We start from the raw sequence: 53,565 nt of genomic DNA on the forward strand, positions 1-53,565 counted from the left end.
AAACGCACTCCCCTCGTTCGTGCAGGATTTTTACCGCGTTAGACGCGCGGCTTAGCGAAGTCGATTGCCCTTGAGCTTCGCCTTCTTGATCAGGTCGCCATACTGGTGTGCCAGCAAATGCGACTGGATCTGCGTCACCGTGTCCATCGTCACGTTGACGACGATCAGCAGGCTGGTGCCACCGAGGTAGAACGGGATCTGCAACGCGGTCACCAGATATTCGGGCAACAGGCAGATGATCGTCAGATACGCTGCACCGATCACGGTGATGCGCGTCAGCACGTAATCGAAGTAATTCTCGGTGTTCTTGCCGGGGCGGATGCCGGGGATGAACCCGCCATTGCGCTTCAGATTGTCGGCGGTTTCCTCGGGGTTGAAGACGACCGCGGTGTAGAAGAACGAGAAGAAGATGATGCCGGCGCCGTACAGCAGCATGTACACAGGGCTGCCGTGCTGCAGATACTGGTTCAGGGTGATGATGAAGTCACCCCACTTCGACTCACCAGCGACGCGCTGCCCGGCGAACTGCGAGATCGTCAGCGGCATCAGCAACAGCGACGACGCGAAGATCGGCGGGATGACGCCGGCGGTGTTGATCTTCAGCGGCAGATGGCTGCGATCGGCCTGCATGCCGCGCTGCGTCTGGCGCTTGGGATACTGGATCAGGATGCGGCGCTGGGCGCGCTCCATGAAGCAGATGAACAGGATCAGCACGACCACCGCGACGACGATGCCGATCAGCTTGATCGGATCGAGCGAGCCCGAGCGGCCGCCTTCGAGCAAATTAACGAGCGTGACGGGCAGATGCGCGACGATGCCGGCCATGATGATCAGCGAGACGCCGTTGCCGATGCCGCGGCTGGTGATCTGCTCGCCGAGCCACATCAGGAACATCGTACCGCCGATCAGCGAGATGACGGCCGCGACGCGGAACATCATGCCGGGCTCGATGACCGCCTGGATGCCCTGTGCGGCGCCGAGCGTCTCAAGGCCGACGGCGATGAAATAGCCCTGCACCGCGGTCAGGCCGACGGTGCCGTAGCGCGTGTACTGGTTGAGGCGCTTGCGGCCCGATTCGCCGTCCTTCTTGATGGCAGCGAGCGTCGGCGACAGCGAGGTCGCGAGCTGCACCACGATCGAGGCGGTGATGTAGGGCATCACGCCGAGCGCGATCAGCGACATGCGGCTGAGCGAGCCACCCGAGAAGGTGTTGAAGAAATCGAGCACGCCGCCCTGCGTCTGCTGCGAGAGCAAGCCGAGCGCGGTCGGGTCGACACCCGGCAGCGGGACATAGCTGAGCAGGCGGAAAATGATCAGCGCACCGATCGTGAACCACAACCGCTTCTTGAGGTCGGTCGCCTTCGCGAATTTCGAAAGGCTGATGCTTTGCGCCATCTGGTCGGCTGCGGATGCCATGCGTGTGATCGTCCTGGAAACAAAGAAGGCGGGATGCGTTGTGACCGCCCCCGCCGCTCATATAGGCGCACGGGCGCGCTTGTCTAATGGCTAGGTGGCCTAAGTGCCACTCCGTTCGTCCTGAGTAGACGCTGAGCTTGTCGAAGCGGCGTACCCTTCGATACGGGTCTTCGGCTTCGCTCAGCCCCTACTCAGGACGAACGGGAGGTTACAAGGGGCGTTTACGGGGGCGCTTGACCACTTCCGCTCGTCCTGAGTAGCCGCTGAGCCTGTCGAAGCGGCGTATCGAAGGACCGCTTGCTTGAGCCGGATCATCCAGCACAGGCGAGCGGCTTGCGCAATTCTCACTCAGCACAAACGAAAAGGGAGGGAGCGCACTCGGCGCCCCCTCCCCCATCAAGGTCAGGCCTTGAACGACGCCTTGTGCGCCGCACGCTCCTTGTACTTCACGCCCTTCTTGGCGGCAGCCTTCTCGGCTGCAGGGACGAAGTGGATCACTTCGACCTTGCCGCCGATCTTCTCGACCGCCTCGATCGCGCCCTTCGACGCGCCGTCGACGGTGAACGAGAGGACCGTGGTCAGCTCGCCCTTGGCGAGGAGGCGGACGCCGTCCTTGCCGCCGCGTGCCAGGCCCGCGGCCTTGAGCGCGTCGTGGTCGAGCGTGGCGTTAGCCTCGATCTTGCCGGCATCGACCGCGAGCTGGATTGCGCCAAGGTTAACCTCGGCGAAGTCCTTGCGGAAGATGTTGTTGAAGCCACGCTTAGGCAGACGCATGTGCAGCGGCATCTGGCCGCCTTCGAAGCCGGCGATGGACACGCCCTCGCGGCTCTTCTGGCCCTTCTGGCCGCGGCCTGCGGTCTTGCCCTTGCCCGAGCCAATGCCGCGTCCGACGCGCATCTTGGACTTACGGGCACCCTGGTTATCGCGGAGTTCGTTGAGCTTCATGGTAATGCACTCGCTTTCGCTTGTTACGCGCTGGTTGAATAGAATCTGTAATAAGAAAGGGGGCCGTTAGCCCCCTTCCCCATATTTGTCACGTGGATCGTGAAGGCTCAGCCTTCGACCGACACCATGTGCTGCACCTTGCGGATCATGCCGCGGACCTCTGGGCTGTCTTCCAGCTCGCGGGTCTTGTGCATCTTGTTCAGGCCGAGACCGATCAGCGTTGCGCGCTGGTCCTTCTCGCGGCGGATCGGCGAACCGGTCTGCGTGATCTTGATGGTTGCCATGATCGCTTACTCCGTGATCGCAGCTGCATCGGCCTCGGCGGTCTTCGAACCACCATGGCCGAGCAGGTCGGCGATCTTCTTGCCGCGACGCTGTGCGACGGCCTTGGGCGAGGTCTGCTCACCAAGGGCCTCGAACGTGGCGCGGATCATGTTGTAGGGGTTCGACGTGCCGACCGACTTGGTCACAACGTCCGCAACGCCCAGCGATTCGAAGACGGCGCGCATCGGGCCACCGGCGATGATGCCCGTACCCTGAGGTGCCGACCGCAGCGTGACCTTGCCGGCACCGAAGTGACCGTTGCCGTCATGATGCAGCGTGCGACCGTCCTTCAACGGAACGCGAACCATCTTCTTCTTGGCAGCAGCCGTCGCCTTCGAGATGGCTTCCGGCACTTCGCGTGCCTTGCCATGACCGAAGCCTGCACGACCCTTGCCGTCGCCGACGACGACCAGCGCTGCGAAGCCGAAGCGCTTACCGCCCTTGACCGTCTTCGAGACGCGGTTGATGTGCACCAGCTTCTCGATCAGCTCTTCGCCGCCATCGTCCGCACCCGGACGACCGCCACGATTGTCGCGACCGCGACCACCGTCGCGACCACCGCGGTTGCCGCCTGGGCCACCGCTGCGGTTGCCACCGGGGCCACCACGACCACCACCGCCGCCACCGGGACCGCCGCGACCGCGACCGCCACCGTTGTTGCCCTGGTAGCCAGTGCTCTGCGGGACGTTCTGAGCCGTGACGTCCTGTGCGGTCGTCTCGGGAGCGATTACTGCCGGCGTGTTGTTTTCGTCAGCCATGTCTTAGAACTCCAATCCGGCTTCGCGCGCGGCATCGGCAAGAGCCTTCACGCGACCGTGGTAGAGGAAGCCGCCGCGATCGAACACGACCTGGGTCACGCCCGCTGCCTTGGCAGCCTCGGCGACGCGCTTGCCGACCGAAGTCGCCGCGTCGATGTTGGCGCCGGACGTGCCGCGCACGTCCTTCTCCAGCGTCGAGGCCGATGCGACCGTCGTGCCGGCGGCATCGTCGATCACCTGGGCATAGATGTGCTTGCCCGAGCGATGCACCGACAACCGCGGACGGGTGCCTGCACGTGCGCGGAGCGCGGTACGGTTGCGGCGACGCCGCTTGGCGAAAAGAGAAAGTCCCTTGGTCATTACTTCTTCTTCCCTTCCTTGCGGAAGATGAACTCGCCGTCGTACTTGATACCCTTGCCCTTGTAAGGCTCGGGCTTGCGCCACTGACGAATTTCCGCGGCCAGCTGACCGACCATCTGCTTGTCCGAACCCGAGATCTCGATCGTCGTGTTGTCGGGGGTCTTGACTTCGATCCCCTCCGGCACGTCGATGTTGACGTCATGGCTGTAGCCGAGCTGCAGCTTGAGGTTGCGACCCTGCGCTGCGGCACGATAGCCGACGCCGGTGATCAACAGCTTCTTGGTGAAGCCTTCCGACACGCCGGTGACCAGGTTCTGCACCATGGTCCGCTGCATGCCCCAGAACGCGCGCGCGCGCTTGGTGTCGTTGGCCGGCTGCACCGAAATGCCGCCGTCTTCGATCGTGTAGCTGATCTCGTCGCGAAGCGGCATCTTGAGGGTACCCTTGGGGCCCTTCATGGTCAGCTGCTTGTTCTCGATGGTCGGCGTGATGCCCGCCGGTACGGTGACCGGCTTCTTACCAATGCGGCTCATCAGAACACCTCCGCGAGGACTTCGCCGCCGACGTTCTGCTCACGCGCTTCGGAATCCGAAAGCACGCCGCGGGGCGTCGAGACGATGGTGATGCCGAGGCCGTTACGAACGCGCGGGAGTTCCTGCGAGCCGGAATAGACGCGACGGCCGGGCTTCGAGACGCGCGCGACATGCTTGATCGCAGGCTGGCCCTCGAAATACTTCAGCTCGATGCGAAGGCCGGCCGCGGGGCCCATCTGCTCTTCGCTATAGCCACGGATATAGCCTTCGCGCTGCAGAACGTCGAGCACGCGGACGCGCAGCTTCGACGCCGGCGTCAGGACGGAGTCCTTCTTCGCGCGCTGGCCATTACGGATACGGGTGAGCAAATCACCCAGGGGATCGGTCACTGCCATGATTTAGTCCTTACCAGCTCGACTTCGTGACGCCGGGGATGAGGCCCTTGTTGGCCAGATCGCGCAGCTGAATACGGCAGAGCCGGAACTTGCGGTAATAAGCGCGCGGGCGACCGGTCAGCTCGCACCGGTTACGGATGCGGGTCGGGTTCGCGTTGCGCGGCAGTGCCGCCATCTTGAGGCGAGCGATCAGACGCTCACCATCGTCGAGCGTCTTGTCCGCTGCGATCGCCTTCAGTGCCGCGTACTTCGGGGCATACTGCTTGACCATGCGCTTGCGGCGCTCGTTCTTGTTGACTGAACTCAGTTTCGCCATCGACTTAAGTTCTTTCTTTCTTCTGCCCCCTCGCCTCTCCGGGGAGAGGGTCGGGGTGAGGGGCAGCCCAGCAGGACCGCGCCTCCAGTTTTCGGGCGGGGCGAGGGAGACTCACTCCCCCTCACCCCAACCCTCTCCCCGAGGGGAGAGGGAGTTACTTAAGCTGCCTTCTTCTCGTCGGCAGCGTCGTCTTCGATCGGGAACGGGAAACCGAACAGACGGAGAAGCTCGCGAGCCTCGTCGTCGGTCTTTGCGGTCGTCGTCACGATCACATCCATGCCGCGGACCTTGTCGACCCGGTCATAGCTGATTTCTGGGAACACGATCTGCTCCTTGATACCGCAGGCATAGTTGCCACGGCCATCGAAGCTCTTCGGGTTGAGCCCGCGGAAATCGCGGACGCGGGGAAGAGCGATCGTGATGAAACGGTCGAGAAACTCGTACATGCGCTCGCGGCGAAGGGTGACCTTCACGCCGATCGGCATGCCTTCACGCAGCTTGAACTGCGCGATCGACTTCTTGGCCTTCGTCACGACAGGCTTCTGGCCGGCAATCAGCTCCATTTCGGAAGCAGCCTGGTCGACCTTCTTCTTGTCCTGCGTAGCTTCGCCGACGCCCATGTTCAGCACGATCTTGTCGAGCCGCGGGATCTCCATGACGTTCTTATAACCGAACTTCTCGGTCATCGCCTTGATGATCGTCTCGTCGTACAGCTTGCGCATGCGCGCGACGTAGACGGCCTCGGTGCCGGCCTGTTCGCCAGTGTTCTGATCAACCATTGATCTTCTCCCCGGTCTTGACGGCAACGCGGACCTTCTTGCCGTCCTGCTCCTCGAAGCGGACGCGGGTCGGCTTGCCGTCGGCGGTCACGTGCGCGACCTTCGAAACGTGCATCGGTGCTTCCTTGCGGATCAGGCCACCCTGCGGGTCACCCTGAGTCGGCTTGGTGTGGCGCACGGCGATGTTGACGCCCGATACGACGACCTTGTCGGTCTTCGGCATGGAGACGGTGACTTCACCGGTCTTGCCCTTGTCCTTGCCGGACAGGACGATGACCTTGTCACCCTTCTTGATACGCTGCGACGCCATTACAGCACCTCCGGCGCGAGGCTGATGATCTTCATGTGCTTCTTGCCGCGCAGCTCGCGAACGACTGGGCCGAAGATACGGGTGCCGATCGGCTCCTCGTTCTTGTTGACCAGCACCGCGGCATTGCCGTCGAAGCGGATGACCGTACCGTCTGCACGGCGGATATCCTTGGCGGTACGCACGATCACCGCGCGGTGAACGTCGCCCTTCTTCACACGGCCACGTGGCTGCGCTTCCTTGATGCTGACGACGATGATGTCGCCAACGCCTGCAACACGACGCTTGGAACCCCCAAGCACCTTGATGCACTGCACCCGCTTCGCGCCGCTGTTGTCAGCGACGTCGAGATTGGACTGCATCTGGATCATGGATCCGTATCCCTTCTCTGTCTCTGGGGTCGATACCGACCGAACCCCGCCTAAAAAATCACCCCGCCGCGGACGAACCGCAACGGGGAGGAGCGGCCGCTTAGCCGTTCCCGTTTACGAAAACAAGAGCGCAGGGAGTTGCCCCCCTGCCCTCGTGTTTGATTCAGCCCTCGGCCGAAGCCCGCTCCGGCGTCGCGTGGGTGTTGACCCGCTCGATCACCTTCCAGGTCTTCAGCTTGGAGATTGGTGCGGTCTCTTCGATCCGCACGGTCTCGCCCTGCTTGAACTCGTTGCTCTCGTCATGAGCATGATACTTCTTCGAGCGACGGATGATCTTCCCGTAGAGCGGGTGCTTCACCTTACGCTCGACGTTCACGACCACCGTCTTGTCGCCCTTGTCGGACACGACCAGACCGGTCAGCACGCGCTTCGGCATGATGTGTTCCTTACTTCGCGGCTTCAGCGCTGGTGCGCTGAGCCTGCAGGGTCTTGATGCGAGCGATGTCGCGGCGGACCTCACGAACGCGGCTCGGCTTTTCGAGCTGGTTCGTGGCGGCCTGGAAGCGCAGGTTGAACTGCTCGCGCTTCAGTTCGCCGAGCGACTCCGACAGCTGGTCGTCGCTCTTGGTCTTCATGTCGTCGATACGAGCCATGATCTTACTCGCCTCCCAGATGCGAGGTGTCACCCAGGCGGGCAACGACCTTTACCTTGATCGGCAGCTTCATGGCCGCCCGCTCGAACGCCTCGGCGGCGATCTTGCCGTCGACGCCGTCGAGCTCGAACAGGATCCGACCCGGCTTGACGCGAGCGGCCCAGTATTCCGGCGCGCCCTTGCCCTTACCCATGCGGACTTCGGCTGGCTTTCCCGAGACCGGAAGGTCTGGGAAAATGCGGATCCACAAACGCCCCTGGCGCTTCATGTGACGCGTGATCGCGCGGCGGGCCGCCTCGATCTGGCGTGCGGTGATCCGGTCTGGTTCCATCGCCTTGAGGCCGTAGGAGCCGAAATTGAGCGAGAAGCCACTCTTGGCGTCGCCCGAAATCTTGCCCTTGAAGGCCTTCCGGAACTTGGTCTTTTTTGGTTGCAGCATGTCTGTCCCTGCCCCTTAGCGACGATCGTCGCGCTGCGGCCGCACGCCGGAGGTCTGAGCCTCCATCATGATGCGGTCGTACGACGTCGGATCGTTGCCGAGAATCTCGCCCTTGAAGACCCAGACCTTCACGCCGCAAACGCCGTAAGACGTGTGCGCCGTAGCCTCGGCATAATCGATGTTCGCGCGCAGCGTGTGCAACGGAACCCGACCCTCACGATAGCTCTCCGACCGTGCGATCTCGGCGCCGCCAAGACGGCCACCGCAGTTCACCCGGATGCCCTCGGCACCGAGACGCATCGCCGACTGGACCGCACGCTTCATGGCGCGGCGGAAGGCGATACGACGCTCGAGCTGATCGGCGATGCCCTGCGCGACGAGACGCGCATCGACTTCCGGCTTGCGGATCTCGACGATGTTCAGCGACACGGTCGACGACGTCATCTTGCCGATCGTCGAACGCAGCTTCTCGATGTCCGCACCCTTCTTGCCGATGATCACGCCGGGGCGTGCAGCGAAGATGGATATGCGGGCCAGCTTGGCCGGACGCTCGATGACCACCTTGGAGATCGCGGCCTGCGGCAGCGTCTTCATGATGAATGCGCGGATCTTGAGATCCTCGAGCAGGAGCCGACCATAGTCGGCGCCTTCGGCGTACCAGCGGCTATCCCAGGTACGGTTGATCTGCAGACGCAGACCGATGGGGTTGCTCTTCTGACCCATTATGCTTCTTCCTGCTCGCGCACGACGATGCGCAGACGGCTGAATGGCTTGAGGATGCGGGTCGACTTGCCGCGGCCGCGGGTAGCGAAGCGCTTCATCGTGATCGACTTGCCGACCGAAGCCTCGGCGACGACGAGTGCGTCGACGTCGAGGTTATGGTTGTTCTCGGCGTTGGCGATGGCCGAGGCCAGCACCTTGCGCGCTTCGATCGCCATGCCCTTGGTCGAGAAGGCGAGGATGTTCATCGCATCGCCGACCTTCTTGCCACGGATCAGCGCAGCCACGAGGCCGAGCTTCTGCGCGGAACCACGGATCTGCGTACCGACCGAAAGCGCCTCGTTGTCCGCGACCTTGCGCGGGCTGACTTGCTTAGACATCAGCGCTTGCCCTTCTTGTCGGCGGAGTGGCCGGGGAAGTAGCGCGTGGGCGCGAACTCACCGAGCTTCATGCCGACCATGTCTTCGTTGACCGAGACGGGCACGAACTTGCGGCCGTTATAGACGTTGAACGTGAGACCCACGAACGACGGCAGGATCGTCGAGCGACGCGACCAGGTCTTGATCGGCGAACGCGCGTTGGTGTCCTGGGCGGTTTCTGCCTTCTTGAGCAGATGAAGGTCCACGAAGGGGCCCTTCCAGACTGAACGAGCCATGTTAGCCCTTCCTCTTCGTCGAATGACGCGACCGGATGATCATCTTGTCGGTCGACTTGTTATGACGCGTGCGCGCACCCTTCGTCGGCTTGCCCCAAGGCGTAACCGGATGACGGCCACCCGAGGTACGGCCTTCACCACCGCCGTGCGGATGGTCGACCGGGTTCTTGGCGACGCCGCGCGTCAGAGGACGGATACCCATCCAGCGCGAACGGCCTGCCTTGCCCAGGTTCTGGTTCTGGTTGTCGGGGTTCGAAACCGCGCCAACCGTCGCCATGCAATCGCTGCGGATGTAGCGCTGCTCGCCCGAGTTCAGGCGGACCATCACCATGCCCTTGTCGCGACCGACGACCTGCACGTACGTGCCGGCCGAACGGGCGATCTGGCCACCCTTCATCGGCTTCATCTCCACGTTGTGGACGATGGTGCCGACCGGCATCTGACCGAGTTCCATGGCATTGCCTGGCTTCACGTCGGTCTTCTTGGCCGCGAGGACCTTGTCGCCAACGGCCAGACGCTGTGGCGCCAGGATGTAGGCGAGCTCTTCGTCCGGGTACTTGACCAGGGCGATGAACGCGGTGCGGTTGGGATCATACTCGATCCGCTCGACGGTGCCTTCGACGTCCCACTTGCGACGCTTGAAGTCGATGTAGCGGTACTTCTGCTTGTGACCGCCGGCGATGCCGCGCGAGGTCACATGGCCCTTGTTGTTACGACCGCCGGTCTTGTGCTTACCTTCGGTCAGCGCCTTGACGGGGCGGCCCTTCCAGAGCGACGACTTGTCGACCAGGATGAGACCGCGGCGTGCCGGCGATGTCGGATTATAATGCTTGAGTGCCATGGCCTCAGATCCCCGTCGTCACGTCGATGGACTGACCGTCCTTCAACGTCACGATTGCCTTTTTCATGTCGGAGCGCGAGTAGTTCGTGCCCTTCCACTTCTTGGTCTTGCCCTTCTGGACGAGCGTGTTCACGCCGACGACGTTCACGTCGAACAGCGCCTCTACGGCCGCCTTGATCTCGGGCTTCGTGGCATCGTTCGATACCTTGAACACAACCGCGTTGAACTCCGACAGGGTCGTCGTCTTCTCGGTGATGTGCGGGGCCAGGATAACGTCGTAATGACGATTATCGATGCCCGCCTTCTGCTTCTTAGCCATGGAAGCGCGCCTCCAGCTTTTCGACAGCGGCGCGCGTCAGCACCAGCGTGTCATGCTTCAGGATGTCGTAAACGTTCGCGCCGGCAGCCGGCATCACGTTCACTTCGTACAGGTTGCCCGCAGCGAATGCGAAGCTGGTGTCGACCATGTCGCCGTCGATGACGAGCGCACGCTTGCCGAAGCCGAGCTTTGCGAGATCGCCCTGCAGCGTCTTGGTCTTGCCACCCTCGACAGCCAGGCTGTCCATGATGACCAGCGAACCCGCCTTGGCGTGGCTGCTGAGCGCCATCCGCAGGCCGAGCGAGCGAACCTTCTTGTTCAGCGACGGGTTGAAGTCACGGACGCGTGCGCCGTGTGCCTTACCACCACCGATGAACACAGGTGCGCGACGATCGCCGTGACGAGCCGTACCGCCGCCCTTCTGGCGACCGAACTTCTTGCCGGTGCGTGCGACGTCTGCGCGCTCACGGGTGCCACGAGCCGTCTCGCGACGCTTCTCGAGCTGCCAGGTGACGACACGATGCAGGATGTCGGCGCGCGGATCAAGGCCGAAGACCTCGTCGTTGAGCTCGATGTCCGCTGCGTCAGTGCCGGCGAAAGATGAAACCTTGATCTTCACGCTCAGCCCTCCTGGCCGTCGGCTGCAGGTGCGTCGGTCGTTTCGGCCGGCGTGTCTGCTGCGGTGTTGCTGTTTGCGGTCTTGAGACCGGCGGGGAACGGTGCGTCGGCGTGGCGCGCGACTTTCACCGAGTCCTTGACGAAGAGCCAGCCGCCCTTGGAGCCAGGAACCGAACCCTTGACGAACAGGAGACCACGCTCGACGTCCGTCGATACGATCTCGAGGTTCTGCTGGGTGCGATACTTGTCGCCCATGTGGCCGGCCATCTTCTTGTTCTTGAAGACCTTGCCCGGATCCTGGCGCTGACCGGTCGAACCGAGCGAACGGTGCGAGACCGACACGCCGTGGGTTGCCCGCAGACCGCCGAAGCCCCAACGCTTCATGCCGCCCTGGAAGCCCTTACCCTGGGTCTTGCCCTGGATATCGACGATCTGGCCTGCGACGTAATGGTCGGCCGAGATCTCGGCGCCAACGTCGAGCAGGCCGTCTGCGTTCACGCGGAACTCATGGACGACAGCCTTGGGCTCCACTTCGGCCTTGCCGAAATGGCCGCGCTGCGGCTTTGCGACATTCTTCGACTTGGCGACACCTGCACCAAGCTGGACGGCAGTGTAGCCGTCACGATCCATTTCGCGAACGGAAACGACCTGATTGCCTTCGAGTGCCAGAACAGTGACCGGCACGTGCCGACCATCTTCCTGGAACAGGCGGGTCATCCCCATCTTCTTCGCGATCACGCCAGTACGCATGATCTTGTCCCTTCCTAGACAGAGGCCCCGTCGGACTATTCCTCGGGGGCTTGCGGACCATGTCCGGAGCGAGCTCCATGATGCGTCCACCTGACCCCATTCCCGGCAAATGCCCTGAATGGAGTCGGTTCAACCCGGTAAATACGAAACGTGCCCCCGTCCCGGGCTGGTGCTTCTGCGAGTGCGGAAGCGTGACGGGGGACGCTGCCCCGTCGGTTTTCACCGACGGCGGTATCCCAATGTAGAGCGGCGCGGGACCATTGCTGGTCGACCGCGCCGCGCCAGCCCTTAGGCTAGCTTGATCTCTACGTCCACCCCTGCTGCGAGGTCCAGCTTCATGAGCGCATCGACCGTCTGCGGCGTCGGCTGGACGATATCCAGCATACGCTTGTACGTGCGCACCTCGAACTGCTCGCGCGACTTCTTGTCGATGTGCGGGCCGCGGTTCACGGTGAACTTTTCGATGCGCGTCGGAAGGGGAATCGGACCGCGGATGAGCGCGCCGGTGCGGCGTGCGGTGTCGGCGATGTCGCCAGTGGCCTGATCGAGCACACGGTGATCGAACGCCTTCAGACGAATGCGGATATTGCTGTCCATAGTCCCTACCGATGCGAAAGAGCGGGCCCGTTTCCGGGCTCTTGCTGGTTGATGTTTAAACCGAAGGCGGGCCATTACGGGAGAGTCGGGTAAAACGCAACCGCGAGCATGCGATTTTCGCAGACCTTGGATCGTGTATCCGGAATAGGGGCATCCCTACTTCCCTCGATCAGATCAAGCTTAGCGCGCGATCGTAATCCTGCCCTGGGCCGAGGATGCGATGGACGAACACCCGATCAGGCAACACCGAGTATAGGATGCCGTAACCCCTCCATGATCGCCGGCGGATACCGTGAGCTTCGTAACGCGGCACCAATGGAAACCCGAGCGGGACGTCGGTGAGTCGCAATGCCACCTCGCGCAGTTCGGCAACAAAAGAGACGGCACGGATCGGGTTGCCGAGCGCGATGAAGCCGCTGATCCGTTTAAGGTCGTCCGCTGCACGCGACGACAGTACGACTTTCAAGCGCGGGACGAGTTGGCCAGAGCGTCAATGTCGGCCATTGCCGCATTACAAGCCGTATCGAGGTCAACGCCCCCGCCAGCCTTCATCTCGGTAAGGGTATTGGATACAGACATGTCCAGGTCACGAAGCCAGCGCTTTTCGTCCTCAACGCCCCCCTGATCGCGACTGATCAGATCCCGAACATACTCGCTAGCGCTAGCGTACTGTCCGCGGTCTATCCGTGCTTGCACATAGTCGTGCATCGGGTCGGGCAGAGATATCTTGATGGATGCCATGGTGCGTTCTCCACCGACCTTATGCCACAAGGCGCGATGGGTGGAAAGAATGGCGGACGCTGGGTGGAAGCAGACGTCTATTGTTCGGCGAAGGCCCGCCGCAGACAGGCGCGATAACGCTTAACCTCTTCCTCTGCGGAGAGACGCTTCTTCTTTGCGTCACGCCATCCCCAGGCAAAACCAACCGGCATGATCAACATGGGCAAAAACGCCCACAGCGCCTGTGGTAAGGCCAAGGGAAAAGCAACGTAGAGCCACAGCGCTACAAACGCGCCAAACGAAGTGATGCTGAAAGCCAACATTACCCGTTCGATAAATCGGTCAGGAGAGGTTGGTGCCATAAAGGGCCGGAAAACCGACGGCGATTGCAGATCATAGCCGGGAATACCCATTTGACAGATTGTGCCTAAGTCTTTTGCCACATGCAATGTCCGGTAGTGGGCCATAGCAGATAGTGTTGACGAAACCCGTAGATCCCACTCACCAAACACGAAAAAGCCCGGCCTCTCTTGCGAGAAGCCGGGCTCTTTTCGATCACCTCCCGAAGGAGAAGATGCTTACTTGTCGATCTGGCTGACGACGCCTGCACCGACGGTACGGCCGCCTTCGCGGATCGTGAAGCGCTGGCCCACGTCCATGGCGATCGGTGCGATCAGCTTGATGCCGAGCGACACGTTGTCGCCTGGCATGACCATCTCGGTGCCCTCAGGCAGCTCGACGGTGCCGGTCACGTCCGTCGTACGGAAGTAGAACTGCGGGCGGTAGTTGGCGAAGAACGGCGTGTGACGGCCACCCTCTTCCTTCGACAGCACGTACACTTCCGAGTTGAAGTCGGTGTGCGGCTTGATCGTGCCTGGCTTGCAGAGCACCTGGCCACGCTCGACTTCGTCGCGTGCAACACCGCGGATCAGTGCGCCGACGTTATCGCCAGCCTGGCCCTGGTCGAGCAGCTTGCGGAACATCTCGACGCCCGTGACCGTGGTCTTGCGTACGGTCGGGTGGATGCCGACGATCTCGACTTCCTCGCCAACCTTGACGATGCCGGTCTCGACGCGGCCGGTGACGACCGTACCACGACCCGAGATCGAGAACACGTCCTCGATCGGCATCATGAACGGCTTGTCGAGCGGACGCTCTGGCTGCGGGATGTAGTCGTCGACGGCCTGCATCAGCTCGGTGACGGCGTCGGCGCCGAGCTTCTGGTTCGAACCCGACAGTGCGCAGGTAGCCGAACCCTTGATGACGGGGATGTCGTCGCCCGGGAAGTCGTACGAGCTGAGCAGCTCGCGGATTTCCATCTCGACCAGCTCGAGGATTTCCTCGTCGTCGACCAGATCGACCTTGTTCATGAACACGACCATTGCGGGCACGCCGACCTGGCGGGCGAGCAGGATGTGCTCACGGGTCTGTGGCATCGGGCCATCGGTCGCCGAAACGACGAGGATCGCGCCGTCCATCTGGGCTGCGCCGGTGATCATGTTCTTCACATAATCGGCGTGGCCCGGGCAATCGACGTGCGCATAGTGACGGTTGGCCGTCTCGTACTCGACGTGTGCGGTCGAGATCGTGATGCCGCGCTCGCGCTCCTCGGGAGCCTTGTCGATGTTGGCGAAGTCGACGGCGGTACCGCCGGTCGTCTCTGCCAGAACCTTCGTGATCGCAGCGGTGAGCGACGTCTTGCCATGATCGACGTGACCGATGGTGCCGATGTTGAGATGCGGCTTGTTCCGCTCAAATTTTGCCTTGGCCATTGTTTCCTACCTTCTGATTCGTATTCCGGTGCCACCCCGGGAACCGCGCGAACGCGGCCCAATAGCGGCTGTTAAAGCGTTGCGCCAGCCCCTGCCTTGCGAAGGGGGCCGACACGGAAGTGAATTCCATGCCGTCGGACCTCGGGCGAGCCCGAGGCCGGCCGGCCTTGCGGCGTCTCGGAGCTAGGTTGCCCTAGCTCCGTGCGCCTTTGGCTTACGCCAACTTAGCCTTCACCTCGTCCGCAACGTTCTGCGGCACTTCGTCATAGTGCGAGAACTGCATCGAGTAGTTCGCGCGACCCTGCGTGAACGAACGGAGCGAATTCACGTAGCCGAACATGTTGGCCAGTGGCACCATGGCCTCGACCGTCTGTGCGTTGCCGCGGCTGTCGGTGCCCTGGATCTGGCCACGACGGCTGTTCATGTCGCCGATGACGTCGCCCAGATAATCCTCCGGGGTGACGACCTCGACCTTCATGACCGGCTCGAGCAGCGTGATGCCCGACTTCTGTGCCACTTCGCGCATTGCGCCACGGGCACAGATTTCGAACGCCAGTGCCGACGAGTCGACGTCGTGATACGCGCCGTCATACAGCACGATCTCGAAATCGATGATCGGGAAGCCGACCAGCGAACCCGACGCAGCGGTTTCGCGGAAGCCCTTCTCGATCGCCGGCAGATATTCCTTCGGAATGTTGCCGCCCTTGATCTCGTCCTTGAACGTGATGCCCGAACCGCGCTCGCCCGGCGTGACCTTGACCTTCACGCGACCGAACTGGCCGGTACCACCCGACTGCTTCTTGTGCGTGTAGTCGACGTCGACCGGCTTCTTCAGATACTCGCGATACGCGACCTGAGGAGCGCCGACGTTCGCCTCGACCTTGAACTCACGCTTCATGCGATCGACCAGGATCTCGAGATGGAGCTCGCCCATGCCCTTGATGATGGTCTGGCCCGACTCAGGGTCGGAAGAAACGCGGAACGAAGGATCTTCACGTGCAAGACGATTGAGCGCGACGCCCATCTTCTCCTGGTCGGCCTTGGTCTTCGGCTCCACCGACAGCTCGATCACGGGCTCGGGGAATTCCATCCGCTCGAGGATGATCGGTGCGTTCATCGCGCAGAGCGTGTCACCGGTCGTGGTGTCCTTGAGACCCGCGAGAGCGACGATGTCGCCAGCGAAAGCCTCCTGGATGTCCTCACGGCTGTTCGCATGCATAAGCAGCATGCGGCCGACCTTTTCCTTCTTGTCCTTGACCGAGTTGGTGACCTGCGAGGCGGTCTCCAGCTTGCCCGAGTAGATGCGGGCGAAGGTCAGCGTACCGACGAACGGATCGTTCATGATCTTGAACGCCAATGCCGAGAACGGAACGTCGTCCGACGAGGGACGCTCGTCCGGCGTCACGCCGTCGAGCTTCAGACCCTGGATCGCGGGAACGTCGAGCGGCGAAGGCAGATAGTCGACGACGGCGTCGAGCAGGGGCTGAACGCCCTTGTTCTTGAACGCCGAGCCGCAAACGACCGGGACGAACGCCATGCTCAGCGTACCCTTGCGGATAAGCGCCTTGAGGTCGGCGACGCTAGGCTCGTTGCCTTCGAGATACGCCTCCATGAGAGCATCGTCCTGCTCTACGGCCATCTCGATCAGCTCGCTGCGATACTTCGCGGCCTTGTCGGCCAGATCCGCAGGGATCTCGGCATATTCGAACTTCGCGCCGAGCGACTCTTCAAGCCAGATGATCGCGCGGTTCTCGACGAGGTCGACGAGACCCTTGAAGCCGCCTTCCATGCCGATCGGAAGATACAGCACGGCCGGACGCGCGCCGAGACGCTCGATGATCGAGTTGACGCAGAAGTAGAAATCGGCGCCGGTGCGGTCGAGCTTGTTGATGAAGCACATACGCGGCACGCCGTACTTGTCGGCCTGACGCCACACGGTCTCGGACTGCGGCTCGACGCCGGCAACGCCGTCGAAGCATGCGACCGCACCGTCGAGCACGCGGAGCGAACGCTCGACTTCGATCGTGAAGTCGACGTGGCCGGGCGTATCGATGATGTTGATAAGGTGCTCTTCGCCCTTACCTTCTTCGGCGCGCCACTTGCAGGTGGTCGCAGCCGACGTGATCGTGATCCCGCGCTCCTGCTCCTGCTCCATCCAATCCATCGTCGCGGTGCCTTCGTGCACTTCGCCGATCTTGTAGGACTTGCCGGTGTAATAGAGGATGCGCTCGGTCGTCGTCGTCTTGCCGGCGTCGATGTGCGCCATGATGCCGATGTTACGGTAACGGTCGAGCGGATGGCTGCGGGCCATGATCGTGCTTCCTTAAGAATATGGGGAGCCGAACGTGCCGGCTCCCCAATATATAGGTGTTTGCGTTACAGGCGAAAGACCGCCTGCATCGCGGTTACCAGCGGTAGTGCGAGAAGGCGCGGTTGGCTTCCGCCATCCGGTGCGTATCTTCACGCTTCTTGACCGCGTTGCCACGGTTGTTGGCGGCGTCCATCAGCTCACCCGACAGCCGTGCGGCCATCGTGTTCTCGCTGCGCGAACGTGCCGCACCGATCAGCCAGCGAATCGCCAGCGCCTGTGCGCGCTCGGGACGAACCTCGACCGGCACCTGGTACGTTGCACCACCGACGCGGCGCGAACGGACTTCGATGCCCGGCTTCACGTTGTTCAGCGCATCGTGGAAAACGCCGATCGGATCGCGCTTGGCGCGCTGCTCGACGGTTTCGAATGCACCGTACACGATCAGCTCTGCGACGGACTTCTTGCCGTCCAGCATGACGCTGTTCATGAACTTCGACAGAACCTCATCCCCGAACTTGGGATCAGGCAGGATGACCCGCTTTTCGGGACGACGACGACGTGCCATTTTGTATTCCTTCTAAACTTCAGCCTTGATGATCGCAAATATGAGCGATCGGCTTACTTCGGACGCTTGGCGCCGTACTTGGAACGCGACTGACGCCGGTCTTTCACACCCTGTGTATCGAGCACGCCGCGCAGGACGTGATAGCGAACACCGGGAAGATCGCGGACACGACCGCCACGGATCAGGACAACCGAATGCTCCTGAAGATTGTGGCCCTCGCCCGGGATGTAGCTGATGACTTCGCGCTGATTGGTCAGGCGAACCTTGGCCACCTTGCGCAGAGCCGAGTTCGGCTTCTTCGGGGTCGTCGTGTAGACGCGCGTGCAAACGCCACGCTTCTGCGGATTTGCTTCCATCGCAGGGACCTTCGACTTGGCCTTCTGCGGATCGCGGCCCTTGCGGACCAGCTGGTTGATCGTCGGCATTGAAGCCTTCACCTTTCAAGTGGTTACTTTGCTGGAGCCATGAGGCGCCTGAGAATACAAAAAGGACCCTCTGAAGCGCAAACGCTCCTCAGGCCCTGGAATGCATCCAGCAATGTTCAAGCATGCCCGGCGGGAAACACTCCCGAAGAACAGGGCGCGCCTATAGGTCAGGACGGGGGTGAGGTCAACGGGGCGGAATCGGTTTGGGTGCGGATCCTGCAACCGGTTTAACGTGGTGGAAACGTGGGTTGGGGCAAGGGCGGTGGATGATCTCCACCTACCTGCCGCAGCGACGACCCTCCGTTCCGATCGCGTCCCTGCTCGGGCTGACGATCACTGCGGAAGTGGCCCTGTCGTACGGTGCGGAGTCGTTTGCGCCCAATCTGCTATGCGACCTTGCCTTGATCGCAGTCTACGTCGCGGCCAGCGAGCGGCGATACAATGCGATGCTGGCCGCTGCTGGTCTGGCGTGCGGGCTGGCGGCCTATGGTGCCATGCTCCTCCCGTTGGCGATCGGACTTGCCATCAACCGGCGGGTCAGACCCCGTATGCTCCTGGTCACACCACTCTTTGCTTGCATCACGATCATCGCGCTCGGCACGCCATCCCTGGCGGCAAGTTGGATCGGCTTGTGGTCGGCGACCCCTGAGCCGGCGATGACGGGATTGTTAGCCGCGCTCGCGTTGGGGAGCCTGGCGTGGCTGACCGCCACGCTGTCCGCCAGACCGCTGATGCCCGACATGCTTACCGCTGCCGCGCTGACATGCGGCATCTGCTACGCGCTCGTCATGCCCGGTGTATCGATGGCCATCCCGCTCGCATTGGCCTTGGTTCACCGGGACCGCCGCATATCGCTGCTGACAGGGTTCGCCGCCCTGACGGCGGCGGCTGGCTTACCGATACCAGCGACCCTAACGCTCGCGGTGGCGCTCGGCTTGGTGATGAAGCCACTCATCGGCCCCGCGGCAAACGACAACCCCGTGCTCGCCCGAGCCTGATCCGGCCTCACGATCCTCCCCCGCCAGGGGGAGGTGTCGCCGAAGGTGACGGAGGGGAGGACACGAAACAGAGGTTACCCCTTTCCTCCCCCTCCGTCTGGCAAGAGCCAGCCACCTCCCCCTGACGGTGGGGGATCGCAAGGACGCCTCACCTTAACGCCGCGGCATTTCCAGCGCCGCCAGCAACGCCTTCTCGAATCGCGCCGGATCCTCGACCTGCGGCGAGTGCCCCAGCCCATCGAGCATCACGAGCCTCGCATTCGGCATCTGCTTCACCGCGCGCGGTGCCACCATCGGGATCGGTTCGAGGAATTTGCGCAAATTCGCCGGCGCCTGCGCGCGGCCAAACGCGGTCTTGTCGAGCGTACCGATGATCAAGGTCGTCGGTGGCGTGATCCGGTAGAGTTCATGCGCGACCGGTTGCGTCTTGATCATCTCGCTGGTCTTGGCTTGGGCGAACGCGACGGTATCGCGGCCCGGCCCTTGGCACATCCCCGCCTGCATCCAGACCCAGCGATCGTAAGACGGCTTCCACACCCCGTGATAATAATTCTCGAGCTGATACGCCTTGATCGACGCGTAGCTCGTCTTCTTCTCCCCCGCCCAAAGAGTGTCGACGTCGGTATAGGGCACACCTTCTTCGCCGCGATCCTTCAGCCCCAGCGGGTTGACGAGGACCAGTTTCTCGACCGACGCGGGGTAGAGAATGGCATAGCGCATCGCGAGCATGCCGCCCATCGAATGCCCGACGATCGTCGCCCGCGTGATGCCGCGCGACTCGAGCAGCCGCTTGGTGAACGTCGCCAGCATCTCGAAACTATACTGCGCCGCACGCGGCTTGGACGATTTGCAGAAGCCGATCTGGTCGGGCACCACCACGCGGTAGCCGACCTCGCTCAGCGCCCGCGCGGTGCTACCCCAGGTTGCGCCGCAGAAATTCTTGCCGTGGAGCAGGACGACGGTGCGGCCATTGGGACGCTGCGGCGCGATATCCATGAACGCCATCTGTGCGGGCGCACCGACGATATCGACCTCCATCGTCTGGACCGGCCACGGATAGGTGAAACGTTCGAGTTGCGGCCCGAGGTCGGGCACCTGCGGCACGGGTCCCGCCCCCATCAGGAGCGCGGCGACCGGCAGCCCAAACATCTTCAATCCCGCCTTCATACGATTACGCTTTCCTGCACCCAACGAGACGGCGCAAGGTTAACGGGCAAACCCGGTGTCGTGCAACGCACCATCCTTACGACGATGGCTTCAGAGCGGTTGCGAGAACGAATTGCACGCGAGATGCTTGCCCTTCTCGAAAACGCTGGGTAAGGGGCGCGTCCGTGTAGGAGTGTAGCTCAGTTGGTTAGAGCGTCGGTCTCCAAAACCGAAGGCCCTCGGTTCGAATCCGAGCACTCCTGCCACCCCCTTTAAAATTCAAGTTTGAAGTACACCGTTTCAGGCGGTGCCTTTGCACGCTCATCACGATTGCAGAAATTGCATTCCTTGATGCATATTGCGCACTTGAGAAATTATCTGCTGCGATGCACAAAGATCAGGCCTTTCAGGCATCCTCTCCTAAAAACTTTCATGGCCGGTCTCGTACCGGCCTTTTTTTTCGTCTGCGATCGGCGTATGCATCGTTTGCCGTCGTCAAGCCGAACGATAAATAGAAACCGTGGGAGCGGAGCCGCCGGTCAAACCGGCACCGGCAAGACGATCGTGCGGGGGATCGAGTGACCCAAGCGCTCTCCCCCGCCACTTCTTTGGCCGCCGCCCTGCCATCTGCCGGCATGCTCCGCCCCCTCTCCTGCCGCGCCCTTGCTTTACCCAGCCACCAAAGCTATCTGCCGCGCTTCCGACAGCGAGGACGGACCTGCCGCCGCGGCCCTTCACAGGGAGCGGCTAGTGGGTCTATGCCTCGCATCTCAGTTTCTCAATCAGCGGGTTCGAAGAACATCGTGGCGAAGACGTCCCCCCTCGAATTCATCCAGCAGGTCCGCAACGAGACCGCGAAGGTCACGTGGCCGACGCGTCGCGAGACAGTCATGACCGGCGTGATGGTGGTGATCATGACGACGATCCTCGCGCTGTTCTTCCTGGGCGTCGACTCGATCCTGCAAGCGATCGTCTCCGCCCTCCTCAAACTCGCTCAGTAAGCAAGGTTTCGTCATGGCGCGCTGGTACATCATTCACGCCTATTCGGGCTTCGAGGGCAAGGTCCGCGACTCGATCATGGCCGAGGCGACCCGGATGGGTCTCGAACAGCTCGTCGAGCAGATCGAAGTCCCGACCGAAACCACGACGGAAGCCCGTCGCGGCAAGAAGATATCGGTCGAGCGCAAGTTCATGCCGGGCTACGTGCTCGCCAAGCTGAACATGAACGACGACGTGTATCACCTGGTGAAGAACACGCCGAAGGTCACCGGCTTCCTCGGCAGCATGGGCAAGCCGCAGGCGATCAGCGAGGCGGAAGCCACGCGGATGCTGAACAGCAAGGAAGAAGCCGCCGCTGCGCCCAAGCAGAAGGTCAAGGTCGACTACGAGATCGGCGATCAGGTCAAGGTCCTCGACGGCCCGTTCGCGACCTTCAACGGGCTCGTCGAAGAACTCGACTTCGACCGCAGCCGCGTCAAGGTTTCGGTGTCGATTTTCGGGCGTGCCACCCCGGTCGAGCTCGAGTTCGAGCAGGTCGAGCGTAGTAAGTAAGCCGCAGAGCGGCGCGCTTACGGCCGCACGTAATTAGCTAACGGCTAATCACGAGACGGTCTCGACCGGCCGGCGGGCCACCGGCCCGGCCGACGACGCGGGATTTACTCCCGCGTCGCACTTGATTGTGAACCATCGCCAATCCCACAGGCTCCTGCCGACCATTGACCGAATTACGGCATTGCCGTATATATGGCACAATGCATACGGTGGTCGAGACCAGAGCGTATCTGTCCGCAGCCGATGACGTCGGTATGACGGACGACGAGCGCGTCGTGATCGTCTCCACGCTTTCCGCCAACCCGCAGATCGGCGACGTCATGCCCGGTTGTGGCGGCGCGCGAAAACTTCGCGTGAGAAAACCCGGCACCGGCAAATCGGGCGGCTACCGCGTGATCACCTATTATGCGGGCGACACCCTACCCGTCTTCCTGCTGACCGTGTTCGGCAAGACCGAGAAGGCAAGCCTGACCAAGGCCGAGCGCAATGCGCTGACGACATTGACCGGCACGCTGGCGGCGAGCCTGACGCTACTCCACGCCAAGGACGACCATAACGACACCACCAACACGCCAACCTCACGGAGGACATGATGAAGAGCGCATTCGACAAGATCGCAGCAGGATTGGAAGACGCCATCGCGTTCGCTGATGGCGATACGGATCGAGCGCGCGTGGCGACAGTGGACGTCCGCGCAGTCCGGGCAGCGACCAAGCTGACGCAAGGCGCGTTCGCCGAAACGTATCGCTTCCCGGTCGGCACGGTGCGCGACTGGGAGCAAAGGCGCCGCCTGCCGGATACCGGATCGGCGACGCTGCTCAAGATGATCGAGGTGGATCCCAAGGGCGTCGAGGCGATTATTGCGAAGGTACGGTAACGCGAGCGCAGCCGCGTCAAGGTTTTGGTGTCGATCTTCGGGCGTGCTACGCCGGTCTAGCTGGAATTCGAACAGCTCGAACGGAGCAAGTAAGGCCAAGCCGCACGCGATTAGCCCAAGGGCTAATTGCGAGACGACCCCAGCCCGGCCGGCGGGCTAAAGGCCCAACCTATGACGCGGAATTTACGTCCGCGTCACTCATCTTTGGGTAAAGATCGCTCAGATCGACAATCGATCACCTCACGTGACCGCACTATCGCACGTAAGTGCGGAGGTCAGATCATGGGAGCGGGTCTACCAATGCCCCAATTGTTTCGTTCATAACCTCGACAAAATGCTTCAAATGTAGCTTGCGATGGCGCGCACTCCGGATTCGAAGAAACTGCCCTGGCGATAGTTCGAATAGGCGCTCAGTTTGAAGGTAATTCCTCTGAACAACTCCAAACTGATGCCTCGCCTCAAAGGAGTTATGAGCTATGCGATTCCTAATACGCTCGCTGTCCGATAAGACCTGCTCCTTGGTAGCCATCATATCGACCAGCGGCCACCCGGATCTCATATAGGTCGACGCGGTGGTTCTAATATCTGACGGCTTTGCCCAACTAAGAAATTTGTAACCCGCCTTGATCAATTGGCGGGCATGCTGAGCATCTTGGATGTTAAGATAGCTGGTTCCAACAACCCCACTACGGGATGCTCCGCCCGTCACATAATGCAGAAACATAGCCTCGACCGCAGTTTCATATGCTGTGAATGCGCGAAGAAATATTGCTTCGGCGAAGCCGTCGGACCGGAAATCCTCCGACGCAGCGTCGGAGGACGCGGCATCTAGTTCGTCAACCATTCCCATTACTGAAGCATGCCTAGCAGTTGCTTCAGCCGCAAAATCGTTTAGCTCTACAGGTGTCACAAGTCTAACGCAGTTAGTACATATTTTGCACGCTCACGACGCGCCTCAGTGTCAGTTGTTCTGCGCTGACTATAATTAATAAACCGCGCGAATGCTGCCGGAACGTCTTCTTCAGTATCTTCGGTATAACGGTCATAAAGGGCGCTTAGCTCATCCAGTTCGCCTCGCCAGTAAATAACCTGCGCCTGAGACAGGGCCGGCCTTGAAGCATCTTCCAAGCCCGCGAGCGGTCGAAGGGCATGTGCAACGCATGTGAAGAGTGTATAGAACCAGTGTGATCGAGCCCAATTCGTACCTGCGAGTTCCTGAGCTGGATAGATTGCCCCAATGTACTGCATTGTCCGATTATAGAGTTCTATTGCTCCAGCTACCTCGGGAGGAACAACCTCATTGCCCTCGTATAAGCGATAATATCTCTCAATATTTTTTACGGTTTGGACACCGCCAACCAGCGCTACCAACAGATCAGAAGCGAGTTGGGCTTCCCCCATCCGACTGATTGCTTTTTCTGACAGCACCCCACCATCTAAAACATAACTTACATAGGAATGCCCTAACTCATATGCCGCAGTTTTAAAAACACCGAGATACTTTGCATTTAGTTTTTCTTGAGTGTTTAAGGTCACTGAGTAGGTATTTATCCGGGCAAATATATCCAACATATCAGAAAGGCTGACGTTATAAAGCAAGTCCACACCGAGCTCATATTGAAGGATAATACCCTGAATATCGTCCTCAAGAGCAGAGAAAGTCTTGCCCGCATGCTCTGCGTTATGGGCAGCGAGCACGGTAAATCCGTCAGAAACAAATTCCAAAATCGTACGGATACGCTGCTGTCCATCGACGACAGTACGGACATTTTTCTTACCAACCAAATCCTGAGTAAGCAGCACCTTAGGCATCGGCTTGCCGCGCAGCACAGTGTCAATCAGAAATGATTTGGCTGCTCGTGTCCAGACACTCCGTCGTTGAAATTTCGGTGATAGGTCAAGAAGTTGGCTTCCGTTCCACTCGATGAAATCGGCGATGCTGTAAGATCGGGCGTCAAATTGCTTCATAATTAGGCCTTACCATATATTCAGCTTTTATAGCGGTGTAGCGCGCAGAGAACCAGTTCCATATCCAAACGACCCAGAGGATGTGGCTGGGTTGTCAGCGCGACCCGCAGCGACCAATACTCCACTCCTTGTGAACGCGCATACTGCGAGAAAACACTAGGCCGACCGCTCCACGTTTCGCCAGGGGTCGCATCGATATCCGCCCGCATTTGCCCGATCTCAACAGGTCGTTGGGTCGAACGGCGCCCCCAGCGTGCCCAATTTACCTGAAATGCAATGTCACCTTTAGCTCGTCCGATTCTTCAACCGCCACCCACCGAACAGCGCAACATCCGGATCGTGCGGCACCTTCGTCGGGTCGGCCTTGCTCCAGCCGGTGACCTGATCGAGCGCCGGCAGGCGTACCGGCGCCGGATACGGGTTGGTCAGCGTCGGTTCGCCGCGTTCGTTGCGGGCGGCTTCGGCGATGTCGAAGGCTTCGCGGGCGCGGGCTTGGCGGGCTTCGTACATTGCCGTCAGGCGGTAGCTGTGGGCTTCGCTCGATTCACCGCGGCGGCGCTTGATGTGGGGCGGCTCGTCCTGGAGGTGGACCGTGCGGTTGTGCAGGTGGAGGAGTTGCAGCGCCTGATTCGCGGTCATCGGCGGGATCGGCGGGGGATCGTTGTGGCGCCACTCGTCGTGGTCGTGCGCGCCGGGCAGCGATCCGGCGAGTAGCGCTGCCTCGACCTGTTCGTAGCCGCGTTCGAGCGCGAGGCGCATCTCGCGGGCGAAGGCGGGGCTGGCTTTGCGGCGGGCGTAGAAGGCGGAGTGGCTGAAGCCGGCGGCGGCGGCCGAGAGGCGGATGTTGGCGGTGGCGGAGAGCGCGGTGAGGAAAGCTTGCTCGGCGGCGTGGTCGAGGCGGTTGGCGGGCGGGCGGCGGAGCTGGAGGCGGCCGTTGGCGGTTCTTGTCGTGGTGGGGGTTCCGGTTGGGATGGCGGCGTTTGGGGCACTCCCCTCCCCCGCCCCCTCCCGTAGGCGGGAGGGGAGTTTTAGGGCCGCGTTGGCTATGGCCAGGGCGGCGTTCCATTTTGCGGCGAAGGCGGGGTGGGCGGCGCGGCGCTTGGTGAAGGTGGAGCGGTTGTAGCCTAGCGTGCTGGCGGCTTCGCGGGCGTTGCCGGTGCAGCGGAGGGCGGCGAGGAACGCGGCGTTCTGGGCGGCCTGGCGGCGGGTGAACTGGTCGGGGGTGGAGGGGCGCGCCATCGCTAGTGGGTCTGCCTCGATATCCTACATTGCAAGGGGGCTTGTGCTTGGGGTGGGGTACTTGGCGCGGATGTCCAGGTTTGTTTCCCCGCGAAGGCGGGGATCCAGTCTGGGCACCCGCCTTCGCGGGTGAACAAGGTCGGTCAGTCTTTGGCAAGATTGGTTCACGCGAAGGCGCGAGGGCGCGAAGGGAAGTGAGAAGAGGACCAGATTCGGGGTTCGCGCGGAGGCGCGGAGGCGCGGAGGAGAAGGGCGCGGAGAAGAAGGGGGAAGCGGGTGTTGCCGCTTTGCGGGTTTTGGGGTATGCGCGCCGGCTTCCACCTTCAGTGTTGGAATTGCGGGAGGTTGCCGAAACGGTAGCCGCCATCACCGCTAGACTCACCGGGCGAGGCGCTGTTGCGCTCAAAGCCCAATATAAGAGAGTGACATGGCTAAAAAGATTACCGGATACATCAAGCTGCAGGTGCCTGCAGGCGAGGCAAAGCCCGCGCCGCCGATCGGGCCTGCGCTGGGTCAGCGCGGCGTGAACATCATGGAGTTCTGCAAGGCGTTCAACGCCGGCACGAGCGAACTGAAGAAGGGCATGCCGATCCCGACCGTCATCACGGTCTATGCGGATCGCTCGTTCTCGTTCGAGACCAAGACCCCGCCTGCATCGTACCTGATCAAGGAGGCCGCCGGTCTCAAGTCGGGCTCGAAGGAGCCGGGCAAGGTCGTCGCCGGTACGATCAAGCGCTCGCAGCTGAGCGAGATCGCCACGACGAAGATGAAGGACCTCAACGCCAACGATATCGACGCTGCGACGAAGATCATCGAAGGCAGCGCCCGCGCAATGGGCCTCGAAGTGGTGGAGGGCTGATATCATGGCTAAGCTGAGCAAGAAGCAGAAGGCCGTCACGGTCGACCTCGTCAAGCTGCACGGCATCGACGAGGCCATCGGTCTCGCACGGTCGGGCGCCACGTCGAAGTTCGACGAGACGATCGAAGTCGCGCTGAACCTGGGCGTCGATCCGCGTCACGCAGACCAGATGGTCCGCGGCGTGGTGACGCTGCCCAAGGGCACCGGCAAGACCGTCCGCGTCGGCGTGTTCGCCCGCGGCGCGAAGGCTGAAGAAGCACTCGCAGCAGGCGCAGACGTGGTCGGCGCCGAAGACCTGATGGAAATCATCCAGGGTGGCACGATCGATTTCGATCGCTGCATCGCGACCCCGGACATGATGGGCATCGTCGGTCGCCTCGGCAAGGTGCTGGGTCCCAAGGGCCTGATGCCGAACCCGAAGCTCGGCACGGTGACGATGAACGTCGCGGCAGCCGTTCAGGCAGCCAAGGGCGGCCAGATCGAATACCGCGTCGAGAAGGCCGGCATCATCCATTCGGGCATCGGCAAGGCGTCGTTCCCGGCGGAAGACCTGCGCGCGAACTTCGACGCACTGGTCGACGCAGTGGTCAAGGCCAAGCCGACCGGCGCCAAGGGCAAGTACGTCCAGAAGGTCGCGATCTCGTCGACCATGGGTGCGGGCATCAAGGTCGACACGGCCGAGGTTGCAGGCGCCTGAGCCGCACGTGGCTAGCGCGAGCTAGCCACGAGACGGCGAAAGCGCGGCCGGCGCGGTTCCACCGCGACCGACGAGGACGGGATTTACTCCCGTCCTGCCGCAGAGAGTTAAGAAGGGCCGGGAGCGATCCTGGCCCTTTTTGCGTGTGGGGTAGATTGATCGTTCGATGAAGATCGCCGCCCTCCCCACTCCCCCTTCCTTCGCCTGACGAAAGTCAGGGTCCCGGGTTACAGACGTCGCCCTCTTGGCTCTGGATCCTGACTTTCGCCAGGATGACGGGCGGGGCGGATCGAAATCCCGTGAACAGCGCACCATTCTAGGCCACGTGTTGGCGTATGATCGAAGCCTCCTGCCATTGTGGCGCCGTAACACTGTCCGTCGACCATCCACCCGAATGGGTCGCCGACTGCAACTGTTCGATCTGTTGCCGCTACGGCGTCTTATGGGCCTATTACCGGGCAAGCGACGTACGCGTCGCGGCATCCGTGCCGATGGCGATTTACAGTTGGGGCGCCGAGACGTTGCGCTTCCACCGCTGCGGCAAATGCGGATGCGTCACGCACTGGACCAAGGTCGATCCCGCGATCGACCGGATCGGGATCAACGCACGCCTGATGCCGCCCGACGTTCTAGCGGCGGCCCGCATACGCAGGCTCGATGGCGCCGATACCGGGCTCTACCTGGACGCCTGACTCGCTCGACGATTGACTCCGCCGCCAATTCCGCTAAGGCGCACCTTCGTTCGGCGGGCTTGCTCGTCGGACTCCGTCCGAGACAGTGGGTGCACAGGGTTTGCCGGTGCTTAATCTCCCACCTAGACGGGGAATGAGATTTTGCGGAGTGCCTCGTGCGCCTGCCCTCTCCCATGCCCCATCGACGAGACACCCCGGAAGCGCGGGTTTGTCTGCGCCTCCGGTTAGTAACCGGGTTCCCTGCGCAAGCGGTGAACTCGTAAAACGTGGAGAATGGCATGGATCGTGATCAAAAGACCGCGGCCGTAGCCGAGCTGAACCGCACCTTTTCCGAGGTCGGCGTCGTCGTTGTCACGCGCAACCTCGGCCTGACCGTCGCACAGTCCACTGTGCTGCGGAACAAGATGCGCGACGCCGGCGCGACCTACAAGGTCTCGAAGAACAAGCTTGCCAAGATCGCAATGGACGGCACCGACTACAGCTCGCTGGGCGACATGCTCACGGGTCCGGTCGGTCTGGCCAGCTCCATCGATCCCGTAGCGGCCGCCAAGGTGGTCGTGGAATTCGCGAAGACGAACGACAAGTTCGAAATCGTGGGTGGGGCGATGGGCGCGACGACCCTCGACGTCGAAGGCGTGAAGGCGCTCGCAACGCTGCCCTCGCTGGATGAACTGCGTGCCAAGATCGTTGGCCTCATCGTCGCACCTGCGACGAAGCTGGCAACGATCACGCAGGCTCCGGCAGCGCAGCTCGCGCGCGTGCTTTCCGCCTACGCGGAGAAGGAAGCCGCCTGATCTTGCAGGCCTTTCGTTACCTTTTTGAACTGATGGGGCATGAGCCCCGAGATGGAGATTTATCATGGCAGACCTGAACGCACTCGTTGAGAGCCTGAGCGAACTGACCGTTCTCGAAGCAGCTGAGCTTTCGAAGCTGCTCGAAGAGAAGTGGGGCGTTTCGGCCGCAGCAGCGGTCGCAGCACCGGCAGCAGGCGGCGGCGCCGCTGCTCCTGCAGCAGAAGAGCAGACCGAATTCGACGTCATCCTGACCGGCGACGGTGGCAAGAAGATCAACGTCATCAAGGAAGTCCGTGCGATCACCGCGCTCGGCCTGACCGAAGCCAAGACGCTGGTCGAGTCGGCTCCCAAGGCCGTCAAGGAAGGCGTGTCGAAGGACGAGGCAGCCAAGATCAAGGCGCAGCTCGAAGCAGCTGGCGCGACCGTCGAGGTCAAGTAAGCCGCAGCTGGAGAGACGATTTAGCTTCGGCTAAATCGCACTCCAGCAAGGCCGGCCGGCGGCACGCAGTGTCGACCGACGAAGCAGGGGCTTTGCCCATGCTGGCCGCAGTTAAGAAAAAGGGCGGCCCCAGCGATGGGGTCGCCCTTTTTCGTGCGGGGTGATGGCTGGTACGCTGACGTTGCGTGCGGGACCTGTGCTTCGATACGAGCCCTCGATACGCTCCTTACGGAGCTACTCGGTCTCTACTCAGCACGAACGGAAAGGGGAGCGAGCGTCTTCGCCCCCTCCCTTTAATTTACCGCTCGAAGGTCGCCGCGTGGGGCCTGGCGGCGACTGTCGTGAACATCTTTGCGGGGGCATCCAGCCAGAACGGCGCGAGCTTGGCGGAGTCGACGCGTTCTATGCCGACGACCCAGGCGCGGGCGGTCTGCGCGTCGTCACCGGCAGTGGCGTAGAGGATATTGGTGGCGACGACGGGCACGAACATCGGGCGGTTGGCAGCAGTCATCGTCCGGATCGCGTCGCGCGCGATCGCGACGACGGTGCGGATCGTGCGGGTTTCGCCGGGCGCTAGCGCGAACGGCGGCGCGGCCGGGCGGCCGATCGGCGCGGCGTTGAACTGGGCGAGATCGGTGTCCTGGCCGGCATGCGCGGTCAGCAGCGCGACGCCGGTGCGGATCGCTTCGGCGGGCGCGGTGCCGGTGTTGGTGACGACGAGTTCGCACTCGACAGTGGCACTCAGGAGGTTGAGGCCGGCACGCAAGGGGCGGAGATCGCAGGTTACGCGGGCCCGGGGGACGGCTGGTGGGGGCGATGGCGTCTTTGCGCGAGGTTCGAGGAATTTCGGCGCGACCGCCGCGGTCGCGGGGATTGCGGGGGGCGTGACCGGAGTTGCTACGGGCTGGACCGGTTGAGTTGTGGCAGTGGTGGCACTGGAGGTGGCGGCGGGCTTGGGTGCGACCGGCTCCGGTGTCGGCTCGACGACGGTTTCGACCTCTGCGCGGTCCTGCCTGTGGCTGCGGGGTTTGCAGCGGAGCGCCCAGAGCGCGCCGAGGACCACGATGACGACCGCGAGCGAAAGCCAGAGCGGCATCGCCCTGCCCGTCTCGGGTGCGGTGATCGTCGATTGCGTCGTCGTGTCTGGCGTGGATTGCGGCTCGACGGGTTGCGAGGCGACGACTTGCGGGGCGACGACTTGCGGGGCGACGACTTGCGGGGCCGACGCTGTCGACGGAGTTTCGGACGGCGGCGGGGGCGATGCCGGCTCGGGTGCAGGCGTGGCTATCGGCGCGGGTTCGACCGGGGCTGGTGAACGCGTCGGCTCTGTAGCGGTGCGGGTTTGGCGCGAGTCCGGTTCGGTGCGCGCAGCCGGGCGCTCGGCGGCGGCCTTGTCGGCGACGGCCTTTTCCGCAGCGCGTGGACGGGATGCGCGGCGGGGCGCGGCCGTCTCGCTCGGTAGGACGATCTTCGGTGCGTCGGGGATCGGGATCGACGTGCTGGTCTGCGGCGCGGGGTTCGCCAAGCCCTCCAGGCCACGGACCGGAGCGGTCTGCTCGGTCTGGGCGAGTGCCGGGCTTGCCGACGCGAGCATCGTCATGGTGGCGAGCAGGGCGGCCAGCGTCCCGCGGTCGGTCGTCATCGTCGAAAATCCCCTGCGCGCGGTCGTCGCGGCGTTGTGGTCGGGGGAGGCTGAACGCGGCCGGACGGCAACCCGCGTTGCGACGAGTTGCGCCTGAGCAGCGGTGAGACGTGGCGAGGGGTGTGAGCGCTGAACGTCTATCCTCCCCCGCCAGGGGGAGGTGTCGCCGAAGGTGACGGAGGGGGGAGGACACGGAACCTTGGTTGCCCTTTCCTCCCCCTCCGTCTGGCAAGGGCCAGCCACCTCCCCCTTGCGGGGGAGGATGACGAGAACCGGCGTTAGCGCGGTGCGACGACCACTGCCCCGCCCTTCATGACGAAGCTGGGATGTTCGAGTTGGCGCACGTCCGTCAGCGGATCGCCATCGACTGCGACCAGGTCACCGAAGCGGCCGGGCTGGATCGCGCCGACGTCCGCCGTCTTCCCCAACGCGATCGCGGCGCTGGAGGTGGCGGCCTGGATCGCCTCGAGCGGCGTCATGCCCCATTCGACCATCTTGGCGAACTGGAGAGCGTTGTTGCCGTTGGGATAGACGCCGCCGTCGGTGCCGAAGAGCATTCGGACGCCGGCAGCGTGTGCGGCGCGGAAGGTCTGGCGTTGCTTGAGGCCGACCTGGCGTTCCTTCTCGAGGCTCTCGGGGAAGACGCCGTTCTTCGCGCCCTCGGCGAGGATATAGTCGTCGTCGTAGATATCCATGTCGAACCACGCCCCGCTGGCCTTGGCGAGCTTGAACGATTCCGCATCGGCGAGGCTGGCGTGCTCGATCGTGTCGACGCCTGCCCGGAGCGCATCGTTGATGCCTTCGCTGCCGTGCGCGTGGACAGCGACCTTCATGCCGAGCATGTGCGCTTCCTCGACGATCGCCTTGATCTCGGGAAGGCTGATCTGCTGCGCGCCGACGCTGTCGGTCTTCGAGAGGACGCCGCCGGTCATGCAGACCTTGACCACCTCGGCACCGTATTTGCGGATCGTGCGGACGGCGCCGCGGAACTCGTCGGGGGTGTTGGCGATCTGCGGGTGCGGGACCTGGATCGAGGGCGGGAACTCGGTCGTGTCGCAGTGGCCGCCGGTCGCGCCGAGCGCGTAGGTGGCGGGGACGATCCGTGGGCCGGGCACGTAGCCGCGCTCGATGCCCTGCTTGAGCGCGACGTCGTCGTAATTGGCGGAGCCGACGTTGCGCACGGTGGTGAAGCCAGCGTCGAGCGTGCGGCGCGCGTTGGCGACGCCGACGACGGTCCAGAAATTGTCGGTGAACTCGAGCTGGCGGTAGCCGCTGAGCGTCGGATCGCTGGTGAGGTGGACGTGCATGTCGATTAGGCCAGGCAACAGCGTGCGCGTTCCGAGGTCGACGCGCTCGGCTCCGGCGGGGACTGCGTCGCCCTTGCGGCCGACCGCAATGATGCGGCCGTCGACGATCGTGACCTGCGGGTCGTCGACGCGCTTGCCGGCGAGGACGTCGATCATGTGCGCAGCGGTGACGACAACGGTTTTTGCGTCGGCGGCGGTGGTGGTGGTGGTGGTGGCGAGCAACGTAGCAGCTAGAATCCTGGCGATCTTCATGGAGGTGTCCCCTTCCCCGAGTTCGGCTTCGTGTGCGTCACGGCCGGTCATCGGGCAAGAGGGCGGTGTACGATCCTCCCCCGCGAGGGGGAGGTGGCTGCCACTTGCCAGACGGAGGGGGAGGCAAACGAAAAGCCGGTTCCGTGTCCTCCCCCTCCGTCGCTTCGCGCCACCTCCCCCTGGCGGGGGAGGATCGAGAGGGAGACCTTGCCCTATTCTCGACACCGGTACAGGCCATCGGGGATGCTTCCGACGACGACGAGATCGCCCGTGATGATGCTTCGATGTCTTCCGTTCTGTGCGCTGGCTGCTGCGCTCGCTCCCCTGGCGGCGCGGGCCGATCCGGCGCCGTTCGACCTGACCGGCCCCAGCCTGCGCGTCGGTGTGACGCATGGGACGACGACTTTGCCGATCGCACAGGTGCCGAGACTCGCGACCGGCGACCGCGTGTCGATCGCGGCGGATTTGCCGACCGGCAGGAAGGACGATGGCGCGCGCTATCTGCTGGTCGCCGCGTTCCTGCAGGGCGCGACCGAGCCGCCGCCGAAATCGTGGTTCTTCAAGGCCGAGACGTGGAAGGCGAAGAAGAATGCGCTCGCGTTGAAGGTGCCGGACGGGGCGCGGCAGCTGGTGGTGTTCCTGGTGCCCGAAAGCGGCGGGTTCGATGCCGTCGTGTCGGCGGTGCGGAAGCAGCCGGGTGCGTTCGTGCGCGCGGTGCAGGATCTGGATCAGGCGTCGCTCGATCGCGCACGGCTGGATGCGTTTCTCGATGGGATCCATACGCTGGAGCGGACGCGGCCGGAGCGGATCGAGGCGGTGTCGCCGTTGTTGTCGCGAAGCCTGGCGATCAAGCTGAAGGCGGAATGCCTCGATCTGGCGGCGGATCTGCAAGCCTCCTGCCTGACGCAGAGCCGCGATTCGCTGGTGCTGGCGGATGGGCAGAGTTCGACGCTGGCGGATACGCTGGTGGGCGCGCCGACCGATCTGGCGTTGCAACTGAGCGCAACGCCGGAGGGCGGGCTTGGGTATTACAGCCCGTATATCGGCGTTGTGCGCGATCTGGCGAAAATCTTCGGTGCGTTCCAGTCGACGCAGTTCCGGTATATTCCAGCGCTGGCGCGGGCGCATGACGATCGGTTGGCGCTGTTGCTGAACGCGGCGCCGTCGTTTGCCAGCCCCAAGTCTGTGATGGTGGTGGCGATGCCGATCGTCGAGACAGGCGCGCCGCAGCCTCCGACGATGCGGCGGGCGGAGGCGGACCGGCTGGTCTGTGCGGCCAAGCCCGATCTTGTGCTGCCGGTCGAGGGCGCGCCGCTGATCTATGCAACGCAATTTGCGCACGACATGAGCCTGCGGGTGACGACGCCGCAGGGTGGCGTGGTCGAACTGCCGGTGCAGGCGGATGCCGAGCGTGGCGGGTATGTGCTCGACCAGGTCGGGATGCGGACGGCGGGGCTTGGCAGCGTGACCGATGCGACGTTGCATGGCCGCTGGGGGTTCACGCCGTTCGACGGGCCGCGGTTTCGGTTGCAGGTGCCACGGGCTGGCGGGTGGCAGGTGGTCGATACCGATCCCGAGAGTTTGGTCGTTGGCCGCGACAATGCGGTGGCGCTGGCGGGGCCGACGCCGAGCTGTGTCGAGACGGTGACGTTGGTCGGCGATACGGGACAGGTGCCTTTGGCGTGGACGACGACAGGGGACCGGATCGCGCTGACCCTGCCGCTGGCGAAGACCGCGCCGGGGAAACTGACGCTGCTGGTCAAGCAATATGGCGTCGAGGCGCCGGACAGGATCGCGCTGACCGCGCTCGCCGAGGCGGGACGGATCGACGGCCTGACGCTGTATGCGGGCGATGCTGCAGGGATGCTGGCAGGGACGCGACTCGATCTGGTGTCTGCGCTGAGTGTCGACGGGGTGGCGTTCAAGCCGGGCGCGGTCGTGCGGGCCGACAAGGTGGATCGGCTGGGGTTGGTGGCCGATACGGCGCCGGCGTTTGCGGCGGGTCAGGCGAAGACGGCGTTGGTCACGTTGACCGATGGGCGGAAGCGGTCGGTGAAGTTCGTCGTCGGGGCGGCGCGGCCGAAGGCGACGCTGATCGCGAAGAGCGTGGTGGCGCCGCCCTCGCCCGGTCTTCCCGTCGTGTTGGCGGGCGATGCGGCGATGTCCCAGGATGCCCGGCTGACGTTTTCGTTGCGCGCGGAAGGGACGCGGTTTTCCGCGGGGGACAGCGTCGAGATCTCGACGGCGGACGGGACGATGACGACGAGCGTGGCGTCGGGGCGCGGATTGACCGTGCAGGACGAGCGGATCGCGGTGGTGTCGGTCGAGCCGGGCAAGGCGCTTGGCGTCTCGGCGCACGGGCCGCTCAAGTGGCGGCTGGTGCAGAACGGGGTCGCGGGGGACTGGGTGCCGTTGACCACTCTGGTGCGGGTGCCGGAGTTGGCGAGCGTCACGTGCGCGGAGGCATGTACGCTGGCGGGGACGGATCTGTTCCTGATCGAGTCGGTGGCGGTCAATGTGGGGTTTACGGACGCGGCGCGGGTGCCGGAGGGGTTTACCGGGGCCTCGCTTGTTGTACCGAAACCGGTTGGGGGGATGCTGTATCTGCGGTTGCGGGACGATCTGGGGGTTACGACAACGGTGGCGGTGAAACCGTAAACTCGGCATCCTTCCCCCTGCCCGTCATCCCCGCGGAGGCGGGGACCCATATCCTCCGACGGTCGTGCACGATCGCACGGCCAGCCAGTATGGGTTCCCGCCTTCGCGGGAATGACGAAACAGAGAAGCGGTATTTACGGAATCAGCCGATCCGCCCGCAGCTCTGCGAACAGGTCGAAGAAGGCGTCGTCGGTCGGCTGGTATTCCTTGAAACCCAGGCGGCGGCTCTTGCTCATGTCCGTCACGACCTCGATCGGGCGGCCGAGATCGGCGTCGGTGTGCCACGGGGATGCAAGCCGCGAGAGGTCGGCTTCGGCGAGACCTTCGCGCGCGGCGATCTCGCGCCAAATCCCGGCGTCGTCCTTCATCTGCTCTTCTAGCGTCAGGATCGTGCCGTCGAACGGCGCAGCCTCGATCCCGAACCACTCGGCGATGCGGCCCCACATCCAGCTCCAGCGGAAGACGTCGCCGTTGACGACGTTGAACGCCTCGTTGCGCGCAGCGGGCGTGGTCGCGGCCCAGATCAGGTGATCGGCGAGCTGGCTGGCGCTGGTCATGTCGGTGAGGCCGTTCCACTGCGCGGCCGAGCCCGGGAAGCGGAACGGCCGGCCGGTCTCGCGGCACAGCGTCGCGTAGACCGCGAGCGTGGTGCCCATGTTCATCGCGTTGCCGACCGCCTTGCCGATGATCGTGTGCGGGCGGTGGACGCTCCAGCCGAAGCCGTCACGCTCGGCCGCCTCGAACACGGCGTCTTCCTGCGCGTAATAGAAGTTCTCGACATCGAGACGGCCTTGTTCTTCGCGGAACGGGGTCTGCGGGAGCGTACCCTTGCCGTAGGCCTCGAACGGTCCGAGGTAATGCTTCAGGCCCGTCACGAGGGCGACGTGGCCGACGCTGCCCGCCTGCGAGAGTGCGCCGAGCAGATTGCGGACCATGCCGCCGTTCACGCGGATGTTCTCCGCCTCGCTGTCCTGCCGCGACCAGGTGGCGATGAACACCGCGTCCGCCTTGAGCCCGGCGAGTGCCTTTTCGAGACTGGCTGGATCCTGGAGATCCGCTGCGACAGGCTGGACGCCGTCCTGTTCGGTCGGGCGTCGCGCGAGACCGTGGACGGTCCAACCCGATTTCACCAATGCCGCCGCGGTCGCGCTGCCGACGATCCCGCTCGTTCCCACTACCAATGCCGTCTTGGCCATCTTCAGCTCCATATCTGCGTGTTAGCTACCAGCTAGGCACCGAACGCACGGGCTTCTAGAAGGCACCCTTTGGGGACATAGGCACCGGAAGGTAACCACATGCAGGCGGGAACGGCCGACGAGGAATGGCGCGAGGATTGTGCGCCGCGGCGGACGCTGGAGCTGTTCGCGACCAAGTGGACGAGCATGATCCTGCATATTCTGCACGTGCGCCATGACGGCCCGGTGCGGACAGGCGTGCTGCTGCGCTCGATCCCCGGCATCTCGAAGAAGATGCTGACGCAGACGTTGCGCGAGATGGAGGCGGCGGGGCTGGTCGTGCGAACCGTGCACGGGACGGTGCCGCCCGCGGTCGACTATGCGCTGACGGCGTTGGGCGCGCGGTTCGTCGAGCCGGTCGAGTTGCTGTATGATTGGGGGCGCCGGAATGCCGATGCGCTGGATGCGTTGCAGGCGAAGCCGACGTCGCGACGCGAGCCCTAGGCCGGTTTGCGGTGGCGGCAAGCGGCAGCTTGTGGCTATGGGGCGCGGATGACCGCATCGGATCTCCAAAGCCTGTTCGTCACCAACCTCGTGCGATACAATAGCGGCGATCGGCGGCGGTGGCGGCTGATCGTCGGCGACGTGAAGGTCTACAGCCTTGCCACGCACGCGCACTGCAACTGGGCTGTGACGCCGTCGGGCAGCGCGAGCGAAGTGGACGCGGTCGAGCGGCTGGCGGACCGCCTGCGCGAGGATCACCCCATCATCACCGCCGGCTGACGGCCTTTCATCTACGCAGGAGCGACACATGGCTAAGCAATATTGGGCGCAGATCATCGAACTCGACGAGGAGATGACGGCGGCGACGATCCCCGGTGCGACCGATCACGAAGATGCGGCGGATTCGCTGGTGGCGGATTTCGTCGGTGCGATGGGCGGCGAGATCACCGCGGGCGCGGTGCGGGTCTGGGTGCAGGGCGGGGTCGAGAAGGTCTATGACTGGAAGGCGGACTTCACGATGCCGGACATGGACGAGATGGGGGATGAGGACGAGATGGAGGTCGAGGGTGAGATCGAGCTGATCGAGCGGGTTTGAGCTAGCATCGCGTCTAGATAGATACGCCATCCCGGCGAAGGCCGGGGCCCAATTGGCAAGGTCGGCGTAACGAAGCGCAGTCCTTCGTTAGCGATGTTCTCCAATTGGGCCCCGGCCTTCGCCGGGGTGGAATCAGGGTACGGTTTGCCCCGCAGGGGCGAGTTCGTGCCACCTGTGGCCATCGTGCGCCAGCAAAGCGTCGGCCGCTGCCGGGCCTAGCGTGCCGGCTTCATAGGGTTCGGGTTTGCCGTCCGCTGCCCACAGATCCAGAAACGGCTGCACCGCGGCCCAGCCCGCTTCGATCGCGTCGGCGCGCTGGAACAGCGTCTGGTCGCCGGCGAACAGGTCGTAGATCAGCGACTCATACCCCGTCAGGTGACCGATATCGAACGCGTCGGCGTAGCGGAAATCGAGCGCGATCGGCGCGGTAGCGACTTCCAGTCCGGGGCGCTTGATGTTGATGTCCATGCTCAGCCCTTCGTCGGGCTGGATCTGGATGATCAGGCGGTTGGGCGGGAGCATCTCCGCCGCGGTCTTGTGGAACGACGCGAACGGGACCGGCTTGAACGTCACGACGATCTCGGTGTCGCGGCAGGTCATCGCCTTGCCGGTGCGCAGGTAGAACGGCACGCCCGCCCAGCGCCACGTGTCGACCATCAGCTTCAGCGCGACGTAGGTTTCGGTGTGGCTGTCGGGCGCGACGTCGGCGGTGGCGGTGTAATCGGGGACGTCATGGCCCTGAACCTTGCCGGCGGTGTACGCGCCGCGAACGCCGTTGCGCTTCGCCTGGCCGGACGAATAGACGCGGACGGCCTTCAGCACCTTGCCCTTCTCGTTGCGGATCGCCTCGGCATCGAAGCTTGCGGGCGGCTCCATCGCAACCATCGCGAGCAGCTGGAACAGGTGGTTGGGGACCATGTCGCGCAGGGCACCGGTGCCGTCGTAGAATTTCCCCCGGGTGCCGACGTCGACCGTCTCGGCGGCGGTGATCTGGACGTGCGCGATGCAGTCCGCATTCCAGACGCGCTCGATCATCATGTTCGCAAAGCGCGCGGTCATGATGTTCTGCACCGTTTCCTTGCCGAGAAAATGGTCGATCCGGTAAACCTGGTCCTCGGCGACCTTGTCGAGAATGCGCGCGTTGAGATCGCGGGCGGAGGCGAGATCGTGGCCGAACGGCTTCTCGATTGCGATTCGGCGGAAGGCGTGACGCGCCTCCTTCATCAGGCCGTGGTCGGCAAGCTTGTCGACGATGTCGCCGAAGAAGCGCGCGGGCACCGCGAAGTAGAAGGCGACATTGCCGCTGATCCGCGACTTGAGCTGGTCGTAGACGGCGTCCTGCGTGAAATCGCCCTGGAGATAACCGACCCGGTTCTTAAGACGGGCCCAGGCGTCGCCCTTTTCGCCCGCCCCCTCGCCGCCCTTCGCATCGAAATTGCCGAGCGCGTCGCGGAGGACCTGATCGTCACCTTCGTCGATACCGACGCCGAGCACGTGGAAGTCCTCGCCGACCAGCCCGAGGCGCGTCATGTTGATCAGCGCGGGCATCAGCAGGCGCCGTGTGAGATCGCCCATCGCGCCAAAGATCACGAGAGTCGTGGGGGGCGCGGGCTTCACGCCGGGAGGCTTGGCATGCTGGCTCAAGAAAACACCTCGACATAGAACATGGATCACCCCTTCGTCGTTCGCGTCCTGAAACCGCGGGAGGCGTGCCGATGTTCCCCGGAACGATCAGGTCGCGGTCAGGACGTTGTCGCCGAACGATCGCGCGTCGACTTCGGACCAGTCGAGTTCTTCCTGGAGGCGGCGATAGACGTCTTCGGCGATCTCGCCCGAATCGCGCATCGCGTGGAGCGTGACTCGCTGGCAGGCGATCATCTCGAGATGGAGTTCGTCGAACTCGGACGTTGCCTGGGGATCGTCGGCTTCGACGGTGACCTTGCCCGCCGCGCCGTAGCGAAAGCGCAGAGCGTCCGCCGCTTCGCCCTCGCGCGCCGGCAGGACGGCGAGCCCGGCCTCGATCAGGCGTTTGCGTGCGGGCGCGATCTGGTCGGCGAGGCCGGTGTCGTCGCCCAGGCTGAGGCGGCGGATCATCGGGCCGAGCGTGAGGCCCTGCAGCACCAAAGTGCCAATGACGACGCCGAACGCGGCGAGCACGATCAGGTCGCGACCCGGTACCGACTGCGGCAGCGCAAACGCGGTGGCTAGCGTCAGGAGGCCACGCATGCCCGACCACGACAGCACGACCGACGCGTTCCAGGGTGGCGGCTTGGGCAGCCAGGCGGGCGCATAGCGCGCGGCGATCGCGCCTTCGACGAGGCGGATGAAGAAGACCCAGACGATCCGTGTGACGAGCACGGTCGCGAGGATCGCGGCGGCAAACCCGATCGCGGGCCAGCGCTCGGCCGCCGGCAGATGCGTCAGCACGTCGCGCGCCTGCAGGCCCATCAGCATGAAGGCGAGGATGTTGAGCACCAGTATCGCCGCCGACCACACAGCGGCGCTTTGCAGGCGATCGCGTGCGGGCTGGCCGATCGGACGGCGCTGCGACAGGATCATGCCGAAGGTGACGACCGCCAGCACCGACGAGATGTAGAGCCGCTCGGCCAGCAGCCAGATCCCGAACGTAACCGCGAAATCGGCAATGCTCGATCCCAGCGTGCCGGCGAACAGCGGGGCGATGCGGAGATAGACCCAGGCGGCGAGCGCGCCGAAGACGATTCCGCCGGGCACCGCCGCGGCGAGTGTCAACGGCGTGACGGGGGTGTCCGAATGCGTCGCGAAGGCGCTGGCTAGGCCGAACAGGAGCAACGCGGTGGCATCGTTGAGCAGGCTTTCGCCTTGCAGGAGAAGCAGGCCGCGGCGGGGGATGCCGACTTCGCCGAGTACCGCCTCGGAGGCTGCCGCATCGGGCGGCGCAACGATTGCGCCGAGCGCGAACGCGGCAGCCAAGGGCAATCCGCCGAGCGTGACGCCGACCAGCGCGACCGTCGCGGTGGTGACGAGCACCGCGAACACGGCGAGCGAAAGCAGTGGGAACCAGTAGCGGCGCAACGCGCGCGGGCTGGTGTTGTAGGCGGCATGGAGCAGCGCGGGGGCGATGAACAGCGCCAGCACCAGATGCGGCTCGACCGCGATGCTGGGCGCGAACGGCAGCAGCGCGAAACCCAGCCCGGCGGCTGCAAGCAGCGTCGGATACGGCACGTTGAGCTTCCGCGCGAGGACCAGCAGGACCAGCGCGGCGAGCAGAATGGCGTCGAGACTTTCGAAGAGATGCACGGTGGCGCAACGGGCGGGGGATGCGGATGGGTCCGGCTGGGTCAGTTCGAGTGTACCCCGAGCGATCGCACTATCCTCGCGATCCTCCCCTGCCAGGGGAAGGTGGCGCCGCAGGCGACGGAGGAGGGGGACACGGAGCAGATGTTTCGCATGCCTCCCCCTCCGTCAGGCTAACGCCTGCCACCTCCCCCTGGCGGGGGAGGATTCTGAGTCTGACGGGTCGCGATACCGTGTGAATCCGGGGCTGCTCACATCGCCGTCATCCTGACGAACGCCAGGATCCGGAGATTGATGGCCGCCGTGTCAGCGCTGCGGACGGGTGTCGACGCCGCCCACCCCACGCAGACAAAAAAAACCACCCCGTGCGAAGCACGGAGTGGCCTAGGTTCAGGGAGGAGGTACGCTAGAAGCGTACCGTACGGCGCCGCGAAAGGGGGGGACACGATGCCGTACAGGATCTAAATGGGTGAGCGCCGTTTTGGTTCAACCCTTGTTGCAGCGCACCCCAAATTTTTTTCAGACCGCGGTCTTCTTGCGGGCAAAAACCGGTGCCATCCGCACCAGGATCTCGTCGCGCAGCAACAGATGGTGGCGCAGCGCAGCGGCGGCGTGCGCGACGATCAGTACGAGCATCATCCAGCCGAGGATCTCATGCGCTTCGTGCCCGAAATGCCCCGTCGCGGTCGACACCGGCAGATACGGGATGTCGAACAGCCCGAACCAAGTGAACGGCCCGCGCTTGGCCGAGCCCGACACCATCAGCCATCCGGTCAGCGGCATGCCGATCATCATGACGTAAAGGACGAGGTGCGCGGTGTGCGCCAGCCCCTTCTCCCAAGCTGGCATCAGCGCGGGCAGCGGCGGCGGGCGGTAGGCGATCCGCCATGCAAGCCGCCCTACGCTCAGGACGAGTACTGCCATCCCGAGCGCCTTGTGCGCGCCCATCCACGCGCGCAGCATGGGTATCGAATCGTGCAGGATGCCCACCGCAAGATTGAGGATGACGAGCAGCGCGATCGTCCAGTGCAACCAGATCGCTACCCTGGAGTAGCGTTCCAAACGATCCCGCGCTGCCGTCATGCGTGTATCCTCAAACGTTGAACTGCGGTGCCTGCTGCTGCGGCGCGGAGCCCAGCTGTACCTGACGCGCGAAGATATCACGCATCAGCGACAGCGAGAACAGGTGCGCATAAAGCAGAGGCAGCATGCCCGACTTGCTCATCTTGCGCAGTGCATCGCCGCGCAGGTCGATCAGCTTTTCCTCGTTGATCATCTGGAAGCCGCGATAGACGAACGGCTGCTCGGCGCCATCGGGCTGGATCGTGACTTCGCCGTCCATCAGCAGGTCGAGCTCGCGAAGCTCCTTCATGAAGTTCTGCGTGCGGGCGCCGGCCTGTTCGAACGATTCGTTGAAGCCGAGGATGTTCTTGGTCAGTTCGGTCGGCTGGCCGTCCTCGAACAGCGCATCGCCCTCGTCGAATTCGCCGAGCGCCTGCGAGGTCGGATCGAAGCAGAGCGACAGTTCCTGTGCATCCGGGTGAAGACGCGCGAGCATGTACGGGTAGCGGCGGACATAGGCGGGCACGTAGAAGGTGGTCTCCGTCAGCTTGCCGTCGTCGCCGACGAACACGTTGACGCCCTCGTTCAGGCCCATCAGCGCGAGCGGGATCGCGTCGTCACCGATCGAGAAGACGATCGGCATGTGACGCTGGACCAGCGGGAATTCGTCGACGGTGATCGGGATCGCGTGCTGGCCGACCAGGAACGGCGCGCTGTCCTGCGGGCGGACCTTGTAGTTGGCGTGCGTGTCGCTCGAGAGCGGCTCGAGGCCATTGTAGAAAAGCGGAAGCTGGGCGGCGCTGGCCATAATACTCTCCGGGTCGGTCATGTTTGAGCCGGCGGCCGATGCCACCGATTGGGGCGAGGCTGTATGGCGCGGGGCGGGTTGGTGCAAGTGTAGTGCGGAATCGTTGGAGCGTGCCCCTTCTATCTTCGATCCTCCCCGGCCAGGGGGGAGGTGGCTGGCACTTGCCAGACGGAGGGGGAGGTAAGAGCCATACCTGCTCCATGTCCTCCCCCTCCGTCACCTTCGGCGACACCTCCCCCTGGCGGGGGAGGATCATCCTAGACGAGCTTGCCGGGGTTGAGGATGCCGAGCGGATCGAGCGCGGCCTTGATCGCGCGCAACGCCGTCATCCGCGCGGGTGAGGACAGGCGTTCCAACTCGTCTCGCTTCATCTGGCCGATGCCGTGCTCCGCCGAGATCGAGCCGCCGGCCGCAGTCACGAGATCGCCGACGAAGCGGGTGACGACCGGCGCGTCCTCGGCATACCAATGCGCAGGGTCGGTGCCGGGCGCGGCGCGGACGTGGAAATGGACGTTCCCGTCGCCGAGATGGCCGAAGCCGCTGGCGTGCGTGCCGGGGAAGCGCGCGTCACATGCCGCCGCCGCTTCGATCATGAAGCGTGGCATTGTCTCGACCGGGATCGAGATGTCGTGCTGCGTCGCGGGGCCAAGCGCGCGCTCGGCCGCGGAAAGCGAGTCGCGGAGCAGCCAGAACGCCTCCGATTGCGCTCCGCTGGTCGCGATCGTCGCGTCTTCGATGGCGCCGTCTTCGAGGGCTTTGCCAAGCAGGCGTTCTAGGAGCGCGCTGGGGGATTCGCCATCGGTGGTGGCCGAGGTTGCTTCGATCAGGAGATGCCAGGGGTGGCGGCCGGCGAGTGGCGCGCGAGCGTTGGGAAGATGCGCGATGGCGGCGTCGAGCGACCCGGCGGGGAGGATCTCGAAGCTTTCGATCGCGTCGGTCTTCGCCTGCATCGTGCGCAGGAGTTTCAGCGCGGCCTGAGGCGACGCGATGCCGACCCATGCAGTGCCGCGCGCTGCGATCGCGGGAGCGAGGCGGAGCGTGGCGGCGGTGACGATCGCCAGCGTCCCCTCCGCGCCGATAAAGAGCTGGTCGAGGTCGTAGCCGCGGTTGTCTTTCTTCAGTGCGGACAGGCCGTCGTGGATCGTGCCGTCGGCGAGCACCGCTTCGACGCCTGCGACGAGGCCGCGCATCGTGCCGAACTTGAGCACCTGCGTCCCGCCGGCGTTGGTCGAGACGAGCCCGCCGATGGTCGCGGTGCCGCGCGCGCCGAGCGTCAGCGGGAAGCGCCACCCCTGCCCTTGCGCGGCGCCGTCGAGGTCGGCGAGGATCACGCCAGCCTCGGCAATGGCGAGCCCAGCATCGGTGTCGATGCTGCGGATAGTGTTCATGCGGCGGAGCGACAGGATCAGCGCGCTGCCGTCCGATGGCGCGGTCGCGCCGCCGACCATCGAGGTGTTGCCGCCTTGGGCGACGAGCGGCACGCGGTGCTCGGCGGCAGCCTTGACGATCAGCGCGACGTCCGCAGTCGAGGTCGGCGCGAGCATCGCAGGCGCAGCGCCGTGGAACCGGCCGCGCCAGTCGTGCAGCCAGGGATCTATATCGGCGGGGTCGGTGACGATCGCCTTGGCGTCGAGCTGCGGGGCTAGCGCTTGCAACATCGCGGCTTGCGAAGGCGTCAGGGTTGCTGTCTGAATTTGGGGCACGCGAGTAGCGCTAGACAAAATTCATCGCGCGTTCAACGATTGGCCCTAACGGTTACGTCAGCATGATCCAGCCCGCATGATTCATCCCGCGATTCCCGCCACCCTGCTCGCGCTCGCGGGGCCCTTTGCTGCAGGTCCCCTTGCTGCGGGCGGACGCGATGCTCCGCGGCCCGGTGTCGGGCTGGACGGCAGGCAGGTCGCGCAGGTCTCGATCCACGAACGCATCATCATCCGCGTGCCCCGCATGAGCCGGATGCCCGCGCGAACCTATACGCCGCCGCGCGAATGGAAGGAGCATAAGGGGCCCAAATGCATCGCGGTCGCCGAGATCGCCGGCGCGATGCTCAACAAGGAGGGCGCGGTCGACCTGGTGATGGACGACACGACCCGGCTTCGCGCGCGGCTCGACGGCGACTGCAAGCCGCTCGATTATTATTCGGGGTTTTATCTGCGGCCGGGGCCCGACGGTCTGATCTGCAAGGATCGCGACGCGATCCGGATGCGATCGGGCGCACGCTGCGAGATCGACGGGTTCAAGAGCTTGCGGCCGAAGAAGTAGCGTTTGGAATGCAGGGTGCTGCACGACAGCACACCGCACCTATCGTCATCCCCGCGCAGGCGGGGACCCATATCCTCTGAGCTTGGCGATCATGCTGCAACGCCAGCCAATATGGGTTCCCGCCTTCGCGGGAATGACGTGGGATCGTGGTCGCGCGGGCGATCATGGTGGGTAGATTGGCTGAAACACCCCCTTCCCCTGCTCCATTCACCGCGTTTCCTTGACATTTGTCGCCAAATCGGCGAGCGCCGGAACGCTTGAGGGCAGTGCATTTCACCCTCTATTTACCGGACATTTGCATGAGTTTTGCCGATCTCGGCCTCTCCGACGAACTGCTGAAGGCAGTCACCAACTCCGGCTATACCGAGCCGACCCCGATCCAGGCCGGCGCGATCCCGTCGGTGCTGATGATGCGCGACATCATCGGTATCGCCCAGACGGGCACCGGCAAGACCGCGTCGTTCGTGCTGCCGATGATCGACATTCTCGCGCATGGCCGCAGCCGCGCGCGGATGCCGCGCTCGCTGATCCTCGAACCGACGCGCGAACTCGCCGCGCAGGTGGCGGAGAATTTCGAGAAATACGGCGTCAATTCGAACCTCTCGATGGCGCTGCTGATCGGCGGCGTATCGATGGGCGACCAGCTCGCGGCGCTGGAGAAGGGCGTCGATGTCCTGATCGCGACGCCGGGCCGGCTGATGGACCTGTTCGGGCGCGGCAAGATCATGCTCAACGGCTGTTCGATGCTGGTGATCGACGAGGCGGACCGGATGCTCGACATGGGCTTCATCCCCGACATCGAGGAAATCTGCACCAAGCTGCCGAAACAGCGCCAGACGCTGCTGTTCTCCGCGACGATGCCGCCGCCGATCAAAAAGCTGGCGGACAAGTTCCTGACCAATCCCAAGACGATCGAGGTGTCGCGCCCGGCGTCGACCAACCTCAACATCAAGCAGTATCTGGTACCGGTGCCGAGCCAGACCGCCAAGCGCGACACGCTGCGCCGCATTCTCGCGCAGGAAGAGGTGACCAACGCGATCATCTTCTGCAACCGCAAGACGACGGTGCGCGACCTCAACAAGGTGCTTAAGCAGGCGGGCTACAAGTCGGGCGAGATCCACGGCGACATGGAACAGCCTCAGCGGCTGGCCGAGCTCGAGCTGTTCAAGACGGGTGCGGTGACGATTCTCGTGGCGTCGGACGTCGCGGCGCGCGGGCTCGACATCAAGGGCGTGTCGACGGTGTTCAACTATGACGCGCCGTGGCATCCGGACGACTATGTCCACCGGATCGGTCGCACGGGTCGCGCCGGCGCGACGGGGACGGCGTACACGTTCGTCGCGCCCGACGATGCCGAGAATATCATCAATATCGAGAAGCTTACCGGGCAGACGATCGAGCGGCTGAAGGGTGCCGAGCCGAAGACGGCGCCGGTTGCTGCTGCGACCGAAGACGATGGCACGGCGCGGCGCGCACGGCCGCGTCGCGGCGCGCGGTCCGAGACGTTTACGCCGGTGCCGGTTGCGGCGGCTGCCGAAGAGTCGGATCGGCCCCGTACGCGGCGGGTGCCACGGGCAGATACGGTGGCCCCGGCGATCGTCGCCGAGGTACTGGCTGCGGTCGAGCCCGTCGCTGTGGCGAAGCGCCCGCGCTGGGAGCGTACGCCGATCGACGAGCCCGTTCCTGCGGTGAAGCCGCGCGTTGCGGAGCCGGCACGGGTCGAGCCGGTGCAGGTCGAACCGGCATATGTCGAACCAGTTCACGCGGCGCCCATTCGGTCTGAGCCAGTGCGGTCGGAACCGGTTCGCTCGCAACCTGTTCGTACGGAAGCGGCAAAGGTCGAGCCGCCACGGACGGAGCGCATTCCTGCGGATCCAACCGGTGGTCGCCGCCAACCGGTCGCCGATACGCCGGCGGATGGCTGGAACGGACCTTTTCCGAGCTTCCTGAATGCCGTGATCGGAGGATATGAATGATGTCGATGCGCCGTATCGCCGCGCTTGCCTTGCTCGCGACTGCCGTGGCCGCTCCCGCTGCGCCCCGTGCGAAAGTCGTGGCGCCGCACGTCAACACGACGAGCTTCGACAAGCTGCCGCAGCCCTTGCCGCTGCCGTATAACGAGTCGGCGAACGCCAATGCGCAGGTTGCGGCAGCGCGGGCGCGGGCACTGAAGACGCACAAGCGGTTGCTGATCGATCTCGGCGGCAACTGGTGCCTCGACTGCCGTCTGCTCGCGGGGACGATCGACCTGCCGGAGATGAAGCGTTTCGTCGACAGCAAGTTCGTGGTGGTGACGGTCGACATCGGCCGGTTCGACAAGAACGGTCAGATCGCCGCGGGGTATGGCATCAAGGGACGGCTTAAGGGCGTGCCGGCGGTGCTGGTCGTCGATCCGCGGAGCAACCGGTTGCTGAACGCTGGGCATGAGACCGAGTTGGCGGATGCGCGGTCGATGGGTCCGCAGGCGCTGGCCGACTGGCTGGCGAAGTGGGCGGCCTGATCGGGGATTTGTGAAAATCGGTTAGCGGCTGACTTATCGCTGCCCGTTGGGTCCGGGATGGGCATCTCGCGTCACGTGCCGAGACGGCGGTCGTAGCGTCTGATATTTGACGAACTCGATCGGCGCGTGCCCTCACCTATCGCCGCATTCGCGTCTCTCCCTCTCCCGATGGGAGAGGGAAGGGGCCCGCGGCCACTTGGCCGTGGGAAGGGTGAGGGCAAGGTTTGTGGGACTATTGCGCCAGTCGTGTTCGTGATTCGGCCTTCTTTTTGGTCAGTGCGGGTCTCACGCCCCATGCCCGTATAAGGTCGATCCGGTGCGCACCACTGGGCTGCGACCGTAAACGGTCCTCCAGAAAGCCGATCTCGACACGCTCCGTTCGTTCGAACCCCCGCCGTCATCCTGACGAAAGTCAGGCCCCCGAGCCACGGGCGTTAACTCCTTCGTCCTGACTTTCGTCAGGATGACGGGTTTGGTTGGCTGGTCGCTGGCTCGTTCTTACGCGGCAACCGCGATCAGGGCGTCGTCCAGTGCTGCGGCGCGCAGGTACGCCGGGCGTTCGATCAGGCGCGCGGCATAGTCCGCGAACGCTTCACGCTTCGGCAGCCAGCCGAACTGCATGCCCCAGATGACCTGCGATCCGACATAGACGTCGGCGGCCGTGAAGCGGTTGCCGGCGATGTACGAGTGCGCTGCCACGGCCTGTTCGAGCACGTCGATCACCCGATCGAAGCTGCCATAGCCAATCATCCGTTGCTGCGCGGCATCGGGCACGACGCCGAGCGCGCGGTTGCCAGTGGCGGCTTCGACCGGGCCGGCGGCGTAGAAGAGCCAGCGATAGTAATCGGCGCGTTCTTCGTCGCGGGGGGCGAGGTCGGCGTCGGGGAACGCGTCGGCGAGGTACGCGCAGATCGCGGCGCATTCGGTGACGGTCTTGTGGTTGTGGACGATCGCCGGGACCTTGGCCATCGGGTTGATCGACAGATACGGCTCGGCCTTCATCGTCGTATCGTAGTCGAGGATGACGATCTCATACTCGGCGTCGACCTCTTCGAGCATCCACCGCGCGATCCGACCTCGCGACATCGGGTTGGTGTACAGGGTCAGCGTCATGCGACTCTCCTTGAGAACGGATCGTGAACGATGGTCTCATGGGGAGTAGGTGCGGTCAAGCGCGCGAGTATGTTTCCCCGCGAAGGCGGGGATCCAGACTGGGCTCCCGCCTTCGCGGGAGAACAAGGATAAGGGGCGCCGTACAGTGGAGCCCCCTCACCTCACACCAGCGCTTTGTCGAACAACGCCAGCATGCGGGCCCAGGCCTTGTCCGCCTGGGCTGCGTTGTAGACCTTCGAGTCGGGCGGGCACCAGCCGTGCATCGTGCCGGCGTAGACCTCGATCTCGGCGGGCAGTTTCGCCGCGGCGAAGGCGGTGCGGAGCGTATCCTTTTCGGTGGGCGAGCGGGCGTCGTCGTTGGCAGCGATCGCGATCAGGTATCGGCCCTTCATCCGCGGGATTAGGAGATGCGGGCTGTCGGGCGTGTCGGTGACGAACCCACCGCCGTGGAAGGTCGCGCCTGCGCGGATCCGGTTGGGGACGGCTGCGGCTGTGCGCATTACCATAGGACCGCCCATGCAATAGCCGGTGGTGGCCAGCCCACGCTTGCGATCGACCTGCGGTTGCGCGTCGATGAAGGCGGTGAAGGCCTTCGCATCACGCACCGTGCCTTCGGATGTGAGCGCTTCGCGGAAGGGCGCGATGCGGGCGCGGACGGCGGGCTGGTCGTACGACTCGCCGGGGGCGAGGAACGGCGCCTTGGTCGAGCGGTAGAACTGGTTGACGACGAGCACCGCATAGCCGGATTGCGCGAGGCGGTCGGCCATCTGGCGGAAGGCGGGGCGCAGGCCCATGATATCGGGCCAGATCAGCACGCCGGGGTGCTTGCCGGTGGCGGGCGCGACGAAATAGGCGTCAGCGTTGCCGTCGGGCGTGGTGATCGCGACGTCGCGACCCTTGATCGTGGCGGCGTTCGCGGGGGCGGGCAGCAGCATCGTGAGGCCCATCGCGCCGGTCATCACGCCGAACTGGCGGCGCGAGACGCCGGCCAGATACGCTTCGTTATCGTCTGCGGTATGCTCGTCGCACATGGGGCTATCCTCTTGAATTTGGCCGCATGCTAACTCAGGCTGCCCGCCACCACCATACGCCATCGTGCGTGTCGCGGGTCGCTCGGTCTTCGACTTCGAGGCGGCGAAGATGCGCCAGTGCCTCGCCGGTCGCCATGCCGAGGACGTCCTGCCCAATCGCGCGGCGGAACAGCCGGCCGAAACAGTCGACCGCGCGGCGGGGTTCGGCGAGGAAGACGGCGAGTTCGTCGAGTCGCTCGCGGTGTTCGCGGTCCATCGCGTCGAGGCGCGTGTGGAGGCCGGTGAACGGGTCGCCATGGCCGGGGAGGACGAGCAAGTCTGCCGGCAGCGTCTTGAGCTTGGCGATCGAGGCGAACCATTCGCCCAGCGGGTCGGCGTTCGGTTCGGTGACGCCTAGCGAGACGTTGGGGCTGATGCGGGGAAGGACCTGGTCGCCGGCGATGAGGATGCCGCCGGCTTCGTCGTACAGGCACGCGTGTTCGGGGCAGTGACCGGAGCCGGTAACGATCCGCCAGTCGCGCGTGCCGATGGTGAGCGTGTCACCGTCTTCGATGCGGGTGTAGCTGAGCGGGAGCGGGGTGATGATCTTGCGGAAGCCGGCCCAGCCCTTGGCGGTGGCGTGGTCGATCTGGTCTGGGCTCCATCCTGCGCCGCGCCAGAAGGCGAGCATCTCGTGCGGGACCGAGTCGCGGGCGTCGGCAGCGAGCATGCGCGCGGTGAGCCACTCGGCTCGGGTCATGATCAGGGGGGCGACGTGGTGGTCGCACATCCAGCCGGCGAGGCCGATATGGTCCGGGTGGAAGTGGGTGCCGATCATTTTCGTGATGCGGACGCCGGACTTGGGGCCGTTGAAGATGGCTTTCCAGGCGTCGCGGGCGTCTGCGGTGTTCATGCCGGTGTCGACTAGGGCTTCGCCGTCGGTGTCGGCGAGGAGCCAGCAATTTACGTGTTTTAGCGGGCCGGGGATCTTGAGGCGGACCCAGTCTATGCCGGGGGCGACCTCGAAGACGTCCCCGGCTGCGGGCTCTGCGCCACCGAAGGGGTAGGTCAAGCCCTTGTGGCTGGTCGGCGCGAAATCGGTGTCGGGTGCGGTTGCCATCCGTTGCGGTTAGCAACTGGATGTGGCGGGAGATAGTGCTGGCCAACGTCGTCGCGACTGTTCCCGCCCAATCCCGACCTTCGCAATCCTCCCCGCAAGGGGGGGCACCGAAGGTGTCGGAGGGGGAGGACACGGAACCGAGGTTTTCGCTTACCTCCCCCTCCGTCTGGCAAGTGCCAGCCACCTCCCCCTGGCGGGGGAGGATTAGATGGGTTCTCGCTTGAAACGAAGGAAACTTGTTTCCCCGCGAAGGCGGGGACCCAGACTGGGCTCCCGCCTTCGCGGGAGAACAACGACGTTCGGGCTGTCGCCGGATACGGTCACGGCCTGCCGGGCTGGCGATCCTCGCTAGCCGTATCGCAGGAGGAGAGCGCGAGCCCACCCCCTGCCCCCTCCCGCTTGCGGGAGGGGAAAGAAGGGTCAGCGCTTGAAGGGGTCGTCGAAGAGCGGCTTGACGGGGAGGACGCCGCCGTCTGCCACGAACTGCGCGTCCGCGGCCGCCTGGGTACGCTCGGCGCGGAGTTGCTGGAGGAGCACTTCGCGGTCGCCTTCGAGGCGGGTGTCGGTCGGCGCTTCCATGCCGGCTGCCTTTGCCGCCTTCGCTACTGCCGCATCCAACTCGCGCTGCGACGTCAGACCTAGGGTAACCGGATCCTTTGGCGTGATGTTGGCGATATTCCAGTGGCTGCGGTCGCGGATCGCGGCGATCGTCGTGCGGGTCGTGCCGATCAGCAGCGAGATCGCGCCGTCGGTGATCTCCGGGTGGTTGCGGATAATCCACGAGATGCCGTCGGGCTTGTCCTGGCGCTTCGAGACCGGCGTGTAGCGCGGGCCCTTGGTGCGGCGGACCTGCTCGGGGCCCTTGATCATCTTGAGCTGGTAGTCCGGATCGGCGGCACCCTTGTCGATCTCGTCCTGCGTGACTTCGTGGGCACGGACCGGATCGCGACCGGTCAGCTTGGTCGAGGTGGTGTCGTCGGCGATCGCCTGGATCTCGAGGATGTGCAGGCCGCAGAAGTCCGCGATCTGCTCGAAGCTGAGCGCGGTATTGTCGACCATCCAGGCGGCGGTCGCGTGGGGCATGAGCGGCTGGGCCACGGCGGAAACTCCGTAAAAATAGAAAGGGCCGCCCCTTTCGGAGCGGCCTGACATGAAAGAGACTTAGTGCGCGCAGGGGCAACAGGCAAGCGAACAAGCTCAGGCGGCCAACAGCTTCCTTTCCAGCGGGACGAGCGCGTGGAGGAACTGGCGCGCGCTGGCGGGCCAGCTGTAGCGCGCGGCGTAGGCGGCGCAGGTGACGGAGTCGCGGGTCAGCGCCGTGGCGATCGCGGTGTCCAGGTATTCGTGCATCGCGCCGACGCGGTCGTCGAGGACGTCGATCGGGCCGGTTACCGGGTAGGCCGCCACTGGTGTTCCGCACGCCAGCGCTTCGATCATGACGAGGCCGAAGGTGTCGGTGCGGCTGGGGAAGACGAGGACGTCGGCGGTGCGGTAGGCGGCGGCGAGATCTAGGCCCGAGCGCTGGCCCAGGAAAACCGCTTTTGGGAAGCGGCGGGCTAGCGTGGCGCGGGCGGGTCCTTCGCCGACGACGACTTTCGTGCCGGGATGCGTGGAGGACAGGAACGCCTCGATATTCTTCTCGACCGCGACTCTGCCGACGTAAAGCTGGATCGGACCGGGCAGCGCAGCCAGCTCAGGGTCGCGGGCGCCATCGAGGCCGAACTGCGCGAAGTCGACGCCCCTGCCCCATTCGCGGACCTGATGCAGGCCCTGGTCCGCCAGCGTCCTGGCGACCGATGGCGTGGAGACGAGGATCGACTGCGCGGGGCGGTGGAACCAGCGGATATAGCGCCAGATCCAGTCCGGGTTCGCACCGGTGCGGGCGGCGACGTAATCGGGGAACTGCGTGTGATAGGCGGTGGTGAACGGGAGCGCGCGGGCAAGGCACCAGGTGCGGGCGGCGAGGCAGACCGGACCTTCGGTGGCGAGGTGGATCGCGTCGGCGCCGAAGCTTGCCAGCAGGCGGCCGACTGCGCCCGAGCGCGCGAAGGCGAGGCGGATCTCGGGGTAGGTCGGGCATGGCATCGAGGCGAACTGTTCGGGAGATACGATCAGGACCTGGTGGCCGATCGATTCGAGTTCCTTGCGGACCGCCTGGAGGGTGCGGACGACGCCGTTGATTTGCGGGCTCCAGGCGTCGGTGACGATCGCGATACGCATCGTGTTTTCTCCGTTCTAACCCCTCTCCCGTTGGGGAGAGGGCGGGGCCCGGCCGGCGCAGCCGGGTGGGAGGGTGAGGGCACGCTTTTACAGGCGTTGTGGACTTGCCCTCACCCGCGCCGCTGACGCAGCTTGCCCTCTCCCCGTCGGGGAGAGGGTTAGTTAGGCGGCCAACGTGACGACCTTGTCGCGCTCGCGAGCGGCGATCTCGTCGCCCCAGTGGAGGAGTTCCATGTGGCCGTCGAAATGCTCGACCAAGGCCGTGCAGCCCTCTACCCAGTCGCCGTCGTTGTAATAGGCGATGCCGGCGATCTCGCGCATTTCTGCGGTGTGGATGTGGCCGCAGACGACGCCCTCGACGCCGCGGACGCCGGCGGCATGCGCGACGACCTCCTCGAAGTGCGAGATGAAGGCGACCGCGTTCTTGACCTTGGCCTTGGCGTGCTTCGACAGCGACCAATAGGGCATGCCCATCCGACGCCGCGCGGCGTTGACCCAGCGGTTGAGCCCCATCAGCATCGTGTAGGCAGCATCGCCGATATGCGCGACCCAGCGGTGCGCGAGCGTGATCGCGTCGAACTCGTCGCCGTGGAGCACCAGCAGGCGGCGGCCGTCGGCGGTCTCATGGATCGCCTTCCGGCGGATCGAGATGCCGCCGAAATCGAGCCCGGAATATTGGCGGAAGACTTCGTCGTGATTGCCGGGGATGTAGACGACGCGGGTACCGCGCTTGGCGCGCTTGAGCAGGCGCCAGAGGACGTCGTTGTGCGCGGCGGGCCAGTAGAATTTCTTCTTCAGCCGCCAGCCGTCGATCATGTCGCCGACGAGGTACATCGTCTCGCTGTCGACGTGGTCGAGGAAGTCGTTGAGCATCCCGGCGTTGCAACCGCGCGTGCCGAGGTGAACGTCGGA

At 64.2% G+C, this 53,565-nt stretch carries 63 protein-coding genes and 1 tRNA gene (1 of these 64 running past the window's edge); 18 read left to right on the forward strand and 46 right to left on the reverse strand.

The window, feature by feature from the left end; all coding sequences use genetic code 11:
* Nucleotides 1-51: 51 nt before the first annotated feature.
* The 29 genes from secY to rpsL form a co-directional block, all read right to left on the reverse strand.
* On the reverse strand, nucleotides 52-1,416 hold the full coding sequence (secY, locus tag VH567_RS03425; protein ID WP_055872627.1) for a preprotein translocase subunit SecY: 1,365 nt from the start codon (nucleotides 1,414-1,416) through the stop codon (nucleotides 52-54).
* Between the two features lie 402 nt (nucleotides 1,417-1,818).
* Nucleotides 1,819-2,361, reverse strand: coding sequence for a 50S ribosomal protein L15 (gene rplO / locus VH567_RS03430; protein WP_248522399.1), 543 nt, complete (start codon nucleotides 2,359-2,361; stop codon nucleotides 1,819-1,821).
* 107 nt (nucleotides 2,362-2,468) lie between these two features.
* Complete coding sequence (gene rpmD / locus VH567_RS03435) at nucleotides 2,469-2,645, reverse strand: 50S ribosomal protein L30 (protein ID WP_055872633.1); 177 nt, start codon at nucleotides 2,643-2,645, stop codon at nucleotides 2,469-2,471.
* Nucleotides 2,646-2,651: 6 nt separating this feature from the next.
* Nucleotides 2,652-3,443, reverse strand: a complete 792-nt coding sequence (gene rpsE, locus VH567_RS03440; RefSeq protein ID WP_132898059.1) for a 30S ribosomal protein S5 — start codon at nucleotides 3,441-3,443, stop codon at nucleotides 2,652-2,654.
* A 3-nt stretch (nucleotides 3,444-3,446) separates the two neighbouring features.
* On the reverse strand, nucleotides 3,447-3,803 hold the full coding sequence (gene rplR, locus VH567_RS03445) for a 50S ribosomal protein L18 (protein WP_031393749.1): 357 nt from the start codon (nucleotides 3,801-3,803) through the stop codon (nucleotides 3,447-3,449).
* Nucleotides 3,803-4,336 (reverse strand): 50S ribosomal protein L6, encoded by a 534-nt coding sequence (rplF, locus tag VH567_RS03450; protein ID WP_056047628.1) that lies wholly within the window; start codon nucleotides 4,334-4,336, stop codon nucleotides 3,803-3,805. The genes rplR and rplF overlap by 1 nt, the downstream gene beginning before the upstream one ends.
* On the reverse strand, nucleotides 4,336-4,731 hold the full coding sequence (gene rpsH, locus VH567_RS03455; protein WP_031393751.1) for a 30S ribosomal protein S8: 396 nt from the start codon (nucleotides 4,729-4,731) through the stop codon (nucleotides 4,336-4,338). Before rpsH ends, rplF begins: the two co-directional genes overlap by 1 nt.
* A 10-nt stretch (nucleotides 4,732-4,741) precedes the next feature.
* Nucleotides 4,742-5,047 carry a 30S ribosomal protein S14 gene (gene rpsN / locus VH567_RS03460; RefSeq protein WP_056015537.1) on the reverse strand — a complete coding sequence of 102 codons (306 nt, stop codon included), beginning with the start codon at nucleotides 5,045-5,047 and terminating at the stop codon, nucleotides 4,742-4,744.
* Between the two features lie 158 nt (nucleotides 5,048-5,205).
* Nucleotides 5,206-5,769 carry a 50S ribosomal protein L5 gene (gene rplE, locus VH567_RS03465; RefSeq protein WP_082441396.1) on the reverse strand — a complete coding sequence of 188 codons (564 nt, stop codon included), beginning with the start codon at nucleotides 5,767-5,769 and terminating at the stop codon, nucleotides 5,206-5,208.
* A 49-nt stretch (nucleotides 5,770-5,818) separates the two neighbouring features.
* Nucleotides 5,819-6,136: a 50S ribosomal protein L24 gene (gene rplX, locus VH567_RS03470; RefSeq protein ID WP_056047623.1), complete on the reverse strand. Its 318-nt coding sequence runs from the start codon at nucleotides 6,134-6,136 to the stop codon at nucleotides 5,819-5,821.
* Nucleotides 6,136-6,504: a 50S ribosomal protein L14 gene (rplN, locus tag VH567_RS03475; RefSeq protein ID WP_031393755.1), complete on the reverse strand. Its 369-nt coding sequence runs from the start codon at nucleotides 6,502-6,504 to the stop codon at nucleotides 6,136-6,138. The genes rplX and rplN overlap by 1 nt, the downstream gene beginning before the upstream one ends.
* Before the next feature lie 163 nt (nucleotides 6,505-6,667).
* Nucleotides 6,668-6,940, reverse strand: coding sequence for a 30S ribosomal protein S17 (gene rpsQ, locus VH567_RS03480; RefSeq protein ID WP_031393756.1), 273 nt, complete (start codon nucleotides 6,938-6,940; stop codon nucleotides 6,668-6,670).
* 10 nt (nucleotides 6,941-6,950) lie between these two features.
* Nucleotides 6,951-7,157 carry a 50S ribosomal protein L29 gene (rpmC, locus tag VH567_RS03485; protein WP_055872644.1) on the reverse strand — a complete coding sequence of 69 codons (207 nt, stop codon included), beginning with the start codon at nucleotides 7,155-7,157 and terminating at the stop codon, nucleotides 6,951-6,953.
* A 4-nt stretch (nucleotides 7,158-7,161) separates the two neighbouring features.
* On the reverse strand, nucleotides 7,162-7,596 hold the full coding sequence (gene rplP, locus VH567_RS03490; protein WP_031393758.1) for a 50S ribosomal protein L16: 435 nt from the start codon (nucleotides 7,594-7,596) through the stop codon (nucleotides 7,162-7,164).
* Nucleotides 7,597-7,611: 15 nt separating this feature from the next.
* Nucleotides 7,612-8,319 carry a 30S ribosomal protein S3 gene (rpsC, locus tag VH567_RS03495; RefSeq protein WP_055872646.1) on the reverse strand — a complete coding sequence of 236 codons (708 nt, stop codon included), beginning with the start codon at nucleotides 8,317-8,319 and terminating at the stop codon, nucleotides 7,612-7,614.
* Nucleotides 8,319-8,696 (reverse strand): 50S ribosomal protein L22, encoded by a 378-nt coding sequence (gene rplV, locus VH567_RS03500; RefSeq protein ID WP_056047621.1) that lies wholly within the window; start codon nucleotides 8,694-8,696, stop codon nucleotides 8,319-8,321. The genes rpsC and rplV overlap by 1 nt, the downstream gene beginning before the upstream one ends.
* A complete protein-coding gene (gene rpsS, locus VH567_RS03505) occupies nucleotides 8,696-8,971 on the reverse strand; it encodes a 30S ribosomal protein S19 (RefSeq protein WP_031393761.1) in 276 nt (91 codons plus the stop codon). Before rpsS ends, rplV begins: the two co-directional genes overlap by 1 nt.
* A gap of 1 nt (nucleotide 8,972) precedes the next feature.
* Nucleotides 8,973-9,812 carry a 50S ribosomal protein L2 gene (gene rplB / locus VH567_RS03510; RefSeq protein WP_055872649.1) on the reverse strand — a complete coding sequence of 280 codons (840 nt, stop codon included), beginning with the start codon at nucleotides 9,810-9,812 and terminating at the stop codon, nucleotides 8,973-8,975.
* A gap of 4 nt (nucleotides 9,813-9,816) precedes the next feature.
* Nucleotides 9,817-10,131 carry a 50S ribosomal protein L23 gene (locus VH567_RS03515; protein WP_056047618.1) on the reverse strand — a complete coding sequence of 105 codons (315 nt, stop codon included), beginning with the start codon at nucleotides 10,129-10,131 and terminating at the stop codon, nucleotides 9,817-9,819.
* Nucleotides 10,124-10,750: a 50S ribosomal protein L4 gene (rplD, locus tag VH567_RS03520; protein WP_056047616.1), complete on the reverse strand. Its 627-nt coding sequence runs from the start codon at nucleotides 10,748-10,750 to the stop codon at nucleotides 10,124-10,126. Before rplD ends, VH567_RS03515 begins: the two co-directional genes overlap by 8 nt.
* 2 nt (nucleotides 10,751-10,752) lie before the next feature.
* Nucleotides 10,753-11,499 carry a 50S ribosomal protein L3 gene (rplC, locus tag VH567_RS03525; RefSeq protein ID WP_056060507.1) on the reverse strand — a complete coding sequence of 249 codons (747 nt, stop codon included), beginning with the start codon at nucleotides 11,497-11,499 and terminating at the stop codon, nucleotides 10,753-10,755.
* A 288-nt stretch (nucleotides 11,500-11,787) separates the two neighbouring features.
* The gene (gene rpsJ, locus VH567_RS03530) at nucleotides 11,788-12,096 is read right to left on the reverse strand and encodes a 30S ribosomal protein S10 (protein WP_007406109.1); all 309 of its coding nucleotides are present in this window, start codon (nucleotides 12,094-12,096) and stop codon (nucleotides 11,788-11,790) included.
* Nucleotides 12,097-12,265: 169 nt separating this feature from the next.
* Entirely contained in the window at nucleotides 12,266-12,562 is a 297-nt protein-coding gene (locus tag VH567_RS03535; RefSeq protein ID WP_423323190.1) for a type II toxin-antitoxin system RelE/ParE family toxin, read from the reverse strand.
* Nucleotides 12,559-12,837 (reverse strand): ribbon-helix-helix domain-containing protein, encoded by a 279-nt coding sequence (locus tag VH567_RS03540; RefSeq protein WP_423323192.1) that lies wholly within the window; start codon nucleotides 12,835-12,837, stop codon nucleotides 12,559-12,561. Before VH567_RS03540 ends, VH567_RS03535 begins: the two co-directional genes overlap by 4 nt.
* A 77-nt stretch (nucleotides 12,838-12,914) precedes the next feature.
* Nucleotides 12,915-13,229: a hypothetical protein gene (locus VH567_RS03545; protein ID WP_423323194.1), complete on the reverse strand. Its 315-nt coding sequence runs from the start codon at nucleotides 13,227-13,229 to the stop codon at nucleotides 12,915-12,917.
* 165 nt (nucleotides 13,230-13,394) lie between these two features.
* Nucleotides 13,395-14,588 (reverse strand): elongation factor Tu, encoded by a 1,194-nt coding sequence (gene tuf / locus VH567_RS03550; protein ID WP_031393767.1) that lies wholly within the window; start codon nucleotides 14,586-14,588, stop codon nucleotides 13,395-13,397.
* A gap of 214 nt (nucleotides 14,589-14,802) precedes the next feature.
* Nucleotides 14,803-16,899, reverse strand: coding sequence for an elongation factor G (fusA, locus tag VH567_RS03555; protein WP_423323197.1), 2,097 nt, complete (start codon nucleotides 16,897-16,899; stop codon nucleotides 14,803-14,805).
* A 94-nt stretch (nucleotides 16,900-16,993) separates the two neighbouring features.
* Nucleotides 16,994-17,464 (reverse strand): 30S ribosomal protein S7, encoded by a 471-nt coding sequence (rpsG, locus tag VH567_RS03560; protein WP_055872660.1) that lies wholly within the window; start codon nucleotides 17,462-17,464, stop codon nucleotides 16,994-16,996.
* A 53-nt stretch (nucleotides 17,465-17,517) separates the two neighbouring features.
* Nucleotides 17,518-17,889 (reverse strand): 30S ribosomal protein S12, encoded by a 372-nt coding sequence (rpsL, locus tag VH567_RS03565; RefSeq protein ID WP_010164594.1) that lies wholly within the window; start codon nucleotides 17,887-17,889, stop codon nucleotides 17,518-17,520.
* Nucleotides 17,890-18,155: 266 nt separating this feature from the next.
* On the opposite strand from rpsL, the gene VH567_RS03570 reads away from it, so the two are divergent.
* Nucleotides 18,156-18,887 (forward strand): hypothetical protein, encoded by a 732-nt coding sequence (locus tag VH567_RS03570; protein WP_423323200.1) that lies wholly within the window; start codon nucleotides 18,156-18,158, stop codon nucleotides 18,885-18,887.
* Between the two features lie 153 nt (nucleotides 18,888-19,040).
* On the opposite strand, the gene VH567_RS03575 is transcribed toward VH567_RS03570, so the two are convergent.
* A complete protein-coding gene (locus VH567_RS03575) occupies nucleotides 19,041-20,054 on the reverse strand; it encodes an alpha/beta fold hydrolase (protein WP_423323202.1) in 1,014 nt (337 codons plus the stop codon).
* Between the two features lie 168 nt (nucleotides 20,055-20,222).
* On the opposite strand from VH567_RS03575, the gene VH567_RS03580 reads away from it, so the two are divergent.
* The 5 genes from VH567_RS03580 (at nucleotide 20,223) to VH567_RS03600 (ending at nucleotide 22,461) form a co-directional block, all read left to right on the forward strand.
* Nucleotides 20,223-20,299 (forward strand) — tRNA-Trp (locus tag VH567_RS03580).
* Between the two features lie 537 nt (nucleotides 20,300-20,836).
* Entirely contained in the window at nucleotides 20,837-21,034 is a 198-nt protein-coding gene (secE, locus tag VH567_RS03585) for a preprotein translocase subunit SecE (RefSeq protein ID WP_056047594.1), read from the forward strand.
* Between the two features lie 13 nt (nucleotides 21,035-21,047).
* A complete protein-coding gene (gene nusG, locus VH567_RS03590) occupies nucleotides 21,048-21,584 on the forward strand; it encodes a transcription termination/antitermination protein NusG (RefSeq protein WP_380778280.1) in 537 nt (178 codons plus the stop codon).
* Nucleotides 21,585-21,784: 200 nt separating this feature from the next.
* Nucleotides 21,785-22,177: a type II toxin-antitoxin system RelE/ParE family toxin gene (locus VH567_RS03595; RefSeq protein WP_423323205.1), complete on the forward strand. Its 393-nt coding sequence runs from the start codon at nucleotides 21,785-21,787 to the stop codon at nucleotides 22,175-22,177.
* Nucleotides 22,177-22,461 (forward strand): helix-turn-helix domain-containing protein, encoded by a 285-nt coding sequence (locus VH567_RS03600; RefSeq protein WP_423323207.1) that lies wholly within the window; start codon nucleotides 22,177-22,179, stop codon nucleotides 22,459-22,461. Before VH567_RS03595 ends, VH567_RS03600 begins: the two co-directional genes overlap by 1 nt.
* 906 nt (nucleotides 22,462-23,367) lie before the next feature.
* Here the strand turns inward: VH567_RS03600 and VH567_RS03605 are convergent.
* Complete coding sequence (locus VH567_RS03605; protein WP_423323209.1) at nucleotides 23,368-24,429, reverse strand: DUF262 domain-containing protein; 1,062 nt, start codon at nucleotides 24,427-24,429, stop codon at nucleotides 23,368-23,370.
* 285 nt (nucleotides 24,430-24,714) lie between these two features.
* Nucleotides 24,715-25,668, reverse strand: coding sequence for a hypothetical protein (locus VH567_RS03610; RefSeq protein ID WP_423323211.1), 954 nt, complete (start codon nucleotides 25,666-25,668; stop codon nucleotides 24,715-24,717).
* A gap of 427 nt (nucleotides 25,669-26,095) precedes the next feature.
* On the opposite strand from VH567_RS03610, the gene rplK reads away from it, so the two are divergent.
* The 5 genes from rplK to rplL all read left to right on the forward strand — a co-directional run bounded on the left by rplK (nucleotide 26,096) and on the right by rplL (nucleotide 29,149).
* Entirely contained in the window at nucleotides 26,096-26,527 is a 432-nt protein-coding gene (gene rplK, locus VH567_RS03615; protein ID WP_056047586.1) for a 50S ribosomal protein L11, read from the forward strand.
* Between the two features lie 4 nt (nucleotides 26,528-26,531).
* Nucleotides 26,532-27,224, forward strand: a complete 693-nt coding sequence (gene rplA / locus VH567_RS03620; RefSeq protein WP_136189394.1) for a 50S ribosomal protein L1 — start codon at nucleotides 26,532-26,534, stop codon at nucleotides 27,222-27,224.
* Between the two features lie 491 nt (nucleotides 27,225-27,715).
* Nucleotides 27,716-27,916, forward strand: coding sequence for a hypothetical protein (locus tag VH567_RS03625; protein WP_423323214.1), 201 nt, complete (start codon nucleotides 27,716-27,718; stop codon nucleotides 27,914-27,916).
* Between the two features lie 278 nt (nucleotides 27,917-28,194).
* The gene (rplJ, locus tag VH567_RS03630) at nucleotides 28,195-28,710 is read left to right on the forward strand and encodes a 50S ribosomal protein L10 (RefSeq protein ID WP_332799052.1); all 516 of its coding nucleotides are present in this window, start codon (nucleotides 28,195-28,197) and stop codon (nucleotides 28,708-28,710) included.
* 64 nt (nucleotides 28,711-28,774) lie between these two features.
* Complete coding sequence (gene rplL, locus VH567_RS03635) at nucleotides 28,775-29,149, forward strand: 50S ribosomal protein L7/L12 (RefSeq protein ID WP_056047577.1); 375 nt, start codon at nucleotides 28,775-28,777, stop codon at nucleotides 29,147-29,149.
* Between the two features lie 298 nt (nucleotides 29,150-29,447).
* Here rplL and VH567_RS03640 read toward each other — a convergent pair whose 3' ends face one another.
* Nucleotides 29,448-30,791, reverse strand: coding sequence for a hypothetical protein (locus VH567_RS03640; protein WP_423323216.1), 1,344 nt, complete (start codon nucleotides 30,789-30,791; stop codon nucleotides 29,448-29,450).
* 278 nt (nucleotides 30,792-31,069) lie between these two features.
* Nucleotides 31,070-32,350: an amidohydrolase family protein gene (locus VH567_RS03645; RefSeq protein WP_423323218.1), complete on the reverse strand. Its 1,281-nt coding sequence runs from the start codon at nucleotides 32,348-32,350 to the stop codon at nucleotides 31,070-31,072.
* 276 nt (nucleotides 32,351-32,626) lie between these two features.
* Here VH567_RS03645 and VH567_RS03650 point away from each other — a divergent pair, with 276 nt between their 5' ends.
* A complete protein-coding gene (locus VH567_RS03650) occupies nucleotides 32,627-35,008 on the forward strand; it encodes a hypothetical protein (RefSeq protein ID WP_423323220.1) in 2,382 nt (793 codons plus the stop codon).
* Between the two features lie 134 nt (nucleotides 35,009-35,142).
* On the opposite strand, the gene VH567_RS03655 is transcribed toward VH567_RS03650, so the two are convergent.
* The gene (locus tag VH567_RS03655; RefSeq protein WP_423323222.1) at nucleotides 35,143-36,204 is read right to left on the reverse strand and encodes an SDR family oxidoreductase; all 1,062 of its coding nucleotides are present in this window, start codon (nucleotides 36,202-36,204) and stop codon (nucleotides 35,143-35,145) included.
* A gap of 99 nt (nucleotides 36,205-36,303) precedes the next feature.
* Here VH567_RS03655 and VH567_RS03660 point away from each other — a divergent pair, with 99 nt between their 5' ends.
* The 3 genes from VH567_RS03660 to VH567_RS03670 are packed head-to-tail and all read left to right on the forward strand — an operon-like array spanning nucleotide 36,304 to nucleotide 37,282.
* Nucleotides 36,304-36,687, forward strand: coding sequence for a winged helix-turn-helix transcriptional regulator (locus VH567_RS03660; RefSeq protein WP_423323225.1), 384 nt, complete (start codon nucleotides 36,304-36,306; stop codon nucleotides 36,685-36,687).
* 48 nt (nucleotides 36,688-36,735) lie between these two features.
* Nucleotides 36,736-36,966 carry a hypothetical protein gene (locus VH567_RS03665; RefSeq protein ID WP_056047557.1) on the forward strand — a complete coding sequence of 77 codons (231 nt, stop codon included), beginning with the start codon at nucleotides 36,736-36,738 and terminating at the stop codon, nucleotides 36,964-36,966.
* A 28-nt stretch (nucleotides 36,967-36,994) separates the two neighbouring features.
* Nucleotides 36,995-37,282 (forward strand): hypothetical protein, encoded by a 288-nt coding sequence (locus tag VH567_RS03670; protein ID WP_423323227.1) that lies wholly within the window; start codon nucleotides 36,995-36,997, stop codon nucleotides 37,280-37,282.
* A gap of 132 nt (nucleotides 37,283-37,414) precedes the next feature.
* Here VH567_RS03670 and zwf read toward each other — a convergent pair whose 3' ends face one another.
* The 5 genes from zwf to VH567_RS03695 all read right to left on the reverse strand — a co-directional run bounded on the left by zwf (nucleotide 37,415) and on the right by VH567_RS03695 (nucleotide 44,086).
* Nucleotides 37,415-38,956 carry a glucose-6-phosphate dehydrogenase gene (zwf, locus tag VH567_RS03675; RefSeq protein ID WP_423323229.1) on the reverse strand — a complete coding sequence of 514 codons (1,542 nt, stop codon included), beginning with the start codon at nucleotides 38,954-38,956 and terminating at the stop codon, nucleotides 37,415-37,417.
* A 57-nt stretch (nucleotides 38,957-39,013) separates the two neighbouring features.
* Entirely contained in the window at nucleotides 39,014-40,561 is a 1,548-nt protein-coding gene (locus VH567_RS03680; protein ID WP_423323231.1) for a cation:proton antiporter, read from the reverse strand.
* Between the two features lie 516 nt (nucleotides 40,562-41,077).
* Nucleotides 41,078-41,641: a cytochrome b gene (locus tag VH567_RS03685; RefSeq protein WP_423323233.1), complete on the reverse strand. Its 564-nt coding sequence runs from the start codon at nucleotides 41,639-41,641 to the stop codon at nucleotides 41,078-41,080.
* A 10-nt stretch (nucleotides 41,642-41,651) separates the two neighbouring features.
* The gene (locus VH567_RS03690; protein ID WP_423323235.1) at nucleotides 41,652-42,428 is read right to left on the reverse strand and encodes a SapC family protein; all 777 of its coding nucleotides are present in this window, start codon (nucleotides 42,426-42,428) and stop codon (nucleotides 41,652-41,654) included.
* 257 nt (nucleotides 42,429-42,685) lie between these two features.
* The gene (locus tag VH567_RS03695) at nucleotides 42,686-44,086 is read right to left on the reverse strand and encodes an FAD-binding oxidoreductase (protein ID WP_423323712.1); all 1,401 of its coding nucleotides are present in this window, start codon (nucleotides 44,084-44,086) and stop codon (nucleotides 42,686-42,688) included.
* 121 nt (nucleotides 44,087-44,207) lie between these two features.
* On the opposite strand from VH567_RS03695, the gene VH567_RS03700 reads away from it, so the two are divergent.
* The 3 genes from VH567_RS03700 (at nucleotide 44,208) to VH567_RS03710 (ending at nucleotide 47,190) form a co-directional block, all read left to right on the forward strand.
* On the forward strand, nucleotides 44,208-44,690 hold the full coding sequence (locus VH567_RS03700) for a hypothetical protein (protein ID WP_423323237.1): 483 nt from the start codon (nucleotides 44,208-44,210) through the stop codon (nucleotides 44,688-44,690).
* A gap of 299 nt (nucleotides 44,691-44,989) precedes the next feature.
* Entirely contained in the window at nucleotides 44,990-46,666 is a 1,677-nt protein-coding gene (locus VH567_RS03705) for a DEAD/DEAH box helicase (protein ID WP_423323239.1), read from the forward strand.
* Nucleotides 46,667-46,671: 5 nt separating this feature from the next.
* Nucleotides 46,672-47,190 (forward strand): thioredoxin family protein, encoded by a 519-nt coding sequence (locus tag VH567_RS03710; RefSeq protein ID WP_332754975.1) that lies wholly within the window; start codon nucleotides 46,672-46,674, stop codon nucleotides 47,188-47,190.
* Between the two features lie 498 nt (nucleotides 47,191-47,688).
* On the opposite strand, the gene VH567_RS03715 is transcribed toward VH567_RS03710, so the two are convergent.
* The 6 genes from VH567_RS03715 to VH567_RS03740 all read right to left on the reverse strand — a co-directional run.
* Nucleotides 47,689-48,303, reverse strand: a complete 615-nt coding sequence (locus VH567_RS03715) for a glutathione S-transferase family protein (RefSeq protein ID WP_423323241.1) — start codon at nucleotides 48,301-48,303, stop codon at nucleotides 47,689-47,691.
* Nucleotides 48,304-48,464: 161 nt separating this feature from the next.
* On the reverse strand, nucleotides 48,465-49,334 hold the full coding sequence (locus VH567_RS03720; protein WP_423323243.1) for a dienelactone hydrolase family protein: 870 nt from the start codon (nucleotides 49,332-49,334) through the stop codon (nucleotides 48,465-48,467).
* 34 nt (nucleotides 49,335-49,368) lie between these two features.
* Complete coding sequence (locus tag VH567_RS03725; RefSeq protein WP_423323245.1) at nucleotides 49,369-50,433, reverse strand: MBL fold metallo-hydrolase; 1,065 nt, start codon at nucleotides 50,431-50,433, stop codon at nucleotides 49,369-49,371.
* Nucleotides 50,434-50,853: 420 nt separating this feature from the next.
* Nucleotides 50,854-51,531 (reverse strand): DUF1013 domain-containing protein, encoded by a 678-nt coding sequence (locus VH567_RS03730; protein WP_055873545.1) that lies wholly within the window; start codon nucleotides 51,529-51,531, stop codon nucleotides 50,854-50,856.
* A gap of 99 nt (nucleotides 51,532-51,630) precedes the next feature.
* On the reverse strand, nucleotides 51,631-52,653 hold the full coding sequence (locus VH567_RS03735; RefSeq protein ID WP_423323248.1) for a glycosyltransferase family 4 protein: 1,023 nt from the start codon (nucleotides 52,651-52,653) through the stop codon (nucleotides 51,631-51,633).
* Nucleotides 52,654-52,815: 162 nt separating this feature from the next.
* A protein-coding gene (locus VH567_RS03740; protein WP_423323250.1) for a UDP-2,3-diacylglucosamine diphosphatase crosses the window boundary here: on the reverse strand, nucleotides 52,816-53,565 show its 3' portion. Its footprint extends 135 nt past the window's final position; 750 of the gene's 885 nt are visible here — the last part of the coding sequence; its start codon lies off the right edge, out of view; its stop codon occupies nucleotides 52,816-52,818.

The organism is Sphingomonas sp. 4RDLI-65 (assembly GCF_049472435.1).
Classification (GTDB): Bacteria; Pseudomonadota; Alphaproteobacteria; order Sphingomonadales; family Sphingomonadaceae; genus Sphingomonas.

Bases quoted from the DNA above. Each gene is read 5' to 3' on its own strand.
- secY (WP_055872627.1), bottom strand. From the start codon at position 1,416: ATGGCATCCGCAGCCGACCAGATGGCGCAAAGCATCAGCCTTTCGAAA.
- rplO (WP_248522399.1), bottom strand. From the start codon at position 2,361: ATGAAGCTCAACGAACTCCGCGATAACCAGGGTGCCCGTAAGTCCAAG.
- rpmD (WP_055872633.1), bottom strand. From the start codon at position 2,645: ATGGCAACCATCAAGATCACGCAGACCGGTTCGCCGATCCGCCGCGAG.
- rpsE (WP_132898059.1), bottom strand. From the start codon at position 3,443: ATGGCTGACGAAAACAACACGCCGGCAGTAATCGCTCCCGAGACGACC.
- rplR (WP_031393749.1), bottom strand. From the start codon at position 3,803: ATGACCAAGGGACTTTCTCTTTTCGCCAAGCGGCGTCGCCGCAACCGT.
- rplF (WP_056047628.1), bottom strand. From the start codon at position 4,336: ATGAGCCGCATTGGTAAGAAGCCGGTCACCGTACCGGCGGGCATCACG.
- rpsH (WP_031393751.1), bottom strand. From the start codon at position 4,731: ATGGCAGTGACCGATCCCCTGGGTGATTTGCTCACCCGTATCCGTAAT.
- rpsN (WP_056015537.1), bottom strand. From the start codon at position 5,047: ATGGCGAAACTGAGTTCAGTCAACAAGAACGAGCGCCGCAAGCGCATG.
- rplE (WP_082441396.1), bottom strand. From the start codon at position 5,769: ATGCGCAAGCTGTACGACGAGACGATCATCAAGGCGATGACCGAGAAG.
- rplX (WP_056047623.1), bottom strand. From the start codon at position 6,136: ATGGCGTCGCAGCGTATCAAGAAGGGTGACAAGGTCATCGTCCTGTCC.
- rplN (WP_031393755.1), bottom strand. From the start codon at position 6,504: ATGATCCAGATGCAGTCCAATCTCGACGTCGCTGACAACAGCGGCGCG.
- rpsQ (WP_031393756.1), bottom strand. From the start codon at position 6,940: ATGCCGAAGCGCGTGCTGACCGGTCTGGTCGTGTCCGACAAGGGCGAC.
- rpmC (WP_055872644.1), bottom strand. From the start codon at position 7,157: ATGGCTCGTATCGACGACATGAAGACCAAGAGCGACGACCAGCTGTCG.
- rplP (WP_031393758.1), bottom strand. From the start codon at position 7,596: ATGCTGCAACCAAAAAAGACCAAGTTCCGGAAGGCCTTCAAGGGCAAG.
- rpsC (WP_055872646.1), bottom strand. From the start codon at position 8,319: ATGGGTCAGAAGAGCAACCCCATCGGTCTGCGTCTGCAGATCAACCGT.
- rplV (WP_056047621.1), bottom strand. From the start codon at position 8,696: ATGTCTAAGCAAGTCAGCCCGCGCAAGGTCGCGGACAACGAGGCGCTT.
- rpsS (WP_031393761.1), bottom strand. From the start codon at position 8,971: ATGGCTCGTTCAGTCTGGAAGGGCCCCTTCGTGGACCTTCATCTGCTC.
- rplB (WP_055872649.1), bottom strand. From the start codon at position 9,812: ATGGCACTCAAGCATTATAATCCGACATCGCCGGCACGCCGCGGTCTC.
- VH567_RS03515 (WP_056047618.1), bottom strand. From the start codon at position 10,131: ATGGCTAAGAAGCAGAAGGCGGGCATCGATAATCGTCATTACGACGTT.
- rplC (WP_056060507.1), bottom strand. From the start codon at position 11,499: ATGCGTACTGGCGTGATCGCGAAGAAGATGGGGATGACCCGCCTGTTC.
- rpsJ (WP_007406109.1), bottom strand. From the start codon at position 12,096: ATGGACAGCAATATCCGCATTCGTCTGAAGGCGTTCGATCACCGTGTG.
- VH567_RS03540 (WP_423323192.1), bottom strand. From the start codon at position 12,837: ATGGCATCCATCAAGATATCTCTGCCCGACCCGATGCACGACTATGTG.
- VH567_RS03545 (WP_423323194.1), bottom strand. From the start codon at position 13,229: ATGGGTATTCCCGGCTATGATCTGCAATCGCCGTCGGTTTTCCGGCCC.
- tuf (WP_031393767.1), bottom strand. From the start codon at position 14,588: ATGGCCAAGGCAAAATTTGAGCGGAACAAGCCGCATCTCAACATCGGC.
- fusA (WP_423323197.1), bottom strand. From the start codon at position 16,899: ATGGCCCGCAGCCATCCGCTCGACCGTTACCGTAACATCGGCATCATG.
- rpsG (WP_055872660.1), bottom strand. From the start codon at position 17,464: ATGGCACGTCGTCGTCGTCCCGAAAAGCGGGTCATCCTGCCTGATCCC.
- rpsL (WP_010164594.1), bottom strand. From the start codon at position 17,889: ATGCCGACGATCAACCAGCTGGTCCGCAAGGGCCGCGATCCGCAGAAG.
- VH567_RS03570 (WP_423323200.1), top strand. From the start codon at position 18,156: ATGATCTCCACCTACCTGCCGCAGCGACGACCCTCCGTTCCGATCGCG.
- VH567_RS03575 (WP_423323202.1), bottom strand. From the start codon at position 20,054: ATGAAGGCGGGATTGAAGATGTTTGGGCTGCCGGTCGCCGCGCTCCTG.
- nusG (WP_380778280.1), top strand. From the start codon at position 21,048: ATGGCGCGCTGGTACATCATTCACGCCTATTCGGGCTTCGAGGGCAAG.
- VH567_RS03595 (WP_423323205.1), top strand. From the start codon at position 21,785: ATGCATACGGTGGTCGAGACCAGAGCGTATCTGTCCGCAGCCGATGAC.
- VH567_RS03600 (WP_423323207.1), top strand. From the start codon at position 22,177: ATGAAGAGCGCATTCGACAAGATCGCAGCAGGATTGGAAGACGCCATC.
- VH567_RS03605 (WP_423323209.1), bottom strand. From the start codon at position 24,429: ATGAAGCAATTTGACGCCCGATCTTACAGCATCGCCGATTTCATCGAG.
- VH567_RS03610 (WP_423323211.1), bottom strand. From the start codon at position 25,668: ATGGCGCGCCCCTCCACCCCCGACCAGTTCACCCGCCGCCAGGCCGCC.
- rplK (WP_056047586.1), top strand. From the start codon at position 26,096: ATGGCTAAAAAGATTACCGGATACATCAAGCTGCAGGTGCCTGCAGGC.
- rplA (WP_136189394.1), top strand. From the start codon at position 26,532: ATGGCTAAGCTGAGCAAGAAGCAGAAGGCCGTCACGGTCGACCTCGTC.
- VH567_RS03625 (WP_423323214.1), top strand. From the start codon at position 27,716: ATGGCGATTTACAGTTGGGGCGCCGAGACGTTGCGCTTCCACCGCTGC.
- rplJ (WP_332799052.1), top strand. From the start codon at position 28,195: ATGGATCGTGATCAAAAGACCGCGGCCGTAGCCGAGCTGAACCGCACC.
- rplL (WP_056047577.1), top strand. From the start codon at position 28,775: ATGGCAGACCTGAACGCACTCGTTGAGAGCCTGAGCGAACTGACCGTT.
- VH567_RS03640 (WP_423323216.1), bottom strand. From the start codon at position 30,791: ATGACGACCGACCGCGGGACGCTGGCCGCCCTGCTCGCCACCATGACG.
- VH567_RS03645 (WP_423323218.1), bottom strand. From the start codon at position 32,350: ATGAAGATCGCCAGGATTCTAGCTGCTACGTTGCTCGCCACCACCACC.
- VH567_RS03650 (WP_423323220.1), top strand. From the start codon at position 32,627: ATGCTTCGATGTCTTCCGTTCTGTGCGCTGGCTGCTGCGCTCGCTCCC.
- VH567_RS03655 (WP_423323222.1), bottom strand. From the start codon at position 36,204: ATGGCCAAGACGGCATTGGTAGTGGGAACGAGCGGGATCGTCGGCAGC.
- VH567_RS03660 (WP_423323225.1), top strand. From the start codon at position 36,304: ATGCAGGCGGGAACGGCCGACGAGGAATGGCGCGAGGATTGTGCGCCG.
- VH567_RS03665 (WP_056047557.1), top strand. From the start codon at position 36,736: ATGACCGCATCGGATCTCCAAAGCCTGTTCGTCACCAACCTCGTGCGA.
- VH567_RS03670 (WP_423323227.1), top strand. From the start codon at position 36,995: ATGGCTAAGCAATATTGGGCGCAGATCATCGAACTCGACGAGGAGATG.
- VH567_RS03685 (WP_423323233.1), bottom strand. From the start codon at position 41,641: ATGACGGCAGCGCGGGATCGTTTGGAACGCTACTCCAGGGTAGCGATC.
- VH567_RS03690 (WP_423323235.1), bottom strand. From the start codon at position 42,428: ATGGCCAGCGCCGCCCAGCTTCCGCTTTTCTACAATGGCCTCGAGCCG.
- VH567_RS03695 (WP_423323712.1), bottom strand. From the start codon at position 44,086: ATGTTGCAAGCGCTAGCCCCGCAGCTCGACGCCAAGGCGATCGTCACC.
- VH567_RS03700 (WP_423323237.1), top strand. From the start codon at position 44,208: ATGATTCATCCCGCGATTCCCGCCACCCTGCTCGCGCTCGCGGGGCCC.
- VH567_RS03705 (WP_423323239.1), top strand. From the start codon at position 44,990: ATGAGTTTTGCCGATCTCGGCCTCTCCGACGAACTGCTGAAGGCAGTC.
- VH567_RS03710 (WP_332754975.1), top strand. From the start codon at position 46,672: ATGCGCCGTATCGCCGCGCTTGCCTTGCTCGCGACTGCCGTGGCCGCT.
- VH567_RS03715 (WP_423323241.1), bottom strand. From the start codon at position 48,303: ATGACGCTGACCCTGTACACCAACCCGATGTCGCGAGGTCGGATCGCG.
- VH567_RS03720 (WP_423323243.1), bottom strand. From the start codon at position 49,334: ATGTGCGACGAGCATACCGCAGACGATAACGAAGCGTATCTGGCCGGC.
- VH567_RS03725 (WP_423323245.1), bottom strand. From the start codon at position 50,433: ATGGCAACCGCACCCGACACCGATTTCGCGCCGACCAGCCACAAGGGC.
- VH567_RS03735 (WP_423323248.1), bottom strand. From the start codon at position 52,653: ATGCGTATCGCGATCGTCACCGACGCCTGGAGCCCGCAAATCAACGGC.